Source organism: bacterium (assembly GCA_026708055.1).
GTDB lineage: Bacteria > Actinomycetota > Acidimicrobiia > Acidimicrobiales > CATQHL01 > VXNF01.
Map to the genome: position 1 here is coordinate 57672 of JAPOVS010000023.1, position 57003 is coordinate 114674.

At 68.5% G+C, this 57003-nt stretch carries 58 protein-coding genes (1 of these 58 cut by a window edge); 22 read left to right on the forward strand and 36 right to left on the reverse strand.

Annotated elements, in window-relative coordinates; translation table 11 throughout:
- On the reverse strand, positions 1 to 33 hold the 5' portion of the coding sequence (locus OXG55_04040) for an acyl--CoA ligase family protein (GenBank protein MCY4102425.1). It extends 1560 nt beyond the left edge of the window; the window shows 33 of its 1593 coding nt (coding positions 1-33); the start codon lies at positions 31 to 33; its stop codon lies off the left edge, out of view.
- A gap of 476 nt (positions 34 to 509) precedes the next feature.
- Between OXG55_04040 and OXG55_04045 the strand changes: the two genes are divergently transcribed.
- Positions 510 to 2390, forward strand: coding sequence for a putative DNA binding domain-containing protein (locus OXG55_04045; GenBank protein MCY4102426.1), 1881 nt, complete (start codon positions 510 to 512; stop codon positions 2388 to 2390).
- Positions 2391 to 2519: 129 nt separating this feature from the next.
- Here OXG55_04045 and OXG55_04050 read toward each other — a convergent pair whose 3' ends face one another.
- A complete protein-coding gene (locus tag OXG55_04050; protein MCY4102427.1) occupies positions 2520 to 3005 on the reverse strand; it encodes a ribonuclease HI in 486 nt (161 codons plus the stop codon).
- Between the two features lie 163 nt (positions 3006 to 3168).
- On the opposite strand from OXG55_04050, the gene aceE reads away from it, so the two are divergent.
- Complete coding sequence (gene aceE / locus OXG55_04055) at positions 3169 to 5895, forward strand: pyruvate dehydrogenase (acetyl-transferring), homodimeric type (protein MCY4102428.1); 2727 nt, start codon at positions 3169 to 3171, stop codon at positions 5893 to 5895.
- Between the two features lie 118 nt (positions 5896 to 6013).
- Here aceE and OXG55_04060 read toward each other — a convergent pair whose 3' ends face one another.
- The gene (locus OXG55_04060) at positions 6014 to 7429 is read right to left on the reverse strand and encodes an MFS transporter (protein ID MCY4102429.1); all 1416 of its coding nucleotides are present in this window, start codon (positions 7427 to 7429) and stop codon (positions 6014 to 6016) included.
- 141 nt (positions 7430 to 7570) lie between these two features.
- On the opposite strand from OXG55_04060, the gene OXG55_04065 reads away from it, so the two are divergent.
- A complete protein-coding gene (locus OXG55_04065; protein MCY4102430.1) occupies positions 7571 to 8152 on the forward strand; it encodes a Fe-S cluster assembly protein HesB in 582 nt (193 codons plus the stop codon).
- Between the two features lie 32 nt (positions 8153 to 8184).
- Positions 8185 to 8637 (forward strand): DUF4190 domain-containing protein, encoded by a 453-nt coding sequence (locus OXG55_04070; protein ID MCY4102431.1) that lies wholly within the window; start codon positions 8185 to 8187, stop codon positions 8635 to 8637.
- Between the two features lie 13 nt (positions 8638 to 8650).
- On the opposite strand, the gene OXG55_04075 is transcribed toward OXG55_04070, so the two are convergent.
- Positions 8651 to 9472 (reverse strand): alpha/beta hydrolase, encoded by an 822-nt coding sequence (locus OXG55_04075; protein ID MCY4102432.1) that lies wholly within the window; start codon positions 9470 to 9472, stop codon positions 8651 to 8653.
- Positions 9473 to 9739, reverse strand: coding sequence for a hypothetical protein (locus OXG55_04080; protein ID MCY4102433.1), 267 nt, complete (start codon positions 9737 to 9739; stop codon positions 9473 to 9475).
- Positions 9740 to 9859: 120 nt separating this feature from the next.
- Between OXG55_04080 and OXG55_04085 the strand changes: the two genes are divergently transcribed.
- Both OXG55_04085 and OXG55_04090 read left to right on the forward strand, forming a co-directional pair.
- Positions 9860 to 10090: a hypothetical protein gene (locus tag OXG55_04085; GenBank protein MCY4102434.1), complete on the forward strand. Its 231-nt coding sequence runs from the start codon at positions 9860 to 9862 to the stop codon at positions 10088 to 10090.
- Positions 10091 to 10231: 141 nt separating this feature from the next.
- Positions 10232 to 10486, forward strand: a complete 255-nt coding sequence (locus OXG55_04090; GenBank protein MCY4102435.1) for a hypothetical protein — start codon at positions 10232 to 10234, stop codon at positions 10484 to 10486.
- 23 nt (positions 10487 to 10509) lie between these two features.
- Here the strand turns inward: OXG55_04090 and OXG55_04095 are convergent, their stop codons facing one another.
- The 7 genes from OXG55_04095 to OXG55_04125 all read right to left on the reverse strand — a co-directional run bounded on the left by OXG55_04095 (position 10510) and on the right by OXG55_04125 (position 15411).
- Entirely contained in the window at positions 10510 to 10857 is a 348-nt protein-coding gene (locus tag OXG55_04095) for a transposase (protein ID MCY4102436.1), read from the reverse strand.
- Positions 10858 to 11447: 590 nt separating this feature from the next.
- A complete protein-coding gene (locus tag OXG55_04100) occupies positions 11448 to 12260 on the reverse strand; it encodes a Uma2 family endonuclease (GenBank protein ID MCY4102437.1) in 813 nt (270 codons plus the stop codon).
- Between the two features lie 210 nt (positions 12261 to 12470).
- Positions 12471 to 12917, reverse strand: coding sequence for a hypothetical protein (locus OXG55_04105; GenBank protein MCY4102438.1), 447 nt, complete (start codon positions 12915 to 12917; stop codon positions 12471 to 12473).
- A gap of 64 nt (positions 12918 to 12981) precedes the next feature.
- Positions 12982 to 14082 (reverse strand): acyl-CoA/acyl-ACP dehydrogenase, encoded by a 1101-nt coding sequence (locus OXG55_04110; protein MCY4102439.1) that lies wholly within the window; start codon positions 14080 to 14082, stop codon positions 12982 to 12984.
- Between the two features lie 88 nt (positions 14083 to 14170).
- Entirely contained in the window at positions 14171 to 14734 is a 564-nt protein-coding gene (locus OXG55_04115) for an RDD family protein (protein MCY4102440.1), read from the reverse strand.
- Between the two features lie 51 nt (positions 14735 to 14785).
- A complete protein-coding gene (locus tag OXG55_04120; GenBank protein ID MCY4102441.1) occupies positions 14786 to 15154 on the reverse strand; it encodes a PIN domain-containing protein in 369 nt (122 codons plus the stop codon).
- Positions 15151 to 15411, reverse strand: a complete 261-nt coding sequence (locus tag OXG55_04125; protein ID MCY4102442.1) for an AbrB/MazE/SpoVT family DNA-binding domain-containing protein — start codon at positions 15409 to 15411, stop codon at positions 15151 to 15153. Before OXG55_04125 ends, OXG55_04120 begins: the two co-directional genes overlap by 4 nt.
- A 220-nt stretch (positions 15412 to 15631) precedes the next feature.
- Between OXG55_04125 and OXG55_04130 the strand changes: the two genes are divergently transcribed.
- Positions 15632 to 16375 (forward strand): MBL fold metallo-hydrolase, encoded by a 744-nt coding sequence (locus OXG55_04130; GenBank protein MCY4102443.1) that lies wholly within the window; start codon positions 15632 to 15634, stop codon positions 16373 to 16375.
- An 8-nt stretch (positions 16376 to 16383) separates the two neighbouring features.
- Here the strand turns inward: OXG55_04130 and OXG55_04135 are convergent, their stop codons facing one another.
- The 3 genes from OXG55_04135 to OXG55_04145 form a co-directional block, all read right to left on the reverse strand.
- Positions 16384 to 16893 carry a hypothetical protein gene (locus OXG55_04135; protein ID MCY4102444.1) on the reverse strand — a complete coding sequence of 170 codons (510 nt, stop codon included), beginning with the start codon at positions 16891 to 16893 and terminating at the stop codon, positions 16384 to 16386.
- 9 nt (positions 16894 to 16902) lie between these two features.
- The gene (locus OXG55_04140) at positions 16903 to 17133 is read right to left on the reverse strand and encodes a hypothetical protein (GenBank protein MCY4102445.1); all 231 of its coding nucleotides are present in this window, start codon (positions 17131 to 17133) and stop codon (positions 16903 to 16905) included.
- Between the two features lie 372 nt (positions 17134 to 17505).
- Positions 17506 to 17949 (reverse strand): aspartyl protease family protein, encoded by a 444-nt coding sequence (locus tag OXG55_04145; protein ID MCY4102446.1) that lies wholly within the window; start codon positions 17947 to 17949, stop codon positions 17506 to 17508.
- Positions 17950 to 18383: 434 nt separating this feature from the next.
- Between OXG55_04145 and sufC (OXG55_04150) the strand changes: the two genes are divergently transcribed.
- Genes sufC (OXG55_04150) through OXG55_04160 form a run of 3 tightly spaced genes read left to right on the forward strand, consistent with a single transcriptional unit; the run spans position 18384 to position 20840 of the window.
- A complete protein-coding gene (gene sufC, locus OXG55_04150) occupies positions 18384 to 19139 on the forward strand; it encodes a Fe-S cluster assembly ATPase SufC (GenBank protein ID MCY4102447.1) in 756 nt (251 codons plus the stop codon).
- Between the two features lie 13 nt (positions 19140 to 19152).
- On the forward strand, positions 19153 to 20388 hold the full coding sequence (locus OXG55_04155) for a SufS family cysteine desulfurase (protein ID MCY4102448.1): 1236 nt from the start codon (positions 19153 to 19155) through the stop codon (positions 20386 to 20388).
- Positions 20389 to 20402: 14 nt separating this feature from the next.
- Positions 20403 to 20840, forward strand: coding sequence for an SUF system NifU family Fe-S cluster assembly protein (locus OXG55_04160; GenBank protein MCY4102449.1), 438 nt, complete (start codon positions 20403 to 20405; stop codon positions 20838 to 20840).
- Between the two features lie 108 nt (positions 20841 to 20948).
- Here OXG55_04160 and OXG55_04165 read toward each other — a convergent pair whose 3' ends face one another.
- Positions 20949 to 21128, reverse strand: coding sequence for a hypothetical protein (locus OXG55_04165; protein ID MCY4102450.1), 180 nt, complete (start codon positions 21126 to 21128; stop codon positions 20949 to 20951).
- Between the two features lie 25 nt (positions 21129 to 21153).
- The gene (locus tag OXG55_04170) at positions 21154 to 22815 is read right to left on the reverse strand and encodes an S-layer homology domain-containing protein (protein ID MCY4102451.1); all 1662 of its coding nucleotides are present in this window, start codon (positions 22813 to 22815) and stop codon (positions 21154 to 21156) included.
- A 313-nt stretch (positions 22816 to 23128) separates the two neighbouring features.
- Here OXG55_04170 and OXG55_04175 point away from each other — a divergent pair, with 313 nt between their 5' ends.
- From OXG55_04175 to OXG55_04200, 6 genes are all read left to right on the forward strand, one after another.
- A complete protein-coding gene (locus OXG55_04175; GenBank protein MCY4102452.1) occupies positions 23129 to 23350 on the forward strand; it encodes an antitoxin in 222 nt (73 codons plus the stop codon).
- The gene (locus tag OXG55_04180) at positions 23350 to 23748 is read left to right on the forward strand and encodes a PIN domain-containing protein (protein MCY4102453.1); all 399 of its coding nucleotides are present in this window, start codon (positions 23350 to 23352) and stop codon (positions 23746 to 23748) included. The genes OXG55_04175 and OXG55_04180 overlap by 1 nt, the downstream gene beginning before the upstream one ends.
- Positions 23749 to 23848: 100 nt before the next feature.
- Entirely contained in the window at positions 23849 to 25333 is a 1485-nt protein-coding gene (locus OXG55_04185; protein MCY4102454.1) for an extracellular solute-binding protein, read from the forward strand.
- Positions 25333 to 26238 carry a sugar ABC transporter permease gene (locus OXG55_04190; GenBank protein MCY4102455.1) on the forward strand — a complete coding sequence of 302 codons (906 nt, stop codon included), beginning with the start codon at positions 25333 to 25335 and terminating at the stop codon, positions 26236 to 26238. Before OXG55_04185 ends, OXG55_04190 begins: the two co-directional genes overlap by 1 nt.
- A complete protein-coding gene (locus OXG55_04195; GenBank protein MCY4102456.1) occupies positions 26228 to 27070 on the forward strand; it encodes a carbohydrate ABC transporter permease in 843 nt (280 codons plus the stop codon). The genes OXG55_04190 and OXG55_04195 overlap by 11 nt, the downstream gene beginning before the upstream one ends.
- 190 nt (positions 27071 to 27260) lie before the next feature.
- Positions 27261 to 28220 carry a nucleoside hydrolase gene (locus OXG55_04200; protein MCY4102457.1) on the forward strand — a complete coding sequence of 320 codons (960 nt, stop codon included), beginning with the start codon at positions 27261 to 27263 and terminating at the stop codon, positions 28218 to 28220.
- Positions 28221 to 28529: 309 nt separating this feature from the next.
- Here OXG55_04200 and OXG55_04205 read toward each other — a convergent pair whose 3' ends face one another.
- Complete coding sequence (locus OXG55_04205) at positions 28530 to 28886, reverse strand: retroviral-like aspartic protease family protein (GenBank protein ID MCY4102458.1); 357 nt, start codon at positions 28884 to 28886, stop codon at positions 28530 to 28532.
- 411 nt (positions 28887 to 29297) lie between these two features.
- On the opposite strand from OXG55_04205, the gene OXG55_04210 reads away from it, so the two are divergent.
- Complete coding sequence (locus tag OXG55_04210) at positions 29298 to 30491, forward strand: ATP-binding protein (protein MCY4102459.1); 1194 nt, start codon at positions 29298 to 29300, stop codon at positions 30489 to 30491.
- A 45-nt stretch (positions 30492 to 30536) separates the two neighbouring features.
- On the opposite strand, the gene OXG55_04215 is transcribed toward OXG55_04210, so the two are convergent.
- The 15 genes from OXG55_04215 to OXG55_04285 form a co-directional block, all read right to left on the reverse strand.
- Positions 30537 to 32684, reverse strand: a complete 2148-nt coding sequence (locus OXG55_04215) for a fibronectin type III domain-containing protein (GenBank protein ID MCY4102460.1) — start codon at positions 32682 to 32684, stop codon at positions 30537 to 30539.
- Positions 32685 to 32819: 135 nt separating this feature from the next.
- Positions 32820 to 36143, reverse strand: coding sequence for a pre-peptidase C-terminal domain-containing protein (locus OXG55_04220; GenBank protein ID MCY4102461.1), 3324 nt, complete (start codon positions 36141 to 36143; stop codon positions 32820 to 32822).
- 250 nt (positions 36144 to 36393) lie between these two features.
- Positions 36394 to 37695, reverse strand: coding sequence for a type II toxin-antitoxin system HipA family toxin (locus OXG55_04225; GenBank protein MCY4102462.1), 1302 nt, complete (start codon positions 37693 to 37695; stop codon positions 36394 to 36396).
- Positions 37696 to 37701: 6 nt separating this feature from the next.
- Positions 37702 to 38037, reverse strand: coding sequence for a helix-turn-helix transcriptional regulator (locus tag OXG55_04230; GenBank protein ID MCY4102463.1), 336 nt, complete (start codon positions 38035 to 38037; stop codon positions 37702 to 37704).
- A 230-nt stretch (positions 38038 to 38267) separates the two neighbouring features.
- On the reverse strand, positions 38268 to 38627 hold the full coding sequence (locus OXG55_04235) for a clan AA aspartic protease (GenBank protein MCY4102464.1): 360 nt from the start codon (positions 38625 to 38627) through the stop codon (positions 38268 to 38270).
- Between the two features lie 323 nt (positions 38628 to 38950).
- On the reverse strand, positions 38951 to 39244 hold the full coding sequence (locus OXG55_04240) for a 4a-hydroxytetrahydrobiopterin dehydratase (protein MCY4102465.1): 294 nt from the start codon (positions 39242 to 39244) through the stop codon (positions 38951 to 38953).
- 146 nt (positions 39245 to 39390) lie between these two features.
- Positions 39391 to 40164, reverse strand: coding sequence for a Fe-S cluster assembly ATPase SufC (sufC, locus tag OXG55_04245; GenBank protein MCY4102466.1), 774 nt, complete (start codon positions 40162 to 40164; stop codon positions 39391 to 39393).
- Positions 40165 to 40245: 81 nt separating this feature from the next.
- A complete protein-coding gene (locus OXG55_04250) occupies positions 40246 to 40584 on the reverse strand; it encodes a non-heme iron oxygenase ferredoxin subunit (GenBank protein ID MCY4102467.1) in 339 nt (112 codons plus the stop codon).
- Positions 40585 to 40600: 16 nt separating this feature from the next.
- A complete protein-coding gene (locus OXG55_04255; protein ID MCY4102468.1) occupies positions 40601 to 41887 on the reverse strand; it encodes a SufD family Fe-S cluster assembly protein in 1287 nt (428 codons plus the stop codon).
- An 11-nt stretch (positions 41888 to 41898) separates the two neighbouring features.
- The gene (locus tag OXG55_04260; GenBank protein ID MCY4102469.1) at positions 41899 to 42270 is read right to left on the reverse strand and encodes a hypothetical protein; all 372 of its coding nucleotides are present in this window, start codon (positions 42268 to 42270) and stop codon (positions 41899 to 41901) included.
- 77 nt (positions 42271 to 42347) lie between these two features.
- Entirely contained in the window at positions 42348 to 44975 is a 2628-nt protein-coding gene (gene sufB / locus OXG55_04265; GenBank protein ID MCY4102470.1) for a Fe-S cluster assembly protein SufB, read from the reverse strand.
- Positions 44976 to 45076: 101 nt separating this feature from the next.
- Positions 45077 to 45595: a gamma carbonic anhydrase family protein gene (locus OXG55_04270; protein ID MCY4102471.1), complete on the reverse strand. Its 519-nt coding sequence runs from the start codon at positions 45593 to 45595 to the stop codon at positions 45077 to 45079.
- 127 nt (positions 45596 to 45722) lie between these two features.
- Positions 45723 to 46214, reverse strand: a complete 492-nt coding sequence (locus OXG55_04275; protein MCY4102472.1) for a flavin reductase family protein — start codon at positions 46212 to 46214, stop codon at positions 45723 to 45725.
- Positions 46215 to 46238: 24 nt separating this feature from the next.
- Positions 46239 to 47204 carry a hypothetical protein gene (locus OXG55_04280; protein MCY4102473.1) on the reverse strand — a complete coding sequence of 322 codons (966 nt, stop codon included), beginning with the start codon at positions 47202 to 47204 and terminating at the stop codon, positions 46239 to 46241.
- Between the two features lie 237 nt (positions 47205 to 47441).
- Positions 47442 to 48290, reverse strand: coding sequence for a biotin--[acetyl-CoA-carboxylase] ligase (locus OXG55_04285; GenBank protein MCY4102474.1), 849 nt, complete (start codon positions 48288 to 48290; stop codon positions 47442 to 47444).
- 161 nt (positions 48291 to 48451) lie between these two features.
- On the opposite strand from OXG55_04285, the gene OXG55_04290 reads away from it, so the two are divergent.
- Entirely contained in the window at positions 48452 to 50227 is a 1776-nt protein-coding gene (locus OXG55_04290; protein ID MCY4102475.1) for an acetyl-CoA carboxylase biotin carboxylase subunit, read from the forward strand.
- Between the two features lie 132 nt (positions 50228 to 50359).
- Here OXG55_04290 and OXG55_04295 read toward each other — a convergent pair whose 3' ends face one another.
- From OXG55_04295 to OXG55_04305, 3 genes are read right to left on the reverse strand one after another with little or no spacing between them, the layout of a single operon-like run.
- Positions 50360 to 50674, reverse strand: coding sequence for a HigA family addiction module antitoxin (locus OXG55_04295; protein MCY4102476.1), 315 nt, complete (start codon positions 50672 to 50674; stop codon positions 50360 to 50362).
- On the reverse strand, positions 50674 to 51231 hold the full coding sequence (locus OXG55_04300) for a DUF5615 family PIN-like protein (protein MCY4102477.1): 558 nt from the start codon (positions 51229 to 51231) through the stop codon (positions 50674 to 50676). The genes OXG55_04295 and OXG55_04300 overlap by 1 nt, the downstream gene beginning before the upstream one ends.
- Positions 51232 to 51246: 15 nt before the next feature.
- On the reverse strand, positions 51247 to 51936 hold the full coding sequence (locus tag OXG55_04305; protein MCY4102478.1) for a DUF433 domain-containing protein: 690 nt from the start codon (positions 51934 to 51936) through the stop codon (positions 51247 to 51249).
- Positions 51937 to 52227: 291 nt separating this feature from the next.
- On the opposite strand from OXG55_04305, the gene OXG55_04310 reads away from it, so the two are divergent.
- The 4 genes from OXG55_04310 to OXG55_04325 all read left to right on the forward strand — a co-directional run bounded on the left by OXG55_04310 (position 52228) and on the right by OXG55_04325 (position 56914).
- Complete coding sequence (locus OXG55_04310; protein MCY4102479.1) at positions 52228 to 54306, forward strand: helicase-related protein; 2079 nt, start codon at positions 52228 to 52230, stop codon at positions 54304 to 54306.
- On the forward strand, positions 54303 to 55655 hold the full coding sequence (locus tag OXG55_04315) for a restriction endonuclease subunit S (protein ID MCY4102480.1): 1353 nt from the start codon (positions 54303 to 54305) through the stop codon (positions 55653 to 55655). The genes OXG55_04310 and OXG55_04315 overlap by 4 nt, the downstream gene beginning before the upstream one ends.
- A gap of 71 nt (positions 55656 to 55726) precedes the next feature.
- Entirely contained in the window at positions 55727 to 55969 is a 243-nt protein-coding gene (locus OXG55_04320; protein ID MCY4102481.1) for a hypothetical protein, read from the forward strand.
- Between the two features lie 18 nt (positions 55970 to 55987).
- Positions 55988 to 56914, forward strand: coding sequence for a hypothetical protein (locus OXG55_04325; GenBank protein MCY4102482.1), 927 nt, complete (start codon positions 55988 to 55990; stop codon positions 56912 to 56914).
- The last annotated feature ends 89 nt before the right edge of the window (positions 56915 to 57003 follow it).

Genomic DNA, 57003 nt, shown 5'->3' on the forward strand with positions numbered 1-57003 from the left:
GTGGCGAGTGGGCGGCGAGGGGGGCTCTGGCATTGCCTCAGTGTCGCAGACGGAGGCCGGGGCCCGTGGCCGACAGTCCCGTGGCCCCAAAGGTCCCGTGGTCGAAAAGGTCGAGGCGGGCTCGGACCTCGCTCCAAAGGTCCGAACCCGCCTATTCCACCTGCCGCAACCCTGCTGCTCCAACCGCTCGGGCCGCGGCGTCCGGAAGATCCCGGCGATCTTTGCTCCACAGACGCCTCAGCCGCCGGTTCGGTTGACAACCTCGGAATATTTTTTCCACAACCCAGCGGGCACCCGTTGCAGCCTCGCGGCACGCCGACCGAGCCTGGGGGGAAGGCGGGCGATCAGCCGAGGCGAACTGCACCAGTCATCTGACTCATATGACAGGCTCCGCGCGCTGCGATCCGCCACATTGCTACGACAAATATCTCATAATAGCCATCTCACGTCGATATCGAACCGCGAGATTCTCGCATCTGCACTATCATCTGGCTATCATGCCAGCTATCATGAGCGCGCTCGGAGAACGGCTCCAATCCGTACTGCCAACGCTACGAGCGGCAGGAACCGACCTGCAGCGCGTCGAGGTCAAAGACGCAAGCGGCGGTTTCCCGAGGAGCGTGCTCAAGAGCGTCTCGGCCTTCGCCAACTGGGGAGGCGGCCTGATCATCCTGGGGCTCGCCGAGCCGGGCTTCGAACCGTCCGGAATCGATGCACCAAGAATCGCGTCCTCGCTGGCCTCGGCGTGTGCCGACAGCCTCCAGCCGCCCATCCGCCCGGAGATCGAAATCTGCACAGTCGACGGCTGTCCGGTCGTCGCGGCGGCAGTGGACGAGATCAACCCGGGCCAGAAACCGTGCGTCGTGAAGCAACCCGATCACCTCGAGGGGGCCTACATCCGGACCCACGACGGCAACCGTCGACTCACCGGCTACGAGCACTACGCCTTGTTCGCCGCGAAGGGGCAGCCTACCGACGACGAGCAGGCGGTCGATGGAGCAAGGCCAGAGGACCTCAACGCGGAACTCCGCGACCTCCTGCTCCGCCGGATCAGAGCAACCCGCGGTCCGACGCTGCGCGACGCGGGCGACAACACGATTCTCCGGCTGCTGGGAGTTCTGACCGGCGAAGGGGGTGAGGAGGTCCCCACGCTCGCCGGCCTGCTGGCACTGGGGACCTACCCCCAGCAGTTCGCACCACGACTTAACGTCACGTTCGTGGCGTTCGCCACCGAGACCGGCGAACCGCTGGCGGACGGGACCCGCTACCGAGACAGCCAACAGATCGACGGGCCGATACCGGAGATTCTCGAACTGGCAGGCGACGCGCTGCGCCGAAACATGCGCCGGCGAGCCGTTGTCGTCGGCCTCGGACGGGAGGACCATTGGGACTACCCGCTGGAGGCAGTGCGCGAGGTGGTCGTCAACGCCCTTATGCACCGCGACTACCACTCTTCTGTCCGCGGTCAGCCTGTCGTAATGGCCCTCTATCCAGACCGGCTGGAGATAACGAGCCCCGGCGGTCTCTACGGAGCGTTCAGCCCCGAGAGACTCATGACCGAGCCCGTGACCGCCGCCCGCAACGCTCGCCTGGCCAAGTTGCTCCAGGACGTCTCGAACACACAGTCCAACCGAACCGTCTGCGAAAATGTGGGCACGGGCCTCGTCTCCGTCGCCAAGTATCTGCGCGACGCTGGCTTGGAACCACCGGAGATCATCCACAGCCTCACGGAATTCAGGGTCGTCCTTCGCAACCACACGGTGCTTGATGGCGAGGCTCTGGAATGGCTCTCGGCAATCGAGGACGCTGAACTCTCCGACCGCCAACGGCTCGGACTTGCAGCCTCGCGACGCACCGGCAGGATCGACAACCGCGGCTACCGCGCCCTGACGGGCTGTGATCCCGCCACTGCGACCACCGAGTTGACCGATCTAGGTCGTCGGGGGATGTTGCGGCGGATCGACGGAAAGAGCTGGGCGGAGTGGGTTCTCGCCGACCGTCTCCAGCCCCCGGCCGGCGTCCGCGACGCTGGCCGCCGAGAACTGGCAACGACACGACCGACCGAGGGTCGAGCGACGCCGCTGCCGCTGCTCCCGGACACACCCACGCTGAAGGGTGTCGGCGACACCGGTGCAACACCAGCCGAAGCCGGGCTGACCAAGCGGCAGCAAGAAATCGTCGAGACCCTCTCGGAGGGGCCGATGACGAGCAAGGAACTCGCCGATCGGTTCGGCGTGACCCGAGGAGCGGTACTGATCCAGCTCCGCAGCCTCGAGAAGCTCGGTCGCGTAAGCCCTACCGAGGAGGGCAGGCGCAGTCGCAAGCAGCGCTGGGAGTTGGGGTCGCGCCAAAGGTTTGGGGGAAGACGAATTGTGCCTAGCGAAAGTTGAGCCTCCTCGCCTACGACCACCAACCTTGGAACTACTCATCCAGGGCCGCCGCCAAACTGCCCAACTCGCCCGCCGCGCCCCCGAGCCAACCCGGCGTAGCCGTCAAGATCACGTCAGCAAGGGAAGGGGTCAGCCGCCCGGCAAGCGGTAGCGCTCGCCCGTGGCACCGCTCTGTGTGTCGGCCGCCTGCGTGGCCAGGAGGTCGGCCGCGTCGTTCCAGGGGTCGCCGGCGTGTCCCTTCACCCAGCGGAACGCGACACCCCGCGCCAGGACCTGTTCGATCAGCGGCACCCACAGGTCCTGGTTCTTAACCGGCTTCCTGTTGGCGTTGCGCCAGCCCCGCCGCTGCCAGCCCTCCCACCAGCGCTGCTCGAAGCAGTTCACGATGTACGCGGAGTCGGTGACCACCCGCACGGGATCGGAACCCGCCAGCGCCCCGAGCGCCTCCAGGACGGCCTGCAACTCCATGCGGTTGTTGGTCGTCTCGGGCGCGGCGCCGGCCGCCCAGGGGCCGTCGGGCACCACCCAACCCCAGCCGCCGGGGCCCGGGTTCCCCCGGCAGGCCCCATCGGTGTACACGATCGTGCGTTGCGGGGAACGACCCGGTGCGTCCATCACAGCGCTCATCCTCGCACGCGCCACATCCCCATCAGCGCTTCGGCGACCCCGACAGCTGCAAAATTGGCGCCAGCGGACTTGGCCGAAACTTGCTGCACCGCGGACCGAGCGCCGGCGGACTTGGCCCAATAACTCTTGCACCGTGCGAGAATGAACCCCGATGCGCGGACATTTCTCGCACCAGCTTCCCGACACCGATCCCACCGAGACCGGCGAGTGGATCGACTCCTTCGACGCCCTGGTCCACGAGCGGGGCCCCGAGCGCGCCCGGCTGGTCGTGGCACGGATGCTGGAGCGGGCGCAGCAGCTCGACGTCGGCATCCCCGCCACCGTCACCACCCCGTACGTCAACACCATCCCCGCGGACAGCCAGCCGTTCTTCCCCGGCGACGAGCACCTCGAGAAGCTGATCCGGCGCTACATCCGCTGGAACGCCGCCGTCATGGTGATCCGGGCCAACAAGGCGGCCGACGGCATCGGCGGGCACCTGTCCACCTTCGCCTCCTCGGCGTCGCTGTACGACGTGGGCTTCAACTGGTTCTTCCGGGGCAAGGACGACGGCCTGCCGGGCGACCACGTGTACTTCCAGGGCCACGCCGCCCCCGGCATCTACGCCCGCGCCTTCCTCGAGGGGCGCCTCGACACCGAGCACCTCGACAACTTCCGGATGGAGATCGGCGGCCGGGGCGTCTCCAGCTACCCGCACCCCCGGCTCATGCCCGACTTCTGGGAGTACCCCACCGTGTCCATGGGCCTCGGCCCCATCAACTCCATCTACCACGCCCGCTTCAACCGCTACCTGCAGCACCGGCGCATCGACGACACCTCCGGGTCGCGCGTCTGGTGCTTCGTGGGCGACGGCGAGATGGACGAGCCGGAGACGCTGGGCGCCGTCTCCCTGGCGGGGCGCTCCGAACTGGACAACCTCATCTGGGTGGTGAACTGCAACCTGCAGCGCCTCGACGGGCCGGTGCGGGGCAACAGCCAGATCATCACCGAACTCGAGGGGCTGTTCCGCGGCGCCGGCTGGAACGTCATCAAGGTCATCTGGGGGTCGCGCTGGGACGAACTCCTGAAGCGGGACCACACCGGTCTGCTGCTCAACAAGATGAACTCCACCGTCGACGGCGAGTACCAGCGCTACGCCACCGAGTCGGGGGACTACATCCGCGAGCACTTCTTCGGCCCCGATCCGCGCCTGCGCGCCATGGTGGCCGACTACGGCGACGAGGACCTCGCCAACCTGCCCCGCGGCGGCCACGACCACCAGAAGCTGTACGCCGCCTACAAGGCCGCCACCGAGAACGCCGGCTCGCCGACGGTGATCCTGGCCAAGACCATCAAGGGCTGGAGCCTGGGCAAGGGGTTCGAGGGCCGCAACGCCACCCACCAGATCAAGAAGATGACCACCCGCCAGCTGCTCGAACTCCGGGACCGGCTGGGCCTGTGGGAGGAGATCCCCGAGAGTGCGCTCGCCGACGACGCCTCGCCGCCGTACTACCGGCCGCCGCCCGACGCCGAGGAGATGGTGTACATGCGCCGGCGCCGCCAGGCGCTGGACGGCCTGCTGCCGTCGCGCCTCGTGCGGGACCGGCGGCCGCTGCGCCAGCCCGACCGCAAGGTCTTCGCCACCTTCGACGAGGGCTCCGGCGACCGGGAGGTCTCCACCACGGTGGCGTTCACCAGCATGCTGCGCTCGCTGCTGCGGGACAAGGACTTCGGCGCCCGCGTGGCCCCGATCGTGGCCGATGAGGCGCGCACCTTCGGCATGGACTCGCTGTTCCGGGAGTTCGAGATCTACGCCCCACGCGGGCAGCTCTACGAGCCGGTGGACCATGATCTGCTGCTGTCGTACAGCGAGGACACCGGCGGGCAGATCCTGGAGGAGGGCATCACCGAGGCCGGCTCGCTGGCGGAGTGGATCGCCGCAGGCACCAGCTACGCCAACCTCGGCGTGCCGATGGTGCCGATGTACACCTTCTACTCGATGTTCGGCTTCCAGCGGGTGGGCGACCTCATCTGGTCGGCCGCCGACAGCCGGGCCCGGGGCTTCCTGCTGGGCGCCACCGCCGGTCGCACCACCCTCATGGGGGAGGGACTGCAGCACCAGGACGGCCACAGCCACCTGCTGGCCGCCTCGGTGCCGGCCTGCCAGGCCTACGACCCGGCCTTCGCCTACGAGATGGCCACGATCATCGCCTGCGGGCTCGAGCGCATGTATCCCCCGGCGGGGGCTGCGCACGGCGACGACGTCTTCTACTACCTCACGATCTACAACGAGAACTACCTGCAGCCCGCCCGCGCCGACCATGTGAGCGACGCCGACATCATGAGCGGCCTGTACCGCTGGGATCCCGGGCCGGCGGGCATGCGTCACCGGGCCACGATCCTGTTCTCGGGCCCGGCGCAGGCTGCGGCCCGCGGGGCCCAGGCGACGCTCGCCGAGCACTACGACACCGGCGCCGAGCTCTGGAGCGCAACCTCCTACAAGAGGCTGCGGGAGGAGGCCCTGGACGCCGAGCGCTGGAACCGCCTGCACCCCACCGAGGCGCCGCGCCTGCCGGCGGTGACCGCCGAGCTGGCCCGCTCGCAGGGCCCGATCACAGCGGTGAGCGACTACCTCACCCTGGTGCCCGATCAGATCGCCCGCTGGGCACCCCGGCACTTCTCGGTGCTCGGCACCGACGGCTACGGCCGCAGCGACACGCGCAGCGCGCTGCGGCGCTTCTTCGAGGTGGACGCCGCCCACATCACCGTGGCCGTCCTGTCCGGGCTGGTCGCCAACGGTGAGATCGACCCCTCCGCGGTGGGCGACGCCATCGAGCGCTTCGGCGTGGATCCCGAGGCGGTCAACCCCGTCAACTACGAGTGCGGCCCGCTCACCTAGCGGCCACCGATCGGCGCTCCGTTCAGGCTCTTGCGTCATCCCGGCGGAGGCCGGGATCCACACAGCGCCGGCAACGACGCCCGTGCCCTGCGGAACTCGGAGAGAACTCCCGGCCGCGCTAGTCGCGTGCAGGCGATCCGCCGCCGACACCACCTGCCGCCAGGCCGGCCCGCCCGGCGGCACTGCCGGAGGGGTAGAAGAGCGCTATCGTCAGTCCCGCCAAGGCGTAGGAGCAGATGAGCCAGATCCAGGGACGCGGGTAGCGGGCGAGATCCTCGGCACCGCCGGCGCCCAGCAGCGCCACGACCGCGGCCACACCGACGGCGTAGCAGAGCTGCTGCACGGTGCGGGCCGTGGCATTTCCCATGGCGAACTGGTCGCTGCCAAGGTCCGCCAGGGGCGCGGCCGTGATGCAGGTGATCGCCATCCCGACTCCGGCTCCCAGCATCAGCATGGCCGGCAGGAAGTCCGACACGTAGTCCGGTGTGGCCTCGACGCGCCAGAACTGCCACGAGAAGGCGGCGATGCACAACCCGCTACCCGCCGCGGTGAGCCAGCGGTGGCCGAGGCGGTCGGCGGCGCGGCCGACCCACCACGAGGCCAGGACCGACATCAGTGGACTGGGACTGAGGCCCAGACCCGTCTTCCAGACCGGCCACTCCCAGAGACGCTGCAGCAGCAGAGAGTTGAGGAAGAACCCGCCCAGGAAGGCGAATCCGAAGAAGATCGTGGCGAAGGTGGCCACCCGGAACGACCGGATGCCGAAAAGCGACAGGTCCAGTACCGGCGACGGGTGGCGGCGTGACCGCCACACCAGGACCGGCAGCAGGACCAGCCCGACGCACGCCAGTGTGAGCGTGCGGGCGCTGGCGAAACCCCAGTGCTCGGCCTGCACCACCGCCAGCAGCACGAGTGCCACGCCCAGCACGCTCACCGGGACGCCGATGAAGTCCAGCCGTCCGGTGTCGGTTGCCACCCGCGTCTCGGTCAGGTAGCGACGCCCCAGGACCGCAACGGCGGCACCCAGCGGGACGCTCGCCCAGAAGATTCCCCGCCAGCCGAACAGCTCGATCAGCAGCGCGCCCGCGGACGGGCCGACCGCCCCGCCGAAGCCCGCAACCGCGGACCAGATGCCCACGGCCATGGATCGTCGCTCGATGGGGAACTCCGGCAGCACCAGCGCCAGGGACGACGGGAAGATCGCCGAGCCGCCGATCGCCTGCACGACTCTGAAGGCGATGAGCGAGGCTGCGTCCGGCGCGAGGCTGCACAGCAACGACCCCAGCGTGAAGACCCCCACCGAGACGAGGAACACCCGCTTGCGCCCCAGCCTGTCGGCGGTCCGCCCCGCCAGCAGCAGCAGCGAGGCGACGGTCACGTTGTAGGCCGTCAGGATCCACGAGAGCACGGCATCGGTGGTCCCCAGATCAGCACCGATGGTGGGGAACGCCACATTCACGATGGAGGCGTCGATCACCACCAGGAAGATGCTGACGCACACCACCGCCAGAACAACCCACGCCCGCCGCGGCACCTCCGAGGCTCCCGATCGACGACGCCGGCGACTCCGCCCCGCGGCGCGGCGCGGCGGCCGCGTCGCACCTCGGGATTCTGTCACCATCGCCTCCCAGCAGGCGTGAAAGCGCAGGCACTGTGCGGCCGATACGCTCGGGGTATGACCGCTGGAACGCTAGCCGTCACCGGCGACAACGCCGCTGACGCGCTCGTCAACAACGAACCGCTGGCACTGCTGCTGGCCATGCTGCTGGATCAGCAGATCCCGATGGAGTGGGCTTTCAAGTCGCCGTACCGGCTGGCCGAGCGGCTGGGCGGCGAGTTGGACGCCACCGCCATCGCGGCCATGGACCCGGCCGACCTGGAAGCTGTCTTCGGCACCAAGCCGGCGCTGCACCGCTTCCCCGCTGCGATGGCCCGCCGGGCCCACGAACTCTGTCGTCACGTGGCCGATCAGTACGACGGCGACGCCGCAGCGGTCTGGGCCGCCGCCGCCAGCGGCCGGGAACTGTACGACAGGGTGCGCGCCCTGCCGGGCTACGGCGACGAGAAGTCCATGATCTTCCTGGCCATCCTGGCCAAGCGTTTCGCCGTCCGCCCCACGGGGTGGGACGGCTACGCCGGCCCCTTCGCCGACGACACCCCCCGCTCGGTCGCCGACATCGACGGCCCCGAAGCACTCGCCCGGGTACGCGCCTGGAAGAAGGAACAAAAAGCCGCCGGCCGATCCAAGCAGGACTGACCCGGCTGCGACAACGGCAGACCGGAGGAGCGATGGATCGCTACGACCGTGAGGAGCGGCGTTACGACCGCGGCGAACCGGATCGCCCCGGATCCGAGCCCTCGGGCTCTCCGGAGGATTTCCCGTGGGAGGACTCCGGCCGTGGCGATCAGCCTCCGCAGGTCTGGGAGGCGCCGCCCACCGATCAACTCGCTGGGGCCGGAGGCGCCGCCGTCCCGGGGCGCCGCGGGGGCGACCAGCGCAACCCCATGGCGATCGCCGGGTTTGTCTGCTCGATCGTGATGTGGATCCCGATCCCCTACCTGAACGTCGTGTTCTGGGCCGCGGCAGTGACCTTGTCCTCGATCGGCCTCAGCCGGGCGAGGCGGCTGGGACTGCCGTACAAGGGACTCGCCATCGCGGGGCTGTGCATCAGCCTGATCGGCATCGTGTTCATCGTGATCGTCATCCTCTTCTTCATCGGGGCGATCGCCTTCGCGGACTGACGGCACGGCCCGCTCAAGGAGCGGTCGGAGTCTCCGCAAGCGACGCCTCGTCGACCGTCGCCGGCTCCAGCACCATGTCGTGGCCGTGGCGGTCGAGCCAGCCCAGCACCAGGGAGATACAGCGCGGGTCATAGCGCAGCCGGTGACCGCCCGCGGCGATGATGCGCAGATCGGCGGCCCCGTGGGCGTCGGCTATGGCGCGGGCGTCCAGGGGCGGCACCAACTCGTCGTCGGAGCCGTGCACCACCATCAGGGGCCGCGGCGCCAGGCGGTCGGCCGCAGCGGCGGTGCTGAAAGAGGCGAACTGGTCGCGCCAGGCCTTGCGGTCGGGAGGGAACAAGTCGTCGCGCACCACGCCGGTCTCGCGGGCGTGGCGCAGCAAGCGCTCGCTGTTGGCTGCCCAGTCGGCGAAATCGACCGGCGCCCCCACCGAAACCGCCCCCGTCACGGCGGGCGCACCGGCGGCGGCCCTGATCGCCACTGCGCCGCCGGTGCCGAAACCGGCGACCCAGATCCCCCGGGTGCGGGTCCGCACCGACACGAACTCGACGGCGGCGCGCACGTCGGTCACCCAGCCCAGCAGCGAGAAGTCGCCCTCGGAGAGCCCGCAGCCCCGGTAGTTGAGCACCAGGGCCGACCAACCCATCTCGACGGCGATGCGATCCGCCAGGACGTGGTAGGAGCGCCCCGCCGTGGCGCCGCCGCCGGGCGCCGCCGGCAGGCCGTGGCAGATGACGACAGCCGGCCGCGGGTCCCGCAGGACCTCACCGTCGGAGCGAAGCGGCCGGGCCAGGTAGCCCGAGAGCGTCAGCGGCCCGGAGGGGATCTCCTCCACTCAGCCGCCCCGCAGGCGGTAACCGCGGTTGCGCGCCTCGGCCAGGGTGTCGGGCGCGAAGCACAGATAGCGACCCGACGCCACGAGTTCGTCGATGACGGCGCGCGGCGTCTGCCCGACCGCCAGCGGGGAGTCGTCGGCGGGCACCATGTCGAGGTCATAGACGGCGCCCGTGCGCTTGTCGCCGATCCAGCGGTGGTCGGCGACTCCCTCCGGGCGGTACACGCCGAGGATGGTAGAGGGGATCAACGGCTTCCGGCGACCCATGATCGCCTCCGATCACCGAACACCACCAAGCACACTGCCCCAAGCCCACATCCCAACGAGCCGACCGCTCAGGACGCCGGCAGCGAAAGGCGCCGCGCCAGCGCCGAAGGCAAGATCTGCGTGCGCGCCGACTCGGGGTTCTTCAGCTACGACCTCCTCGACCGCCTCGACGCCCACGAGGTGCGCTGGTCGGTCACGATCCCCCAATACGCCCACGTCAAAGCCGCCATCGCCGCCGCAGCCGAGGAAGACTGGGCGCCCATCGAGTGCCCCTCCCCATATTCCTGCGAGTCACCCTGGCCCCGCGGTATCGTCGGTGCAATGCCGCCGAGGTTCGCAGCCAGCAGTTGACGGCACCGGCCACGGTCGGCACGTCGGGCACACGAGGCATCCGACGCCGCGCCGTCCGCCCGTGGCGGCCTATGGTCAACGAAGCCGCAATGATCAACATGGGCCGAGAACAACGACAAGGCGTGCTGGACAGGAGGACTCGTGATCCAGGATTGGGATGAAGTCGACCGCAACTACAGTAAATATATTGAAAGCTATAAGGAGGATATGGAACTGGAGCACAGTGGTCGAATCGCCCTTATGGCCGACGGTAAGGTCGTCTCAATACATGATGATGTCGACGGTGCCTACGAGGCAGGGTACCGGCGTTACGGTCTGGGCCACTTCTCCTATGTTGAAATCGGGGCGAGACCTCCCATCGACATGGGGCTCTACGCCTCCGCTCTCATGGCCTGAACGTGCCGACAATCCACGTCCCGTTAGTGGACAGAAAGATCCTGCTGGACGTTGCCGTGTCCGTGCCACTTCGTGACGATCCTGCGGAGGCGCCGAGATTCCGAGCTCTCGTGGACACCGGCGCGCAAGCGACCTTCGTGTCGCAGAACGTCGTGGACACACTGAGCGTAGAACCCACCGCGATGACACTGAGGCTCCGCACCGCGACCGGCGGCCTCATCGATCAGCCGGCCGATCGCCGCCTCGTCGTTGGGAACGACCCGCGCCAGCACCTCGGCGCCCTCGCGGGTCACAGCGCAGGCGTAGTGGTCGCCCTTGGCGATATCGACGCCGACGAACACCGCCGCGTCGATGGGTGCGGACTCTTGCATGTCGAGGCTCCTGGGGCTCGGGAACAGTCTGGCGCGGATGCTCCCGGCGCCTGCGCCTCAACCACTTTACGACCAGCCCTCGAGGGCATGTCCCTGTCAGAGGTCCCAGGCACCCGGCCGCGGCGGGCGGCAACACCCCCCGGGCCATCTGTGTGACAGGGGGCCACAGCCCTACCCGCCGCGGCGAGCAACCAGCCCCGACACTGCCACGCCGGGACCACTCAACAAGGTAAAGGGGGGGGGGAATCCGCCCCGCGCCGCCTCACCGCCGAACCCCCCGCGAACGCGCCGAACCGCCCCCAACGACCCGCGAACCCGCCGCAAGTCGCCGCGCCGCCGCCCTTGCGGGCATCACACGGACTCTCGTCGGAACCATTGCCTCAGCGATCTCCCGCTCAGCGATCTGCCTGTTAGAGCCGCCCGGGCGGAAATTACAAAACAAGCCCGCCAACCGATCAACCACCACGGCCCGCCGCCGGGCGGTCCGGCCCAACGCCCCCCGACAAAGCACCGCCACCACCAAGGGCGCCGGCAGCCAGACAGCCAGGCGCACCCACTGCCGACGGCCGCCCCACGGCCCGGGGGCGATTTCAGGGGGTCGGTTCGTGGCCGGGTTGTCGGCGCAGGGCCGCCAGTTCGGCTTCGGCGGCGCGTCGGGCCTCGGCTTCTTCAACGGCGCGGGCCTCGGCGGCGCGTCGGGCCTCGGCTTCGGCATCGGCGCGGGCCTCGGCGGCGCGTCGGGCCTCGGCTTCTTCAACGGCGCGGGCCTCGGCGGCGCGTCGGGCCTCGACTTGGTCGTCTAGGTCGAGGAGCCAGGCGCCGCGGGCGGGGTCGTAGAGGCGGAGTTTGGGTGGCTGCCAGTGCAGGTCGAGGCCCAGGGCGACGCTGTGGCCGGTGAGCGTGCCGTCGAGGTTGCGGGTGACGCCGATGGGCGCCCAGCGGCCCGTCCGGCGGTGCTCGCCCTGCAGCGGCGGCGTGAGATAGTCGCCGCCGGTGGGGTCGAGCCGCCAGTACTCCTCCACGCCGAGTTCGGCGAAGTGCGCGGGCTTCTCGCGCAGGTCCCGCTTGAAAGTGGTGTGTGAGGCGATCTCCAGAGCGAACGCCGGCACCGCGCCCGCCTCCCAGACCCGGTAGGTGCTCCGGCCCTCCACAGCAGCGACGTTGACGCCGAACGCCACCGCCAAGTCCGGCGCCACGACGACCCTGGGGTCGCCCTGCTTGTAGTAGATGTTGATGTCGCAGCACACCCAGGCGTCGGTGCCGTCGGGGTGCTCGGCCAGCCAGTGGCGCAGCGCCCCGTAAAGTTCGTAGCGCCGACGGATCTGCAGGTCGCCTTCGGGCACTCTGGGCCCCTCCGGGTAGATGACTTCCGATCCCAGAGGGTCAACCGCAACCGTGCTCACCGGCGCACACCCCCGAACACGCCACCGACGCTACCGGCATCCCCGCACCGATGCAACCCCAACAACCACGAAACACAACGGAGATCATCCTAATCCCCGGTCTCGGGTGACGCCGGTGGGCGCCCAGCGGCCCGTCCGGCGGTGCTCGCCCTGCAGCGACCGAAACCGTCGACGAGTGTCGACTCCCTGGGCAATGCCTGCGCCGGCGCTCTACAGCTCGCCCACTTGCTCGCCGAGGGCGCCGATGGATGCCAGGTACCGAGCGTTCAACTCCAGCACGACGACCGCATCGAGAGCGTCGAGCGCGATCCCCTCCGCCGCGGCGCGCCGCAGCAACTCGTCGAGCGCCTCGTCGGGTTCGCTCTCGCGCGGGGTTCGGGCGAAGCCGCCGGCCATGGCGTCCGCCTCCCCGAAGGCTGCCACGCCCTTGCGGCGCAGGTGATCCAGGTTCCAGGCCAGCAGCAGCGCCACCGCATCGGCCCGGACCCGCTGGGAGATCTCGGCGGGCAGGCCGCCGTGCACGAACTCCGTCGCCGCGCTCAGATCGTAGGTGGCCACGGCCTCGGTATTGGCCAGCCGGGCGCTGACCCTCGCCACCGTGTAGTAGGCGACCGCCACGACGATCACCGCGGCGACGGCGACGAACACCCAGATCACGTCGAGCGGTGCCTGCGGGGGTGCGATCTTGCCGGACGCGACCGCTCGGTGTGCACGCCGGCGCTCAGAGCCCCACGAGGTCCGCCAGCCGCGCCCGGTGGTGGGCGGGATCGCCGAACATCAGCTGGCTGGCCTTGGCACGCTTGAAGTAGAGATGCGCCGGGTGCTCCCAGGTGAAGCCGATGCCGCCGTGGATCTGGATGTTCTCCGCAGCGGCCCGGTAGTAGGCGTCGGAGCAGTGCGCCTTGGCCATGGCGGCGGCGACCGGCAGGTCCGCGTCGCCGACCGCGGCGCACCAGCCGCCGTAGTAAGCGGCCGAGCGGGCCGTCTCGCACTCCAGGAGCAGGTCGGCACAGCGGTGCTTGATCGCCTGGAAGCTGCCGATCGGCCGGCCGAACTGCATCCGCTCCTTGGCGTAGCCGACCGCCATGTCCAGGCAGCGCTGCGTGCCCCCGACCTGCTCGGCGGCCAGGGCCACCGCGGCCAACTGCAGCACCTCTCCCAGAACTCTCGTGCCGTCGCCGGGTCTACCGACGGCAACGGCCGGGGTGCCCGCGAACGTGAGCCGCGCCTGCTTGCGCGTCAGGTCGAGCGTCGGGAGCAGTTCCCGCTCCAGACCGTCGGCGTCACCGGCGCAGCGGAACAGACTCAGCCCCTTGGGACTGCGCGCAGCCACCAGCACGGCGTCGGCGACGTGGCCGTCGAGCACGTAGCTCTTCTCGCCCCGGAGCCGCCAGCCCGCTCCGTCGGCGATCGCCACGGCGCCGTGCGCCTCGTTCTCCTCCTCGAAGGCGAGCGTGGCGATGCAGTCGCCCGATGCGACGGCGGGCAGCAGCTCCTCGCACGCCGCCTCGTCGCCGCTGCGGTCCAGGGCGCCCGCCGCCAGCACCACCGAGGAGAAGTAGGGGGCGCACAGCAGCGTCCGGCCCATCTCCTCCAGCACCAGCACCAGCTCGCGGAAAGTGAATCCGCCGCCGCCGTGGCGCTCGTCGACGGCGATGCCCTGCAGCCCCAGTTGCTCGGCCATCTGGCGCCACACCGCCTCGTCGTAGCCCTCGTCGGTGCGCATGAGCTCCCGCACGGCCGACTCGGGGGACTTCTCCTCCAGGAACTGCCGGACGAAGCGCCGCAGTTCCTCCTGCTCCTCGCTGAACCCCAACCGCACAGCCGGCCTCCTCATCACAAGGTCTGCCGCAGAACATAGCCGCGCGCACCCTGTAGAACCCCTCTCGGGAAACGTCTGCCGGCAGCCCTCAGGCCACCACGACGATGGTTCCGGCGACCTTGTCGTGCCACCCCCGGCGCGAGGCGTCCCGAGTCAATGAGGAGAAGCAGAGGGCCACGAGGACGTACCCGGCGCCGGGGATCGCCAGCAGCACTCCCGGGAGAGCCCACCGCGCGAATGACGCGCCCAGGGTGGGCAGTTCACCGTTGTCGGCTCGAACCACCCTGATCCCCGTCGCCTTCTTGCCGATGGTCTGGCCCCGGATCGCGATAAGCAGCGGGTCGTAGAGAAGGCTCGCCAGAACGATGAGCAGAGCAGACAGGAAAACACCCTCGACGAGCCCGATCCCGACGCCCAACCCCTCGGCGACGAGCGTCACCAGGACCAGGACCACCCCGCCGACGATGACCGCGACGAGGATCAACAAGTCGATGACCTTCGCACTCAAGCGGGCAGAGGGTTCGGCCAGTTCCAACTGCTCGCCCGTGTCGAGCGTGACCCATCCCGGAGACGCTCCACGCCGGCCGAATGCGCGCCTGGCACCGGCCCAGGGCCCGTCGTGGCGAGGCGGCTGCTCGTCGCCGTAAGCCATATCGGTCGTGCTTCCGTCAGATTCCCGCGGCAACCGAATCCAGGGCGCGGCCTAGCGGATCTGCCTCACCCGGCCGCCGGAGCCCCACGCCCTGTCGGCAGTCAGGAGGGCGGTGTCCAGGCGCTCGGCCAGCGCTAGGCAGAGTCGGTCCGCCAGCGACAGACCCTCGCCGCGGCGCCAACGACGGGCCGCCCATTCGGCGTCGTCGGCCACGACGGGCTCGACCCGCAGTCCGTAGCCATACAGCAGCGTTCGCACGAGATACCAGTCACGGCCGAGGGACAGCGTCTTCTGGGCCACCTCGGACCAGTTGGCGGCACTGCAATGGACAGCACCGTTCAGCGCCTCCAAGACCACGTCGGCACCGTCCTCATCCAGAAGGAAGGCCAGAACAGCGGAGGCGTCAAGCACTGCGGTCACAGTTCGCCCGCCATGTCGGCGTCCTCGATCTCGGCCGCTCGCCTTCGATCCGCAAGCAACTCGCTGACGAGGTCGAGACCTCGAAGCTCACTTCGGACTCGAGCGAGGAGTTGATCGCGCGTCATCAGGACGACGCCGTTGGGCGTTTCCAGAATCATCAGCGTGGTCCCCTCGGAGAATCCCGCTCGCTCTCGAACCGCTGCCGGCACGACGATCCGCCCGCGTTCTCCCATTATCACGGTGCTTGTGTCACTCATGCTCCGAGACTACCACTGATGGATGTGCCGTGGGAATAGACCTTGCCCCTGAGTGCGCGGGCGCCACTGCCCACCGGGTGCGGCGGAGTCAGCGCGGGGCACCACGGGGTGCGGCGGAGTCAGCGCGGGGCACCACGGGGTGCGGGCTCGGTTCGCAGCGGTTATACATCGTGGACAGCGAGGTGGCGACGGGCAAGACCGGCCGCCGAGAGGCACGGATATGAGCGACACAGCCGCACACGCCGACAGGGCCGGCATCAAGCACTACTGCTGGCCGCAGCACGGGATCGAGCGGCAGGCCGCCGACGCCCGGCCCACGCTGCACTACCGCGACACGCAGATGGAGATCCACCGGGTTGTCGTCGGCCCGTTCGACAACAACGTCTTCATCGTGCGCTGCCGCGCCAGCGGGGACGCCGTGCTCATCGACGCCGCCAACGAGCACGAGCTGCTGCTGGACCTGTGCCGGGAACTCGGGGTGCGCACGGTGCTGGAGACCCACGGCCACCAAGACCACACTGGGGCCGTGCCGCAGGTCCGCGACGCCGGCTACGACGTGCTCGTCACCGCCGGCGACGCCCACATGCTGCCCTCCTACGATCAGATCCTGGAGGGCGACTCGGCGGTGGAGGTCGGGCGGCTGCGGCTGCTCACCACCATCACGCCGGGCCACACCGCCGGGTCGATCTGCTTCAAGGTGGACGGCTCGCCGGTGCTGTTCACCGGCGACACCCTGTTCCCCGGCGGCCCCGGCCTCACCCGCGACGGCTTCGAGTTCCGCGAGGGCCGCCCACCGCCGGCGGAGTTCCCCTGCGGCGACTTCGCCACCATCATCGGTTCGATCGACGAGCTGATCTTCGCCCGCCACGCCCCCGAGACCATCGTCATGCCCGGCCACGGCGACGACACCACCATCGGCCGAGAGAGCCCCCACCTCCAGGAGTGGATCGACCGCGGCTGGTAGGCCGCGGCTCAAGCCTCGGCGGTCAGCACCCGACCGCCGCTGCGGCGCAGTTCCAACTCGGCGTTGACCGTGGCTACAACCTCGGCCTCGGGGCAGATCGGTTGGTCGCCGTAGTGCTCGGCGAACCACCGCTGCACGTCATTGCTTCGCCAGAGCCGGTAGCGGTTGCGGGGGTCCGTGACCGGGGCAGGGAACCCACCGGGGCCGCGTTTGCCGGCAATCAGCAGCCGAACACTCTCCCGCGTCCGGCCGGTCCGCGTGGCGATATCGGAGATCGACAGGAGATCGGTGCCGGCGACCCGGACGACCGTCACCCCCGGCAGTCCCTCGAGCGCGTCGATGGCGGAGCGGACTGCCTCCCCGGCGCTCGGGGCCTCGCGGTCGAAGTCCACGAACTGCACCCCATTGGAGCACCCCACGAGGGCATCGTCACATCCTGCCTCGAACACCGCGTCGAACATCTCGTCGGACTGAAGATCGGCGCCCTCGACGATGAGCACGAACTGGTACGCCCTCATCTCGCTCCTCTATGGATCACCGTGCGGGCAGCGGATGAGCGCACGCCGGACGTGCCGAGCGTGGTTGCCCGGATTGCGCGGTGTCGAGAAGATCGAGAGCCGGCAGCCCGCACGGCCGGCCGAGCAGTGCATCGAACCCCAGCGGTGACCCGACGGTGACGGCGCGACAGTCCACCCGGCATTCTCGGCCTCACGGAGTGCCTCCTCGACTTCCTTCTTGGGGTGGCGCCTTCTCGCCATTCCTCACCTGTGGTGTTGTTACGATACAACGGTTGGGACTCTCGAATCCCTGACGGGCACGGCCGAACCCTCAAATTGTCAATTCTATACGCATATTAGTACCTGGAATTGCTTGAAATCATATAATGCCGGTGTGACAAGCCTCAGCCAACGTGGCGTTGTAGGAAGGCAGCGTCCCGCCGAGTGGGCGGAACCGCAGCCGAGACCCGGAAAGGCCGGAGGCGACGCCCTACTTGCGCGGACTCGGCCGGTCTCGGCTCAGCAGGCGGGTGGATCGCAGAGCCGGATTATCGCCGATTCCCTCATCGGCGCCCACGCCGTTCACCGCCCTCGGACCGTGGGTCCGGCAGCCCAAGGCGGCCGTCGGCGGGGTCAGGCGGCTGTCACCCACCGGAATTGGCCTGGCGAGCGGACGAGACCGCCGGCCGTCGCCCGGCCGAGCCCAGCCGATTCGTCCGCTGCGAGCATGAACGCCTCCACAGGCATCAGCCGCCCGTTGACCGGGTCGACGCCCAGACCGAATATCTCCAGGGTGACGGCACCGAGGAGCGGCATCGAGTCTTCGACCCAGAACACGACCGGCGAAATGTCCTCCCTGCCGTCGAGTCGTAGCCAGGTGTGCCCGAAGCCTCGCTCCACCGTTCTGCCGTCGGCCAGGACGAATGACCGTCGGTCGCGCGGTGCCACACCCAGGTCTTCGAGGATCGATGCGGGCAGCACTGTGTAGGCCGCGCCCGAGTCGACCATCGCCTCTACCTCCTCGTAGCGGCGACCCTCTGGATCGGCGACTCCCAGCGTGACAGTGAATGACCCCATCAGTCCTCCAGGTTCCTGTGCACAGCGGACGATAGCATAGGCATCCTCGCAACTGATTATAACCTTATGGTACTACATATCTTGTAAAGACATGTTCCGGCGGGATCGGAGCGTGCCGGGACAGCTCAGGCCGGCGGGGCAGTGTCGTGGCCGTGGCGGTGCGTCCGGCCGGCCCATCGCCAGGGAGATGCAGCATGCCCGGCCACGGGGACGACACCACCATCGGCCGCGAGAGCCCCCACCTGCAGGAGTGGATAGACCGCGGCTGGTAGCCGCACGGCCACAGTTGAGGGAGGGGGCCGGGGGGCCGATTCGCGACGCCTTGCGCCCGCGCGAAGGAGCGAACGGCACCCCGGTCCCCGACCGGACCAACACGACACGGATTCCCGCCTACACCGGAATGACCTTCGGGACACGCCCGTAGACTCGGCTGCGTGAGTTCATCCCCTGCTGCGGCGCTGTTCGCCATCGAGAACCTGCACGCCGGCAGCGAGGATGCCGAGATCCTCCGCGGCGTGGACCTGCAGATCGGCCCCAGGGAGATCCACGCCCTGATGGGCCCCAACGGCTCGGGCAAGTCGACTCTCGCCGCCACGCTGATGGGCAGCCCCGAGTACGCCGTCAGCAGCGGCCGGGTGCTGTTCCGCGGCGACGACGTCACGGATTGGAGCCCCGACGACCGGGCCAAGGCCGGACTGTTCCTGGCCTTCCAGTACCCGCAGTCCATCGTGGGAGTGTCGGTGCTGAACTTCCTGCGCCAGGCGGCGGGCGCCCGCAGCGGCACCGAGATCAGCATCCTGCGGCTGCGCATGCAGATCATGGACTGGATGGACCGTCTCGGCATCGACCCGTCCTTCGCCGACCGCTTCCTGAACGAGGGCTTCTCCGGCGGCGAGAAGAAGCGCAACGAGATCCTGCAGATGGCCATCCTGCGCCCCGAGGTGGCCGTCCTGGACGAGACCGACTCGGGACTGGACATCGACGCGCTCAAGATCGTGGCCTCCGGCGTGCACACGGTGCGCGAGGAGAACCCGCAGATGGGCACCCTCGCCATCACTCATTACCAGCGTTTGCTGGAGTACCTGGTGCCCGACCACGTCCACATCCTCATCGACGGGCGCATCGTGGAGTCCGGCGACATGGCCCTCGCCGAGCGGCTCGAGTCGCAGGGCTACAACGCCTGGCGCTGAGAGTCGCGCCCCGATGAGCGACCTGGCCGGCGCCACCAAGGCGGACTTCCCGCTGCTCACCAGGGACGTCCACGGCAAGCCGATCGTCTACCTGGACTCTGCGGCCACCTCCCAGAAGCCCCAGGCGGTGCTGGACGCCATGGACGCCTACTACCGCACCGTCAACGCCAACGTGCACCGCGGCGCGTACCACATCGCCGACATCGCCACGCAGGCCATGGAGGAGGCGCGGTCGAAGCTGCAGCACTTCGTCGGCGCCGCCTCCCCGCGGGAGATCATCTTCTGCCGCAACGCCACCGAGGCCGTCAACCTGGTGGCGCACAGCTGGGGCCGCAGCAACCTCGGCGAGGGCGACGCCGTCCTGCTCACCCACATGGAACACCACGCCAACATCGTCCCCTGGCACATGCTGGCCGCCGAGCGCGGCATCGAACTGCGCTGGCTGCCCCTCGACGATGGCGGCCGGCTGGACCTGCGGCACCTGGACCGGCTGCTGGACGGCGTGCGGCTGGTGGCCTTCAGCGCCATGTCCAACGTGCTGGGCACGATCCCGCCGATCCGCCGCATCGCCGACGCGGCCCACGAGCGGGGCGCGGTCGTACTGCTGGACGGCGCCCAGTACGTGCCGCACGTGCCCACCGACGTTGCCGAACTGGGCTGTGACTTCCTGGCCTTCTCGGGCCACAAGATGTGCGGGCCCACCGGCATCGGCGTCCTGTGGGGCCGGGAGGAGCTGCTGGAGGCGATGCCACCGTTCATGGGCGGCGGGGAGATGATCCTCAACGTGACCACCGAGGGGTTCCTGCCCAACGAGCTGCCCTGGAAGTTCGAGGCCGGCACCCCTGCCATCGCCGAGGTGGTGGGGCTGGGCGCGGCCGTGGACTACCTGTGCGGCATCGGCATGGAGGCGGTGCGCCGCCACGACACGTCGCTCACCGCCTACGCACTGCGCACGCTCACCGAGCGCCACGGTGACGTTCTCACCATCCACGGCCCGCCCGAGCCGGCGGCCCGCGGCGGGGTGCTGTCCTTCGAGTACGGCGACGTGCACGCCCACGACATCTCCCAGGTGCTCGACGAGCAGGCGGTCTGCGTGCGCGCCGGCCATCACTGCGCCAAGCCGCTGATGCGCTGCCTGGGGGTTGTGGCCACCGCCCGGGCGTCGGTCTACATCTACAACGACACCTCCGACATCGACCAACTCTCCGAGGCCCTGGATCGCGTGGGCGATCTGTTCGGGCCCCAATAGCCTCAGAAACCACTATGCCGGGCCTCGAGGACCTCTATCGGGAGATCGTCCTGGATCACTACCGCAACCCCCGCAACCGGGGTGAGTTGCCCTGCCCACCCGCCATGCGGGCCGAGGGCTTCAACCCGCTGTGCGGCGACGAGGTGGTCGTCTACACCGACGTGGCCGACGGCGTGGTGCGTGACGTGCGCTTCGGCGGCCAGGGCTGCTCCATCAGCCAGTCCACCGCCTCGATGATGTCGGTGGCGGTGAAGGGACGCAGCATCGTCGAGGTGGAGAAGCTCGAGCGCTCGTTCAAGGCCATGATGTCGATCGTCACCGACGGGGGCGAGGTGGCCCCGCCCGCCGACCTCGGCGATCTCGAGGCGCTGCGCGGCGTCGTGAAGTTCCCGGTGCGCATCAAGTGCGCCACACTCTGCTGGAACACCCTCACCGAGAGCCTGCGCGACTAGGAGACTGCCGAGTTGTGGCCATTCGGTCGGTCACACAAGCCTCTGACCTGCGGTTCTAGAACCGATTCGAGTCACGTCCGTGTCGCTCAGCACACTCCGCAGAGATGTTCAGCGGTCGCGCCGAACCGCCTGATCAAGGTTGGCGGGATAGGACTCGATCCGCTCAACGAGGGCGGGGCGACGCAGCAGCACGGCCTCGTGGGCGGCCGTCACGACCGCCGGCGTCAATACGAGCGTCCCGTCGGGCTCCTCGCTGACTCCCCTCGACCGCCTGGCAGGCCCGACCACCGCTGGAGGTTGCGGTGCTGGGGGCTCATCTGTCCTTGGTCGCCACTAGGACGACCACCGAACTCGAGAGCCAGCGCCCGACCGTGGCGTCCGCCGGGAAGAACCGCTTCGTCGGCAGTTGTCGATCTCCCCATGAGGTGCTGCCGAGGCGCTGCTGCAACCCGAACTCCACCCGACCGCTGCTGAGCCTGCGGGCGACGATACGCACTTCGAACCGATCGAGAGATGCGTCGGGCGCGGACGTGGTGACCGTCAGAGGGGAACTCGCCAGCCAGCGCCCGACCGTGGCGTCCGCCGGGAAGAGCCGTGCCCTGGGGAGCTGCCGGCCGCGCCATGCGTCCTGGCCGTCTCGCTGCTGGAGCCCGAACTCGATCCTGCCGTCGCCCAGTTCGCGGGCAACGATGCGCAGTTCGGCTGCGGCGCTCGCGGGCGGTACCGAGATGTCGAATGCCCAGGGGTAGAAGTAGTCGCTCGTCTCATCATCGCCGAGATCGCCGGTCCAGATCCAAACCCTCCAGTCGCCGCCGACAGCGTCCGCAAGGGTCAACGTAACGTTGCCGTCGGACCCGGTGACCGGATCAGCGCCGTCGATCACGCACACCGTCGAAGCGTCTACGACCGGCGAGGCGAACCTGCTGCAAGGGCGATCGTCTGCCAACCCCTCCACATTGTGCTCCATCCTGCGGATATCAGCGGCCGAGATCTTGAAGGCGTCGATTGCCGCGTTGGCGACCGGGACGAAATTTTCGTCACGGACCGACACCGTGATCACCGCACCGTCGACCTGAGCAGTCACGCCCGCAGGACGGACATTGCTGTGGGCCAGAGCACGAGTGATGATCGTCGCCATGTCGCCACGAGACACCGGATCATCCGGCCCGAACCAGGCGTCCCGACCCGCCGGCGTCCCGGCCATGATCCCCAGTTCGTAGGCTGCGCTGATGGCGTTGTTGACCGACCGCGACACCGATTCAGAAGCGTCGCTGAAGTCGTCATTGGGAAGACTGCCCGGTGCCGGGCCCAACACGAACAGGCCCGCGTTCGCGCCTGTCGAAAGCTTGGCCACGTCGACGCCGGGCGTCCTGGCGAGCAAGCCGACGACAGCGACCGCCATCTCGGCGCGGGTGATGGCGTCGCCCGGCCTGAAAGCCGAGTCGCTGCCGGCGAGGATCCCGTGACGACTGAGTGTCAAGATGTGGGCTTGGGATTCACCGCTCAGGTCGGAGATGTCACCGAACCCGACCGTGGTGTCGCCGCCAGTCAGATCTGTTCCCATGAGCGTCGCGGCCCGGTGAAGGTAGAGCGCCATCAGCCGACGGGACACAGCCGCGCGGGGGCTGAAAGTCTCTGGCGACGTGCCGCGAGAGATCCCGAAATAGGCGAAACAGTTGATGACACCCGGGTGCGGGTAGTCCCAAGGACCCGGGTCGTCTCGTCCCGGAAGAGGCTCGATAAAAACGCCTACTTCGCTGTCCCAATAGCCGATGTCTTCGAAACCGACGTCATTCAGCGCCTCACCCACGCACGCCGAGGACGTAGCCTCGTAATCCGGCTTGGAATCCTCGTCCAGCGCAGCCGCGGGGGCAGACCCTACGGCGATCAGCGAGGCGACGACGGCACCCGCTGCCAGCACCGCCCAACACGAGTTCCGTCTCATGACCACCTGAATCACCTTCTCCTTCTGCACCCGAGGCCTTGTCCGCAGACACGCCGGCACCCGTCGCGGACAGCGCGTACGGCGGGACTCGCCTCTCCCTGACCTGCCGGGGCGACAACGTACCCCCCCCCCCGATGTCAAGCAACGATCGCCGGAGTTGCGCGAGACCCGCGAAGCGAACTCAACGTGCGAGACTCCGCCCGCCGCATCGGTGTGGACCGGGCGACCCTCACCTCGTACCTAGCCTCGATGGAACCGTGTTCCTCGTGCACCGCCCGCGTGCGTGGTCGCGCAACCCGACCACGATCGATGCATGACTACATCTGGATGATATGATGCAATGATGCGGACTACCATCGATCTGCCCGACGACCTGCACTCACTCGCCCGCGAGTTGGCCTACCAGCAGAAAAAGACCGTCAGCCAGGTGATAACGGAACTGATCCGAAGCGCAACCCAAACCGAGTCCGGGCCTCGTATCGAGACCTCCCCCTCCGGTCGGCTTGTCGTGCACCTCGGGCGTCCCGTCACCGAGGAGGAAGTGAAGTCGCTGGAGGATGAGTAGTGAGCTGTGCGCTGCTCGACGCCAACGTGCTGATAGCACTGAGTTTCAGCGACCATCCCAGCCACGCCGTCTCGAATGCCTGGTTCGATGCGTACGAGGGCGGAATCGCCACCTGTCCGGTGACCCAAGGCTCGCTACTGCGATTCCTGCTGCGCAACTCGGTGCCGGCACCCGACGCGTTGACGGTGCTGAATCAGTACCGCCGCCTGGAGAATCACGAGTTCTGGCCCGATGACATCGGCTACGACTCCGCCATGCTGCGGGGTGTCATCGGGCACCGACAGGTCACTGACGCTTACCTGATCGCCCTCGCCGAGAGCCGCGACGGATCAGTGGCGACGCTCGACCGGGGATTGGCGATACTCCGGCCCAAGGCGACCCTGCTGATCTCCGCCTGAGCCGCAGGATCGCCGAGGAATCCGGGGAGGGCCAAGCGAGCGGAGCCGCCCTCGCGGTGCTAGACAGAACTCATCGTGCTCAACCACTGAGGGGGAAGAAATGAAAGCATCGATGTTCCGCCGGCGCGCCCTTGTGGCGACCGTCTGCGCGGTCGTGCTGCTGACGGTCGGCCTGACCGCTTGCGGCGACGACGACGACACCACGGCGGCCCCGAGCCCGCCGCCGGCCGAACCGGCACCTGCGCCACCCGAACCCGCACCGGCACCGCCCGAGCCCGCACCGACATCGCCAGAGCCGGCGCCAGCGCCACCCGAACCCGCACCGGCACCGCCAGAACCGGCCCCGGCACCACCCGAACCACCACCACCGCCGCCCGAGGACGCGGGCCCGGTGACGATCTCGTTCCTGGGGTTCTACGGCCCCGAGGGGGTGGCACCGCTGCTCGACGCTTTCCACGCGGAGAACCCCGGCATCACCGTGGAGTACCAGTCCGTGCCGTTCGGGGAGCTGAACCAGGTCATCCAGAGCCGCCTGTCGGGCGGCGGCGAGAGCCCGGACGTCTACATCGCCGACCAGCCCCGGGTTGCGGCATTGGACAACCAGGGGTTCCTGCACGACGTCACCGACGCCGTCGGCGACGCCGCCGGCGACTGGGTGGACACCGCCCTGACGGCGTCCACCGTGGACGGACGGCTGATGGCGCTGCCGCTCAACACCTCGACGCAGATCCTCTACTACAACAAGACGCTGCTGGACCAGGCGGGGATTGCCTACCCGTCCACGTCGCCCGACGACCGCATGACCTGGGACGAGCTCATCGACTTGGCGCGCCAGGCCCAGGAGGGCGGCGCAACCTACGGCTTCCAGTTCGACCAGGTGAGCCGCTACTACCAGCTGCAGCCGCTGATGGAGTCGCTCGGCGGAGGCCCCGGACTGACCGGTCCCGCCAACCTGCAGGCCGATCTCGTGAACGACGGCTGGATCGCGGCGATGGAGTTCTACGCCGGCCTGTTCGCCGACGACGGCGTGGCGCCGCGCGGCATGCCGCCGGAGGAGACTCCCAACGCCTTCGCGGCCGGCGAGGTCGCCTTCTACCTCGGCGGGACCCACTGGGGCGGCATCTACGAGCTCTTCTGGCCACTCGACTTCGATCTGGGCTTCGCGCCCCACCCGTACTTCGAAGGTCACGATCCGGTCACGCCGACGGGTGCCCTGTCGCTCGGCGTGAACCCCAACAGCCCGAACACCGAGGCGGCCACCACCTTCGCCAAGTGGGTCACCACCTCGCCGGTGGGCACGAACGTGTTCCTGACCGTCGACGTCGCCCCGCCGGCTCTGACCGGGGCGCTCCCGGCCTTCATCGTCTCCCCGCCGTGGGACCGCGGCGAGGGCGGCACCACGGCCGGCGAGCTGGTGGAGTACGAGCTCGCCAACACCTCCGTGGTGCGGCCGCGCAGCATCGGCTACATCCAGTTCGAGGAGATCCTGGGCCGGGCCTTCGAGGACATCCGCAACGGGCTCGACGTGCGTGAGACCCTCGAGCGCGCCCAGTCCGATCTGGAGGCCCAACTCCCGAGCGGCTGATGCCCCAGCCTCCTGCGCGGGCGGTGCCGCCACCCAGGCGGCGCCGCCCGCGCTCGGGCGGCGCGGTCGCCATGGTCTTCCTGGCGCCCGCCCTCGTCACGCTGATCCTGACCCGTCTGGCCCCGGCGGTCGACACGCTCATCGCCAGCCTGCGCGACGGCGGAGCCTGGAGCCTCGCCAACTACGCCGAACTCGGGGCCACGACGTTCCGCGAGGCCGTCGTGACGACGGTGGTCTTCAACGCAATCATCAATCCGGCGCAGGTGGTGGTCTCCTATGCCCTGGCGGTGGTGCTCTCGCAACGCCTGCCCGCCGTGGGGTTTTGGCGCACGCTGATCTTCCTGCCGATGGCGGTGCCGCCAGCGGTGTCGACGGTCGTGTGGGGCATATGGTTCCGCCCCGGCGACGGGATCGTGAACAGCCTGCTGGGGACCGTGGGCCTACCCGACCAGCCCTTCCTGACGTCGCCCACCCAGGCCCTGTACGTGATCATGGTCATCGCCAGCTGGATCGGGGTCGGCTACTGGATGATGTTCCTCATCGCCGGCATCAAGAACGTGCCCGCCGAGATGACCGAGGCCGCCGCCATCGACGGCGCCGGCTGGTGGCGGCGGCTCATCACGATCGTCACACCGATGGTCCGCCGGCAGTTGAGCTTCGTGCTCGTCGCCGCCACCGTGGCCAACTTCCTGCTGTTTGTGCCCGTGCAGGTCCTCACCCGCGGCGGCCCCGCCGGCAGCACGAACCTGGTGATGTACGAGGCCTACACCCAGGCCTTCGTCTTCAACGATCCCGGTCCGGCATTCGCCCAGATCACCGTTCTCGTGGCGCTGGTGGCCGTCATCGTGGCCGTGCAGTTCCGGCTGATGCGCGGCCCCACCGAGCAGGTCCGCCATGCGTCTTGACATGCCGCGCTGGGGCCGGATACCCCTGGCGGTGCTCGTGCCCGTGGGCGCGATCCTGTGGCTTGCCCCGCTGGCCTGGACCGTCGCCTCCGGGCTCCGCCCCGGCAACGCCGTGTTCCGGTCCTTCCGGGGCCTGAACTGGCGCACGTTCATCCCCGACGCGGTCACGACCGAGAACGTGGCGGCGGTCGCCGACGGCACGCTGGGGCGCGCCATTCTCAACTCGCTGATCGTGGCGGGCGCCACGGTCGCGGTGGGCGTGCTGATATCAGCCATGGCGGCGTACGGGCTGACGGCGTTCCGCTTCCGGGGCCGCGGGTTCGTCTTCGCCCTCGTCGTGCTGGCCTTCATGGTGCCGTTCGAGGCGCTCGCCATCCCCCTGGCCGACACGGCCCGGAGCGTGGGGCTGGACAACAGCTACATCGGCCTCATCCTGCCGGGCGTGGGCAACGGGCTGGCGATATTCCTGTTGCGCCAGTTCTACCTCGACATCCCCGCAGAGCTCGCCGAGGCCGCCTCCATCGACGGCGCCGGGGCCTGGCGGATCTTCCGGCACGTGTACCTGCCCCTGACCGGGCCGGCCATGGTCGGCGCCGGCATCATCATCTTCGTCTTCCAGTGGCAGGCCTACCTGCTGCCGCTGCTGCTCACCACCGACCCGTCGATGGACGTGGGGGCCGTCGCACTCGCCCGGCTGTTCGGGCAGTACGGCGTGGACTGGGGGATGCTCTTCGCGGGCGCCGCGTTCTTGTGCCTCGTCCCGGCGATCGTGCTGCTGGTCTTCCAGCGCACGTTCACCGAGTCGGTCGTGGGATCGGCGGTGAAGGGATGACCGGCGCACCGCGGGCGCGACCGGCGGCCGTCGTGGCGACCGTCGAGCAACGCTGCGGACAACCGCACCGGTCGGACCGGCGGGTGCCCGAAGCCGCTGTCAGCCGATCCGATCCGAGCGTCCGGCGGATTCCCGACCACGCTCCTCGGCCGATCCCGAGACGACATACTCAACCGAAGGGCACCACACCATGACCCGACTGCTCCTCGACACCGACATCGGCACCGACGTGGACGACGCGCTGGCCTTGGCGCTGCTCATCGCCGAACCGGAGGTGGACCTGGTCGGGGTGACGACCGTCCACGGCCACGCCCCCCTGCGGGCCGCCATCGCCCGATCGCTGCTGGAGGTCTCCGACAAGCGGCACGTGCCCGTCGTGGCGGGGCGCTCGACGCCGCTGCGGCGCAGCAGCGTCGAGGGTTTCCACTGGAACGAGATGTGGGGCCACGAGGGGGCCGGCGTGCTGCGCGACGCCGAGCGGCAGGTGCCCGACGACGAACCGACCCGTGAGGACGCGGCCCGGTTCATCATCGACGCCGCCGGGCGCGCCCGGGACCCCCTGGCCGTGGTGACCGTCGGGCCGGTCACCAACCTGGCCTTGGCGCTGCAGATGGAACCGGGGCTGGCCGGGGCGCTCGGCCCGGTGACGATCATGGGCGGGATCGTGGAGCGCCACATGGTCGCCTGGCCGGCGAGCTTCGAGACGAACCTCAACTCCGACCCGCTCGCCGCCGCCATCGTGTTGGGGTCGAGGCTGGACATCACGCTGGTGCCCCTCGAGGTGACCCTGCAGGTGTACCTCGACCGCGCCGACCGCGACCGACTCGAAGCCGACGGCGGCCCGGTCTCCCAGAGGCTGGTGCGTCTCATCGAGGAGATGCGCGAGCCATTCCTCGGCTTTGCGGCGAAGTACGGCCTCGACGGTTCCCACTTCGACGAGCGCACCTACCTGCACGATCCGCTCGCCGCGCACGTCGCCCTCGGCGGCGGCCACGCGATGCTGCGGGAGGCGAGCATCTCCGTCGAGTACGAGGGGCAGATCCTGCGCACCATCGACCATCCCGAGCGCCAACCCAACATGCACGTCTGCTTCGCCGCCGACGGCCCCGCCTTCGTCGCCGACTACATGAACGCAGTCGTGGCCGCCTGAGGGCGACCACTGCCCCGACGCGGTCGGAAAACTGCTGATCAGTGAGCCGGTAAACTGTCGATTAGTGAGCCGGCAAACTGTCGATCAGTGGCTTGGCAAACTGTCGATCAGTGCGACGACAGGATTTCGCGTAGCGCTGGGAACGGCGGGCGTGTGCAGCCGCCGGGCAGCGGGCTCAGGTGGCGAGTTTGGCGTGGCGCCACGCGGCATGCCGCCGGAGGAGACCCCCGCCTTCGGGGACATTTCCAGGACCAGCGCCGAGTCCTCACAGCCCGGATCGTCGCATCCCGAACGCGGCGGTGAGCACCGTCAGTACATGATGAGGTGGGTGGGGACCAGCCGCTGTGCGACGGGGTCGGCCGCCAACCTCAACCCTTCGAGGGTGTAGGCGCCCAGCAGGGCCGGAGCGTCGTCCTCTCCGAAGACGACGAGAGTGACCTCACTGTTGCCGTTGATCGTCACCCAGGCCCTCCCAATCTCCATCTCCGCCCGGCGACCGTCGGCGAGCAGGAAGACCCCCCGGTCGATGGGCTCGATGCCCAACTCGCGCAACAGACGGGCGGGCAGCGTCGTGTAGGCGGCGCCGGTGTCGACGGTCGCTTCGATCTCCCGCGACGAGCCGCCGTTCATGCTGGCGACGTGGAGCGGCCAGCTGAACGTTCCCATGCGATCGACTTTAGCGAATCGCCGATGGGTTGAGCCGGCGTCGGCCGTGTCGGATCGCGCCGCAACGCCTCCCACGCCCAGTCCTCGGCCTGGCCGCCGGAACGACTGCCCGGGCGGCCAGCGGTCCGAGGCCCCGCACCCCTGGATCCCGGCGTCCGCCAGAGCGCCAGCGAGGAGGAGCTCACCGTCGGGGGCCGCCTCCACCTCCGCCCCATCAGCACCCTTTGGCGCTGTGACGGTCGGATCGCATAGCGGCAATGGGCAGGCGGCCCCGCCGTCAGCGGCCCGACCGGGACCGCGCCGCACACGGCTTTATCATCTTTAGTGTGTTTTATGTTCTAGGCATAAACTGAGATAACGACGATAAATCCCTGTTCACAGCCCTCGCACGGCGCTACAGTCTGTCGTACTGTGGATCCCCGAACCAATCCCTACACCCCCAACGCTGGGGCCAAGCCGCCCGTCCTCGTCGGCCGGGACGGCGAAATCGCCGCGTTCGACGTGCTCCTGAGCCGACTGGCCGCAGGTCACACCGAACAGTCGCTGATCGTCGTGGGGTTGCGAGGTGTCGGCAAGACTGTCCTGCTGGGCGAGTTCCGCCGACTCGCTCTCGACCTGGGATGGCGCTCGGTCGAGATCGAGGTGGTCAAGTGGGACGATTCGGAGTTCCGCGCCGGACTGGCGCGGGAAATCCGCCGGGTGCTGCACCGACTCGCCATCGCCGGACGATGGACCGAAGCGTTGAAGCGGGCTGCGGGGACGTTGCGGTCGTTCACGCTGCGAATCGACCCGGAAGGGCTCCTGACCGTGGGGCTCGACGTAGACCCCTCGGCGGGCTTCGCCGACAGCGGGGACCTCAACGCCGACCTGACCGACCTGCTCGTGAGCCTCGGCGAGGGCGCGCAGGACCGGAGAACCGGCGTGGTCCTGCTGCTCGACGAACTCCACTATCTGAGCAGCAGGCAGATGGAAGCCCTCATCGCCGCGATTCATCGAACCGTTCAGCACGCCCTGCCGATCACGGTCGCCGCCGCGGGCCTGCCGCAGATCCACGAACTCGTCGGCAACGTCAAGACCTACGCCGAGCGGCTGTTCACATTCCCCGAACTCGGCCGCCTCGACTCCGGCGATGCGGAGCGCGTACTGCGAGAGCCGGCAGCGCTGCTCGGCGTCGAATTCAGCGACGCCGCCGTGAATCGAGGCTTGGACTTCTCCGAGGGCTACCCCTATTTCCTGCAGGAATTCGGGCAGGCCGTGTGGGCCACCGCGGCCCGCAGCCCCATAGTCGAACGCGACGCCGAGATCGCCACGGCGGTCGTCGAAGAGAAACTCGACTCCGGGTTCTTCAAAGTCCGCCTCGACCGCGCTACCGAACTGCAGAAAACCTACCTGCGAGCAATGGCCGAACTGGGCCCCGGACCACAACTCGCCCGCGACGTGGCCGAGCTGCTCGGCCGGTCGTCAACCCAGTGCGGCCCCACCCGACGACAACTCATCGACAAGGGGCTCCTCTACGCCGCCGGCCACGGCTACGCCGCCTTCACCGTCCCCAAGTTCGACGAATACCTCAAACGAACCATCCCCACCCTCCCAACCCCGCCGTGAGCGACAAGGCGCTCGAGCCGGGGCGAGGGCGTCCCCACAATCGGATCAACTTCTGCCTTGCGATCTCGTGGACTCACTCATGAGCGTTCCGAAGTTCACTATGGCGGACTCGATGTTGATGTCGCTGAGCTCTGGACTCATTCTCTGGTACTCCCGAATCGCCTCCTCGCCGAGCATCACGGTGTCTGCCCGCGTCAGGCCCGCGCCGTAGCCGACGCAATCGAACATCAGCCTCACAATCGACAGCTCAGTCGTCTCGGCAGTACCGTCGGCCAAACCGCTGATCGCCGCTACCATCAGCTTCTCCAGGCTTGACTTCTTCAAGGCCAATCTGACGACCTCCCGTGCCGCCCGTGTCAACGCATGACGCGCCGCCGCCAAGCTCGCGGCGTTGGCCTCTGAACTCAGGATGGCTGTGACTACGCCGACAGCCGCCACAGTCCATTCCCCGACTTCGATTGCCGCCCGACCGTTCTTGAGCGTGCCGAGAATCGAGACCGGCTGGCACACATCGTCCAGCCATCCTGTGCTAATGGCCTTCCAAGGGGACCAGTCGCTGCGGAGTGCGGAACCGTCGTCACCATACGTCACCGCTCGGACCCTGGCCTGAAGAGAATGCTCGGCTTGGATCGAACGGATACGGAAAGTCGGATCCTTGCCGTCCAGTTCGATCCATTCGGAGCGATGCTCGCAGTACGGAGTTGGACTCTTTGTGTGTGGGTTGGTCGAGCCGTCAACATAACAGAGCACCTCCGGCATCGAACTGTCCGAGTTCGGCCTAGAGTCGCCACCGACTCGACTGGCTGACACTTCGTCGCCAAGCAATGCGATGTCGATCTTCTGGTAGAGTCGTGTCGCGTCTGAAGTCGAAACAGTCGACTCCAATTCATCGAATAGACGTCGCAAATCATCGATGTCGGTTTCGACGTATCGCCAATCCAAATGGTAACTCTCGGCACCTGCGACTGGAGACCAACGAATCTGAATGCCAGGATCATCGTATAGCGGTGCATTCTCCGCAACAGCCAGTTCTACATTGGGGGAAGTTAGAGGACATCCCTTGGTCGTAACTTCTGCCTGCGAATACGGCCCAATCCCGACCTGGTTCTCCGCAGCGACTCTGGCCACATAAGCAGCACATGACAAGCCTCGGAACTCGAAAGGGGGTCCTGACACTCGTCGGCTCGAAGACCAAGGACTGGATCGCTGGTCAGGCCCGAAGAGAATCGCGGGACGCGACAGTCGCATCCGGTAGCCCGTGATCGGCGTTCCACCATCGTCGCCCGGAGGATCCCAAGTGATCAACAGGTCGTCCTCGATCCTGTCGTCATCCTGGCTGGAATCGACAGCCGTTGCCATCAGGTTGCGGGGGGCGGCGGGCAGCGACAGTCGCCGGGCCGGCGAGGCTGTTGCCCGTCCGGCGTCCACATCGGCCATTGACGGCGGCAAGTAACCATGGTTACGACTTGTGGTTGCAGGGGCGCTTGCGGCGAATCTGACGGTATTCGATTGAACGCCAGCCACGACCACCGTCAGGTAGCGACCCGGCGGGACGTTGAACCAGCACAGATTGTCGAACCGATCTCCCGAGACGGTGATCGTCCGCGACACGGTTCGGTTCCCCGGGGAACCCCGCGACGAACTCCAGTAGCACTCCAGCAGATACCGGCCCGACCCGAACCCGTCGAGAGTTCCGTCCACCCACCGGCACGGCAGACGCGGATACGCACACCCGCTCCGTTCCGCCCCGAGGAAGATCTGAACCGCGGGGGACGCCGAAGCCTTGTCCGCTGCCGGCTTCCCGCCCCGGGTCCGAACCGTCACCCGGGCCTCCGGGCCGCGCCCAGCCTGGTTGACCGCCGAGACCCGCACCGTGTACTCGGCACCGGGCTTGAGACCGCCGAAGTTCGTCGAACGCGACGTCGACGGCAAATCGACAGAATAGATCCGAGAAATGATCGGCCCAGCGGTCCAGAGCTCCACCCGATAACCGCTCACCGCGGAACCACCGTCGTCGACAGGCGCCGACCACGAGACGGTCAGCCGCCGTTCACCAACCTCCACCCTCAAATCCGTCGGCTCCAAAGGAACACCCACCTGCCCCACAACCGGCGAAACAACAACAATCGGCAGCAACGACCCCGAAACGAGCGCGATAGCAAGCAGGGCGATGGTCTGAGTTCTCGACTTCACAGTGAAGTGACCGACAGTTGGTGGAGCCAAAAGCCGACGCGCCGGGTTAGGGCCGCGCCATCGCCGACGCAGTCGAGCATCAGCCTCGCAATCGCCATGTCCATCAACTCGATGATCGTGCTGACGGCACGTCTCCTAGTCGCGTCTACAATTGCTACCGCTGAACGTGTCCTCCCAGAATGCCTGCCATCCACTTCTGCTGCTGCATAGTGGAAGCCGGACTTGGACACCGTTCTCGAAGTCGCAAATCGGAAGAATGTCTGTGCCCTCAAGCGATGCTGGTGGATCAGGGGGGTCTAAGAAAATGCCCGCGTTAACCACTACAGCAAGAGGCTCGGGCAGGATTCGGTTGAGAGCCCACTGGATGGTGAGATTCTCAACTTCCCCAATGGTAACCCGAGCAAGTCCGCGCAACCCTCCGACTACGATTTCCTTCGCGGCCGGAATGAGAGTTACTCCCTTCAGAATCCATAGCGCGATCTGTGCATCGCTAATGATCTCCCTTGCTGTGGCTCGTGCCCATTCGCTACACAGATTTGCGGCAGCAATTCGTCCCCATTCAGCCCACACCACGTTTGCCTCGGCGAATTCAACAATATGATCCAGTCGCGACAGTATTGACTCAGAGTAGTCCAATAGATCAGCCGCAATATCTAACGGTGGATTGCGCACAGATCTCTCGCTGTTACGAATTCCCATCATTGACGCGAGTTCTCGAATCAGGCCACGCTTGGCCGTTTCAATTTCGGCCATATAACTGGTTGCCCTAACCACAGGACGTGACGCTTGGCCGGTAAGACCAGCCACGGTGTCGGTGTCACCGACACGTTCGCCCGATATTCGCTCCTCCAGGCTATCTACAGTCTGAGATGCGCTCACAGCCTCACGGAGAGTCTCAGCAGCATACTGCTCAATTTCCGACAAGAATCCGTCAATTTCAGTGTCGAAACGAGCGGCTCGGATTTCGATCGTGAAATCACCGGTTACTCGGGCACGGTACGTAGTCGCCTCGACGCGATACGTGCCGGCGGCGAGCGTCCTCGTGATGCGCGAATTCAATCCAGAGCCGCCGTCATCGTCCTCGTCAATCCGCCGGCCACGGCTGTCCAACAGGTACAGGTACGTGTCGACGTCCGACTCCAAGTCGACCGTCACCTCGCGCTCGCCGCTGAGACTGAAATCGAAGACACGAGCGAAACGACCCGAGCGCTGAGACGACTCGCAGCCCGCGGCCCACGCTCCGCCGCGGGACACCGACCCGCCGACCGTGCCCAGCGACTCCACAGCGCAACCAGACAACGGCTCAGACGCCCGCTGCGCGGACGGCGGCGGTGGAGAGGGCTGAACCGGTGCCGACGGCCAGGTGATCGTGTTGGACCGAACCCCATTCGCCACGACGTAGACGCGCGCGCCCACATAGCTGAAGTAGCAGTTGCGCGTGGACGTCTCCGACGACGCTGTGAACGTGGCGTACGCCGCCCCCATGTTCTCCCGCCAGCACTCGACCCGGCTGCCCGGCCGCAGATTCGAGATCCGGAACCAACGACACGATGGGGACGAACAACGCCCCGACGGCCTCGCGTCGTCGCCCATAGCCAGAACCGGCGTCGTCTGCGACGAAGGCGCGCCAGCCCCGACGCGGACGCCGAGCGTGAAGCTGCCGGAGGCGCCAGAACTGTAGGTGGTCGCCTCGACGCGATACGTGCCGGCGGCGAGCGTCCTCGTGATGCGCGAATTCAAGCCCGAGCCGCCGTCGTCGTCCTCGTCGACTATGCGGCCCTGGCCGTCCAACAGGTACAGGTACGCGTCCACACTCGACTCCAGGTCGACCGTCACCTCGCGCTCGGCGCCGAGAGTGAAACCGAAGACCCGAGCGAACCTGCCCGAGCGCTGCGAGGACTCGCAGCCCGCGGCCCACACGCCGCCGCGGGACACCGACCCGCCGACCGCGCCCAACGACACCACACCGCACCCAGACGAAGAGCCGGACCCCTGCGAAGACGGCGGCGGAGGCGGAGGCGGGCTCGCGGATCGGGCGACGCGGACGCCGAGCGTGAAGCTGCCGGAGGCGCCGGCCCGATAGGTCGTCGCCTCAACAAGGTAGCTGCCGACCGACAGATCTCGCACGATCCGGGAATCCGTACCCGAGCCGCCGTCGTCGTCCTCGACGATCACGTCGCCCTGAGCGTCCAACAAGTACAAGTACGTGTCGGTCTGAGATGACAGTTCGATCGTCACCTCGCCCGCGTCCCTGACGTCGAGCCGATAGCGCCGCGCATAATGGTCGCCGTTCCCGCGCACCCCCGACACGCAGCCGGCATCCCACTCAACGCTCGGGATCCCCGAGACAGCACCGGCTACGCCACGGAGCACACCCGCCGGTTCACACGCGCCGGCAGACGCTCGTGAAGGCGGAGGAGGCGGAGCAGGCGGAGGAGGCGGCGGCGGGCTCGCGGATCGGGCGACGCGGACGCCGAGCGTGAAGCTGCCGGAGGCGCCGGCCCGATAGGTCGTCGCCTCAACAAGGTAGCTGCCGACCGACAGATCTCGCACGATCCGGGAATCCGTACCCGAGCCGCCGTCGTCGTCCTCGACGATCACGTCGCCCTGAGCGTCCAACAAGTACAAGTACGTGTCGGTCTGAGATGACAGTTCGATCGTCACCTCGCCCGCGTCCCTGACGTCGAGCCGATAGCGCCGCGCATAATGGTCGCCGTTCCCGCGCACCCCCGACACGCAGCCGGCATCCCACTCAACGCTCGGGATCCCCGAGACAGCACCGGCTACGCCACGGAGCACACCCGCCGGTTCACACGCGCCGGCAGACGCTCGTGAAGGCGGAGGAGGCGGCGGCGGTTCGGGAGAAGGAGGCGGCGGCTGGGGTGCGGGCGATGCGGGTGGCGCCGGCGGGCTCGTGGAGCAGCGCGCCACGCAGCGCATCCGGATGGCGTCCACGCCGATCCGGCTGGCGGCGAGACCGTGGCGAGAGTGATGCTGAGACGCCTCATTGTCCCGGACGGTGATCGTGACACGCGCGCCGTCGGCTTCGACGTTGCCCAGAGAGGTCCAACCCGAGACGTTGCGCTGCGCCACCCGGCGCGTGTACTCCCGGCCGCCGACGTCGATCCGGTAGGTCACCGTGGCTGTGGCGTGATTGCTCGGTACGTACGCCTGGATCTCCTGGCGGCCGACGCGGCGGCCCATCGACCAGCGCGCCCAGTTGTCCGGGCTCGACTCCCCTGCGATCGCGTACGTGTACCGGTAATAGTTCGAACCGTAACCGTGACCGGGATCACCCCAATACCAGTACTGAGACGGTCCAAACAGCCGGGGGTTGTCGTTCACGTACCAGGACGTCTGCTCCTGCGCCGCCGCCGGGGAGGAGGCCGCGGCGGGCACCAGCGACCCGGCCAGCACGGCGATCACGATCATGGCGACGAGGTGAATTCGGGACTCCATGGCGAGGTACGCTCCATCGGATCGGCTTGGGCGAGGGCCGCCAGCGGCTGCAGACGGGACGGCCGGCGCGACACCCTCGGCTCCGACCGGCGGGCAAAGTACCCCCCCCCCCCCCCCGCATGTCAAGCACCGCGCGCCAGAGCCCTGCAAGCGCCCCTCCGACCGGCTCGCGAGCGCGATTCGCAGGCGTGCGCTTCAACGCAATGCCGGTCGCCTCCGCGGGGCCCGGGCGGTGCCCGGGGGCGGCCAGCTAGCGGTTCGCCGTCTCGAGGGCCTGGTCGATAACGCGGCGGCAACGCCCGACGTGGTGACCGACGCGGTCGAGGAGACGTTCCGCGAACTCCCGGGCCATCCCAATCGGGGGATCCTGTGCCACCGAGGCGAACGCGCCGGGCAGACCGGATGCGAGGTCGTCGATTCGCAGCAGCATGGCGGCAGGATCGACCTTCAAGCCACTTGCGGCCTCCAACCAGTCCTCCGGTCCGACCTCGTCGATCCGGTGGATCTCCCCCACCGCCATGGCCGACATCACCGGACGACCCCCCGCACCGAAATAGGGGAAGGCCGACATGATGTCGTACAGGGGGGTGAGCCGTACGAGACCCTGATCCAGGAACAGCGAGTAGTTCTTGGCGTGCGCGTCCGGCGCGCCGATCATCCAGTTGTAGGCCACGGCGTCGCAGAACGCCCCGACGTCGACGGCGACCTCCGGCTGCGGCACATGCCGCCGGAGCAGCGCCGCGATCTCCGCCGGCGACGGGCCGCCCTCGTGCTGGTACTTCTCGTCGGGCGACCGGCCGAGCGCCTGGCAGAGATCCTCGGTGTGCAACCGCCACGGCTCGCCACCCTCCCACACCCGGTCGAAGCGCTCGACCACGACCGCCGACTGGTCCTCGAAGACGGCCAGGTCGGTGACGGCGGCCGGCATCCCCAGGTGTCGAGCGGCGGTGAGACAGAGATGCTCGTTGACGTCGGTCCACGGCAGGTGCGCCATGCCCGGCTTCAGAACGTGGGTGGTGGGCGTCGTGCCGATCGGCACCCCCCAGCCGTCGGCGTCGCGATACAGGGCCGTCTTCGGCTGACCGCCCGCCAGGCTGAATTGGGGACCCAGGCGGGGGTCCACCCACGCTCCCGCGTCCGATCGGAGGTCCCGGAGCCGCTGAGCGATCTGAGCCTCAGTGAGCGGCTCCACCTCCCCGCCGCGCTCGATCAGGCGCTCTACCTCGTAGGGATCGCAGAACTGCACGGCGCCCGCACAATCGCGACCCACCGGCGTTGAGAGCAGGTCGAACGGTCGGAGGCTCGGTGCCCCGTATTCGTCGCGCCAGCGGCGCAGAACCTCGACCGACTCCGGCAGCAGACCCGCCATCCAACCTTCGATGCGTCGATGCGGGTGGTCCGCCAGCGCCAGCGGCATCGAGACCGACAGCGGGGTGGCGTCGGCGCGGGTCCGGTACTCCTCGTCGTAGCCGAAGCTCAGGGCACCCTCGGAGGATCTTGTGACGTGGCCGATCTGCTCGCCGCCGAGAAGGACCGAGAGAACGCCGTACATCGTCGATCAGCGCCGCGACAGGGCGGGGTCCGCGTCGCCACGGGCCGGAGTCCGCGGCAGGCGACCGGGGGCGGGTTTCGGCGCCGCGGGGTCCAGCGCGGCGAACGCCCGCCGGAAGCGTTCGGAGCCCTGCCGGTGCGACGGCCGCACATCCACGCCGTGGCCCAGCACATCGAGGACCCGCAGCACTTTGCCCAACTCGACGGTCGGCTTGCCGTTCTCCATCTGCGACAGCCACACCCGGCTCACGCCGGCCCGCTCGGCCACCTCGGCCTGCGTGAGATCCGCCCGCGACCTCAGATCCCGCACAACGAGCCCGAAGTCCCGACAGTTGTAGAGCATCACTCCCGCTCCCTCTCCGGCTGCTGTTGGCGTTCGTTCACAAACTCGCAGTACAAACGAACGATGTCACTAGAAAACAGTATACGAACCTTTACAGAACTCGGCCGAGATGGCTCCGGCGGGTGATTCGCGCACCAAGCCCGGCCCGTCGAGCGCCGCGCTGGTTGACCTCGCGCTGGTTGACCTGGGGCAGCGTTAGTGGCCAGCCGCCCCGTGACCCCGCGTGACTGCTACAGGCGAAGGACTGCCCTTCGCATCAGTTGCCCGCCCTCGGGATCCACCACGATGCCGGCCGATTCCAGCGCGATCACCCCCAGCAGCGGCTCGGCATCATCGTCGCCGAAGATGACCCGGACCGACGCCAGATCGTCCATGAACTCGAGTTCGGCGAGAGCCGTGTCGAACTCAAGTTCGGTGCCATCGGCCAACCGGTACCTCCTCCTGGCCCGCGGTTCGATCCCGATGGCCTCCAGACAGCGGCGCGGCACCAGGCTGTCGGTCGCCCCGGTGTCCACCAGAAACCGTCCCTCCCAGCAGCGATCGTCCTCCCGTGGATTCCGTACCGTCACCATCACATGCGTCTGCCCCATGTCCCGTCCTCCTCAGCGGCAACGACCCGGCCAACAATCCGCCAATGCCCAACATAGGGCACATCCGATGAACCGTCAACCCCGATGATTATTGAAATATATTGATATTGTACACAGAGCGCGGCACCACTGGCGCTTTGACCGGCGGGCACCCGAGCGCGCAGTCGGCGCGACTCTCGGGGTTCGGCGAGTAGTCCGCAGCGGGCCACGCGCTCACCGGAACCGAACCCGGGTAGAACCGATGCACCGGCCGAGGGCCGGCGGAGCGCCCAAGGCCGTACGTGCGGCCGCTGCCGACCGACCCGGTTGGGAGTCGTGCCGGGTCAGCCGGCGAGTTTGTTGACCCTGGCGGCGAAGTCGAAGTCCTTCTCGGTGATGCCGCCGGCAGCGTGGTTGCTGATGGCGATGGACACCTTGTTCCAGACGTTCGACCACTCGGGATGGTGGAACAGCCGCTCAGCCACGCAGGCCACGGACGCCATGAAGCCGAAGGCGGCGGTGAAGTCGGCGAACGCGAAGTCGCGGTGCAGGGCGTCGCCGCGGCGCTCCCAGCCGGGGATCTCGCCGAGGCGGGAGTCAACGGTGGCGTCGTCGATCAGTTCGTTGGGATTGCTCATGGCGCCACAGTAACCCTGCGGCAGCGGCACCGCAGCAGCGCGGTCGTCGCCCGCGGCGATGGATTCCGGCCCCGGATCAAGTCCGGGGCAGGCTCTGCGCCGGAATGACGGGCGTCGGGCGGCGGGCCGGATGAGGGCGAAGGAGACTAGAAGCCGCGGCCCAGGCTGACGGCCACCTCGGTGGGGGCGGGGCGGTCCCAGCGTTCGTAGCCGGTGCGCTCCAACTCGTCGGCCAACTCAGGGCCGCCGGAGGCCACGATCCGGCCGCGGATCATGATGTGCACCCGGTCGGCGCGCAGCACACCCAGCAGCCGCGTGTAGTGGGTGATCGCCAGGACGCCGAGACCCTCGGTGGTCGCCTCCTCGATGCGCCGGGCCACGGCGCGCAGGGCGTCCACGTCGAGGCCGGAGTCGATCTCGTCGAGCACCGCGATGCGCGGGCGCAACACCGCAAGCTGCAACGCCTCTCCGCGCTTCTGCTCACCCCCGGAGAGGTCGACGTTGACCGCCCGCTCCAGCAGTGCCGACGGCACCCCCAGACCTTCGGCCTCGGCACTCAACAGGGCGGCCAAGCCGTCGGCGTCGGGATCGCGCCCCGCGGCGCGCAGTGACGCGCCCAGCACGTCGAGCAGGTTCACCCCCGGCACCTCGGTGGGGTACTGCATGGCCAAGAAGAGTCCCGCCCGTGCCCGCTCGAAGGGGCTGAGCGCCAGCAGGTCTCGCCCGTCCAGCAGCGCCCGGCCGGCGGTCACGGTGTAGCCCCGACGCCCCGCCAGGACGTGCGCCAGCGTGGACTTGCCGCACCCGTTGGGACCCATGACGGCGTGTACCTCGCCGGCGACCACCTGCAGGTCGACGCCGTGCAGGATCGCCTCGCCGGCGGCGTTGGCCCGCAGTCCCTCGACGACCAGTTCGCTCACACCACTACCTCGGGATGATCGGGCCGCCGAGCCCGCCGACTCCCCACAACGACCCGTCAACCACCGGCCCGCGCACGCCGGCTACCTCGGGCGCAGGGTCACGAAGACGCCCGCGTCGCTCGCCGCCACGTCGTGGGCCGCCACCGCGACGACCGCCGGCAACGTGAGAGCCTCGCCGGTGCGCAGGTCGAAGAGGCTGCCGTGGGCGGGACACTCCAGGGCGCACTCGTCGGCGTCCACGTCGCCCTCGGCGAGCGAGTAGTCGGCGTGGCTGCAGGTGTCGTCGATGGCGAAGAACTCTTCGCCTATGCGGACCAGTGCCACCCGCCGGCCCTCCACCGCGAAGCAGCGGGCCTCGCCGTCCCCCAGGTCGTCCCGCCCGCACAGCCGCACGGGTCCGACCGCGCTCTCGGTACTCATCGCGGCTCCTCTCGCCTCACCGGTCGGGGCCGATCTTGGCGCGCACCATCTCGTCGAAGCCCGCCGCCACCGACTGCACCGGCAACCTGCTGCGCACCTCCCCGAAGAACCCCTCCACGATCAGCCGCTCCGCCACGTCGGGGGGCACGCCCCGGCTCTCGAGGTAGAAGCGGTGATCCTCGTCGACCGGTCCCACCGAGCTGGCGTGGGCGCAGCGCACGTCGTTGTTCTCGATCTCGAGGTTGGGTACCGAATCGGCCCACACCTCCTCGGAGAGCTTTAGGATGCGGTTCGTCTGCTGCGCGTCGGTGCCGCGGGCTCTGGGGCCCACACGGATGAGCCCGGAGTAGATGGAACGCGCCCGGTCCTCCACGGCGCCCACGAAGAGCAGGTTGCTGTTGGTGTCGGGGGCCAGGTGGTTCTGGAAGGTGCGGAAGTCCAGGACCTGGTCGCGGTCCCCGAAGTACATGGCCGACATGTCGCCGGTGGCGCCCCGACCCGCCAACGTGCAGTCCACCCGGCAGCGGGCGTAGCCGCCGCCGACCGCCGCCAACCCGATGGCGAGGTGGCCCTGGGAGGCCACCGCCGCCGCCGTCTGGTCGATGCCGGTGGCCCCCGGTCCGAGCTCCTGCAGGTTGAGGTACTGCAGGCGGGCGGCGGATCCCACGTCCAGTTCGGTCACCGGGACCGCCAGCACCTCCCCGTCTCCGGAGACGAGGGCATTGACCACCTGCGCCTCGGCGCCGTCGCCCGCGACGACCGCCAAGCGGGGGAAGACGGCCAGCGACGGCGTGCGCACCACGTTCACCACCGCCACGGGATCGGCGAGACGCGCCCCGCGGGGAATCTCCAGCAGCACCGGCTCGGTGCAGAAGGCGTCGTTCATCAGGCCGAACACGTCGGCCGGCGCTCCGAGGACGCCGCCCAGAGCGCCCACCGGTTCGGGCTCATCGCCGAGGGGGCGCACCGCCAGGCCGGCGGACGCGGCCTCCGGCGTGATCTCGGTGCCGGCGAGGCGCCCGTCGCAGGTCACCACGAGAGCGCTCAACGGCCCCAGGCGGCCCCGCAGCGAGCCGAGCCGACCATCGCTCGCGGCGCCGTTCGCTCCGCTGGGTGACGCCGGCCGATAGGTCTCGAGGTGCAGCTCGGCGACGGGGCTGTAGCGCCACTCCTCCTCGCCGGGCGACGGCAATTCGGTATCCCGGAACTCCTCGGCGGCCGCTCGGCGGCGCTGCCGCAGCCAGTCGGGGCCGCCCAGAGAGGAGGCGTGCGCGACCGAGAAGACGTCGTGGAGGTCGGGCATCGGTCAGTCGGTCAGCCGCGGTCGCCGCGGTCCTTGCCGCGGCGGCGGAGCCTCCGGCCCAAGCGGCCGGTGGAGCGCCGCTTCGGTTTGTCCAGGTCGGCCATGATCTCGCGGCCGGCCGCATTCACCACATCCTCGGCCGCGTCCAGCAGCGCGGCGATGGAGTCGTCGGACCCCAGCGACGCCGGCTCGTCGGGCGTCTTCGGGGTGACGAGGGTGCCGTAAGCCCAGTTCACGTCGGCTCGGCGCCGGACGTACGCCTCGCAGTTCTCCGGGCAGCGCCACGGCGCCTCGGGGGCCAGATCCAGGTCGCACTTGCGCACGGTGTCGCCGTTGGGGTACGTGCGACTCTCGAAGTGCTTACAGTCCTGACGCATCGGCATGGCGCGCCCATTCTACGGTCGGTGCCTTCTGCGCCGGTCGCAGTCAGGCCCAGTGCCCCGAAGCCGGGGCGGCGTCTTCAGCCGACGGAGCCCTCCATCTGCAGTTCGATGAGACGGCTCCACTCCACGGCGTACTCCATGGGCAGCGTGCGGGTGACCGGCTCGACGAAGCCGTTCACGATCATGCCCATGGCCTGCTCCTCGCTGAGGCCGCGGCTCATGAGGTAGAAGAGCTGCTCGTCGGCCACCTTGGACACTGTGGCCTCGTGGCCGATGACGGCGTCCTGGCTGCCGACCTCCATGTAGGGGTAGGTGTCCGAGATGCTGTCCTCGTCGAGGATGAGCGCGTCGCACTGCACATGGCTCTTGCAGCCGCCGGCGTCGGGCTCCACCCGCACCAGGCCGCGGTAGCTGGTCCGCCCGCCGTCCTTGGAGATGGACTTGGAGACGATCTTGGAGGTCGTCTCGGGAGCGGCGTGGGTCATCTTGGCGCCGGTGTCTTGGTGCTGGCCGGGGCCGGCGTAGGCCACCGACAGCACCTCGCCGGAGGCCTTCGGCCCGACCATCACCACGGCGGGGTACTTCATGGTGAGCTGCGAGTTGTGGACGATGAAGCCCTCCGAGACGAAATTGCCGGTGCCCTCCACCTCGATGTCCCAGGTCGGCACGACCTCGGCGTCCACCCCGACCGCCACGTCGCGGATCTCCACGCCGGCCGGCAACTCGATGTTCGACCGTCCGACCCGCCGGAAGTGCCGGAGAACGGGCTCCGGCTGCCGGGCGACCGCCTCGCGAAGCTGCGTCGAAACGGCAGCCAGGAGTCTCGGGTCGGCCGGGAAGTCCAGCCTGTGCGAGCCACGGGCCGTCGAGTCGCAACCGAGGATTCGCACCGGCCGCTCTCCCTCGAACTCCGTCTGGACCTGAGACGAGATGCCGAGGCTTGTGAGCACCTCACCGACGTCCTCGAGCAGGGACTGGTTGGCGGACTTGATCGAGAATCCTCGCCTACCCGCCGGCGCACAGCCGTCGGAGTCGAGGTACCCGGCGACATAGGACAGGCGCTGAGACTCGGGCAGGTCCAGAACCCACTCGGGTACTCGCTTGCGGAGAGCGCCCGACACGAAGCCGTTGACTTCCAGGAGATCGGCAAGGTCGACGCTGTTCCAGGACAGGGTCACACCGTCGCCTCGCTCAGTCGGGACCGCTCCGGGCATCAGGCGGCCCATCACGCCGGTCAGGCGGACCCGAGCCCTGTCCTCGCGAGGTACCGAGAACACGACCTTCGCCCAGCGGCGCCCACCCGACAGAGCGGCCGCGGAGTCGATCGAGCCATCGCCGGTGAACAGCCCGAACAGCCACATCAGGTCATCGGTCGTGGTCTCGCCCACTTCGAGACGGCTGGCCCGCTCGCGCTCGGCGACGAAACCCTCGCTGTACTGGTTGCTGCTTCCGAACACTGTGCGGGTGTCGGGTTGCGTAAGCTTGTGAGGCTCGCCGTAGTCGAGGCTGGAGACGGGCACGATCGCCTTGCTGAGTCGGTCGGCACGGACATACGCCAGGCTGTAGCGGCCCAGTTTCTTCGGGCGCGAGGCGTCGTAGACGTAGGAGTAGAAGGGGTGATTGCCGGTGACCCGCAGCCGCCGCGAGCCGACCCGTACGTCCCGGACGCGCTGCTCGCCGGAGTAGCGCTTGGCAGTGACCCGCCGCCAGCACAGCGAGCCGGCCGCCTCGTCGTAGGACAGCACCTCGTCGCCAGGCATCACCAACTCGATCGGCTTGGTACCGCCGGGGGTCGTGACCCGGGAGCCCTCGGCGAGGCAGCCGATGTTGCCGTCGATCCACTCCATGTGGCCCTCGGCCTCGACCCTGGCCCGCTTGGTGACCAGGTTGTAGACGTTGTTGGACCAGTTCTGGATCGTGGTGTAGGTAACCCGGGCGCCCTCGCCCACCACGATCTCCACCACGGCCGAGTGCAGCGAGTCGCTGGTGTACACCGGCGCCGAGCAGCCCTCCACGTAGTGCACCTGCGCGCCCTCGTCGGCAATGATGAGGGTGCGCTCGAACTGCCCCATGTTCTCGGCGTTGATGCGGAAGTAGGCCTGCAGCGGCAACTCCACGCTCACGCCCGGGGGCACGTAGATGAACGAGCCGCCCGACCACACGGCCGAGTTGAGCGCCGAGAACTTGTTGTCGTTGGGGGGGATCACCCGCCCGAAGTGCTTGCGCACCAACTCGGGGTGCTCGCGCACCGCCGAGTCCATGTCGCTGAAGATGACACCCTGCGCCTCGAGGTCCTCACGGTTGCGGTGGTACACCACCTCGGACTCGTACTGGGCGGTGACACCGGCGAGGTACTTGCGCTCGGCCTCGGGGATGCCGAGCTTCTCATAGGTGTTCTTGATGGAGTCGGGAACATCGTCCCACTCGCTGACCTGCTCCTCGGTGGGCTTGATGTAGTAGAAGATGTTGTCGAAGTCGATGCCGCCGAGCTCACCGCCCCAGGTCGGCAGCGGCCGGCGCTCGAAGCGGTCGAAGGACTTCAGCCGGAAGTTGAGCATCCACTCCGGCTCCTTCTTCATGAAGGACATCTCGCGCACGATGTCGGCATCGAGGCCCCGGCGCGGCTTGAAGACGTAGTCCTCCTCGTCGCTCCATCCCAGGGCGTAGTTGCCGAGATCGACGCCGAGGGTGCTGGCTTCGGTCATCGGGGCTCCCAGCTATTGGCGGATTTCGTGGTCTCAGTCTATCGGCGCCGGGCGGCCGTGGCAGAGGGCTGGCCGGCGGGCGCGGCGCGGTGGGTGAGCAGTCAATCCAGCCGCCGCAACTCGGCCTTGTAGCGAGGCCCGCGCCGCGCGTAGCTGTCCGCCGCGTCGACCAGCATGTCGGGATCGGCGGCGTCGGGGCGGATTCGCGCCGGGACGCCGACGGCAACCGCTGCGGGCGGAATCTCGGTGCCGTCGAGCACCACCGCACCGGCACCCACGAGCGCCCCCTCGCCGACGACGACGCTGTGCCGGATCACCGAACCGACCCCTGCGAGAGACCCGTCGCGCATCGTGCAGGCCTCCAGGTGGGCCAGATGCCCGACGGTGCAGTCGTCGCCGATCACCGTCGGCGACACGGGTGCGGTGTGGACGACGGCACAGTCCTGGATCGAGCTGCGCTCGCCGACGACGATGGCGCCGTCGTCGCCGCGCAGCACCGCCTGCGGCCACACCGTCGAGCCAGCGCCGATCGTGACGTCGCCGATGATGGTGGCCTCGGGGTGGACGTAGGCGTCGGGATGGATGCGCGGCACCAGATCGCCGAGGGCGTAGACGGCCATGAGGGTTCCTCCTGCTGTGGTCTGGGGCTGGAGTCGCTGCTAGAAGAAGTATCGGGCGTGGCGGCGTCGTTGCACCTGTGACGGCGAGACACTGCCGGTCCGGCGCCGGCGCGAGAGAGTTGGTGCCTCAACCCGACGGCCGGCGCACCCCGCCGTAGCCGCCCTTGAAGAAGATCAGCGGGACGCCGTCGGGCCGCTCCACAGCCAAGTCGGCGACCCGCCCGAGGACGATCCAGTGATCGCCTGCGTCGTGCACCGTCTCGATGGTGCAGTCGATCCAGGCCAGGCAGCCCTCGATGACCGGGGAGCCGGTGACACGGGTGCTCCAGGAGATGTCGGCGAACTTGTCCGGATCCCGCCCCGCGAACCGCGAGCTCACAGCGGTCTGGTCCTCGGCCAGGACGTTGACGCAGAAGTTGCCGCTCGCCTCGATGACCGGCCAGCTGCCCGACGATTTGCCGGGGCAGAACATGACCAGCGGCGGATCCAGGGAGACCGAGCCGAACGAGCCGATGGCGAGCCCCGCGGGGCTGCCGTTCTCGGCGCCGGTCACCACCGTCACGCCGGTCGGGTAGTGGCCGAGGACGCGGCGGAACTCGGCGGAATCGAACGGTGCCAACGGATCGAGTCGGGATCGGGCCCGCTAGGCCGCTTCGGCTCCGGTGGCCTCGGCGCCGGAGTCGTCGGCCGGACCCACCGATCGGGCGATCATCAGGCCGCCGACCAGCGCCAGGATGGGGCCCGACCCGGTCAGCCCGGGGCCCATCAGGCTGCCCGCGAGATCACCGGCTGCCAGCACGACGACGGCGATCCCGCCCACGCGGACGTGCGTCGCCATCTTCACCTGCATCCCCGCCGAGTTGGAGGGCGACAGCAGGCCGAGCAGGAGGAGCAGCACAAGCACGCCGAGAATCAGCACCGGATAGCCGGTTGCGATGTCGCTGTCGAGGCCCCCGACGACGAGATCCTCGCCGAACGCTCCCCCGGCACTGGAGGCGAACATTCCCGCGGCACTCGTGGCCCAGTCCATCCAGAACGACGCGATGATCGCAAGGATGGCGCCGAGCGCCGCCGTCACGTTGTGCGTGACCTGCCGGCCCGGGCGCCGGGCGGGATCCATCGTTGCGAAGGCGATCCCCGTGAACGCCACGAATGATCCGATCATCGCCACCCACGATCCTCCGCCCATGAGGGTGCCATCCGCATCGTCGAACAGCACGATCACCGTGATGAGCGATGCAAGGAAGGCCCCGAGGGCGACACCCTTCGCCGTGTCGATCCGCGGCCGCCCCGAGAGCAGGGCAAGCCCGGCGAGAAAGACGACGAGGCCCACACCGCCCCCGCCCGCCCCGATCCCGGCGAAGTTCGGGAACGCATCGGGCGCGATGTTGATCCAGCTCAGCAGGCCCGCCAGCACCATGGCTGCTGCCCCGAGCAGGACCAGCAGCCGGTCGACGGGCGGCACAGCGAGCGTGATGAGCCTCTTCGCCTCGGTCGGCGGGTCGGAGGGGGAGTCCTCCTCGGCGGGGGCTTCCTCCGGTGCTGGCCGCTCGGGCGGATCCGGGTCCTGCCCGCCGCCGGCCACGTTGTCGTCCACGGCATCGTTCACGGCAATCCTCCGGCATTCGACAGGACAGGACCAAGACCGATCGTAGCCGGGTGGCCAGCACCGGAAGAGGTCTCGCTGCCGCGGGTCGGACCTCCTGCCTCCACCGCTCTCCGGGCCGCGATGCGACGGGCGTCCGGCCGCTCCGGGTTGACGGGTGACCGGTCGGAGGTGGCACCGGGACCAGCCCCAGGGCACCGATGGCCGCTCCGGGCGGGCGGGCGGGCCGGTCGGAGCCGTTCAGGTGCGCTCGAGCCGGAGATGGCGGCAGTCGCCGGCAGTGATCTCGACGGGGCCGCTGGCCGTCGCCACGACGAGGTGACCGCCGGCGGTGAGATCCGCGGCCCGGCCGGCCACGGTGCCCCCGGGTGTCAGCACGCGCACGTGACGCCCGAGCGTGGCGCTTTTGCGGCGGAGTTCGTCCAGCAGGTCCCGCTCCCCGGCGGGCTCGCGCAGGCGCCGGTACCAGGCGTCGAGACGCACCAGCACCGAGATGAGCATCTCGTCGCGGCTCGGCGGGAGCACCGCCAGCGCATCCAGAGCGGTCGGGGGAAGCGGAGCGAAGTCGCGCTCGGTCTCCCCGATCTGCGCGGCGACCGTGGCGCTCAAGGCGGGATGCGACAGCAGGTTCACGCCGAAGCCCGCCACGACGGCAGCCGTGCCGCCGCCGGCAACGTCCGACTCCGCCAACACACCGGCCAGCTTGGCCTCGCCCGGCGCTCCCGCCTCGCCGGGCACGCGCGCGATCACGTCGTTGGGCCACTTCAGTTGTACATCCGCACCCACATCGGCACAGGCATCGCGCACCGCGAGACCCACCGCCGGCGACAGCAACGTCAGCGCCGCCCTCCCCGCTTGCGGCCGTAGCAGTACCGAGGCAAGCAACGCCGCGCCGGGCGGTGCCACCCACGACCGGCCGTGCCGTCCCCGCCCGGCGGTCTGGTGGTCCGCGACGAGCACCAGCCCTTCGGATGCACCGTCACGGGCTGCGGCCAGCAGGTCGGCGTTGGTCGAGCCGGTGGTGCCCACGAAGCGGACGGAGCCGAAGACCGTTCCCGCCATCCGCTCGCGCACCTCGTCGGCCCTCATCGGTCGACACCTCCGGGGCGCCCGGCGCCCGACGAGATCGCCGCGCCGCACTGTCCCTCGAGACACGATCGGAGACCCCGCCAACCCGCAACGCACCGGCCTTCGACGGGCGCCCGGGGCACATTCTGCGGATTCGGGGCCACGATCTGGCACGATAAGGTGTGTTTTCTTCGGTGCTGATCGCCAACCGGGGCGAGATCGCCGTCCGGGTGATCCGGACGTGCCGGGAGATGGGCATCCGGTCGATCGCTGTCTACTCCGAGCCCGACCGCGACGCCCTGCACGTGCGTCTGGCGGACGAGGCGTACGCCCTCGGGGGACAGTCGAGCGAGGAGAGTTACCTCAACGTGCCCGCCATCCTGGCCGCCGTCGAGGCCGGCGGCGCCGAGGCGGTCCACCCCGGCTACGGGTTCTTCAGCGAGAACGCGGACTTCGCCCGGCGCATCGTGGAGATGGGAGTGACCTTCATCGGCCCGCCGCCGGAGGCCATCGAGGTGATGGGCGACAAGATCTCCGCCCGCCGGGCCGCCGAGAGCGTCGGCGTGGGAAGCGTGCCGGGGACGCCGCTGGTGGACACCGCCGACGACGTGGCGGCGTTCGCGGGCGAGCACGGCTACCCGATCGCGGTCAAGGCCGCCTACGGCGGAGGCGGGCGCGGTCTCAAGGTGGTGCAGGCCGCCGGGGAGATCGACTCGGCGCTGGAGTCGGCCCGCCGCGAGGCCCTGGCCTACTTCGGGCGCGACGAGCTGTACCTGGAGCGCTACCTCCCCCGGCCGCGCCACGTCGAGGTGCAGGTGCTGGCCGACGCCCACGGAAACTGCATCCACCTGGGAACGCGCGACTGCTCGGCGCAGCGTCGCCACCAGAAACTGATCGAGGAGGCGCCCGCCCCGGACATCCCCGCCGAGGTGACCGCCGCCATGGGCGAGGCTGCCGTCACCGTGGCGAAGGGCTGCGGCTACGTGAACGCCGGAACGGTGGAGTTCCTGTACCAGGACGAGCAGTTCTGGTACCTGGAGATGAACACGCGCCTGCAGGTGGAGCACCCCGCCACCGAGTTGGTCTGCGGCCTCGACCTGGTGGAGCAGCAGCTCCGGGTGGCGGCCGGCGAGCCGCTGGGATTCGAACAGAGCGACGTGGAGCTGCGGGGCCACGCCATCGAGGTGCGCATCAACGCCGAGGATCCCGCCGGTGGGCACTTCCTGCCCTCGCCGGGGCGCGTCGCCAAGCTGGTGGTGCCCGACGGTTTCGGCACCCGCTTCGACACGGGCTACGAGGCCGGCGACGAGATCAGCCCGCTCTACGACAACCTGATCGGCAAGCTCATCTGCTGGGGCGCCGACCGTCCCGCGGCCATCCGCCGCACGCTGCGGGCGCTCGGGGAGATGGAGGTGGAGGGCGTCGCCACGACCATCCCCGCCGATGAGGCCATCCTCTCACATCCCGATTTCGCGGCCGTGACCCACTCCACCCGATGGGTGACCGACGAGTTGGACCTCTCGGGCCTCATGCCGATGCAGGTGGCCGAGGAACTGGCGCTCACCGGCGACAGCGAGAAGGTGCACCACACCATCGACGTGGAGGTCAACGCCAAGCGCTACACGGTGAAGCTCTGGATGCCGCCGGGAGCCGCGGCCGCAGCACCGGCGGCGGAGGGGCGACCCACCCGCCGGCCGCGGCGGACCTCGGGGAGCGGCGGCTCCGGGGCCGGCAGAGGCAGCGGCGAGGTGCGCACCCCGATGCAAGGCACGGTCATCAAGGTGCTCGTGGCCGTGGGCGAAACCGTGGCCGCCGGCGACCCGGTCGTGGTGCTGGAGGCCATGAAGATGGAGAACAACCTCCTCGCCGGCTGCGACGGCACCGTCAGCGAGGTGCGGGTGGCGGCCGGCGATCTGGTCGGCGGCGGTGACCTAGTGGTGCTGATAGAGCCGGCGTAGGAGACTGCTGAGCATTGCCGCCGATGCCCCGACCCGTCATTCCGGCGAAGGGGGGTAGAGGAGCTCGGAGTGATCCTGGCCTCCCCGGTCCCGCAGCCTCCCCCCGTGCGGCAGTGGCCGCCGCACCGCTGGTCAGGCCGCCGTCAGATCGCCGGGACCGGGCAGTTCGGCGAATCTCTCGACTTCGATGTCTCCGGCACGGTCCCGGGCAAGCCAGAGATCGTGAGCCATCTGCATGCGCAGCCACGTCTCCGGAGTCGAGCCGAAGGCGCGGGAGAGGCGGATCGCCATCTCGATCGACACGCCGGCCTTCTCGTTCACAAGATCTGACAGCGCCTGGCGGGTGACACCGAGGCCCTGTGCGGCCCGCGTCACCGTCAGACCCAGCGGCTCCAGACACTCCCACCTCACGATCCCCCCCGGGTGGGGAGGGTGGTGCATGGCCATCATCTCATCTCCTCAGTGGTAATCGGTGTAGTCGACATCGACCGCGTGACCACCGCCTCCTGTGGATACAGAGGGCCAAGCGGGGTAGTCCGCTTGCGTGGCTTCCTCGCAGGTCTGATTTGCCTCATCCGGCCACGCGCGAAGCGAGCCGCCTCGCCGAGGTCGAGCGACTTCGTCGTGGTGCGCATCGCCTGCAGGCAGATCGGACCGTCGGCGCGCTCCAGACGCTCCTCCCAGTCGTGGATCTGCTTGAACACGAGAAAGACCATGTCCACACGACGGAGTTGGCACCCGCGGGGATCGATCCAGATCACACGATGTCCAGCCTCGGCGCACAGCATGACCATGCCGAGATCCGAGGTCACCACGATCCGGTTCGTGTGTTGTGCGTACTCCAGGACTTCCTCATCTGAGGATCCACGAGGCGGAGCCGAGTCGTGGTTCGCCTTCATCCCCACATAGGAGACCCGGTACTCAAGGATCCGAAGGGCTTCGGCGACTCTCCACGGAAGATTCTCGTCGAATAGAAGCCGGAGCCGGGCGCGACGATTCGACACCGGATGCGCTCGAGTTCAAGCAGCCGGTCTGAGACTGTGCTCGAAGCCGAGCGCCGCCCGCACCTGCGCGACGCTGAGCCGGTAGTCGTCGGACACCTCAGCGATCTCCTCGTCCGAGGGCGCTCTGTCATCTTCCGCAGAAAGTAGACGAGCAATCAATCCTGTCGGCACTCGCGTGCCGTTGACACAGGGTTCCCCGGCCTGCACTGCCGGGTTGATCCACACCTCAGCACGCGGGCGCCAGATCGCCGCCATGCCCTCGTCGTTGAACTCGATCGGCTCTAGGAGCGGCACGACCACGGCCTGGAACGCGAGCTGTCCGCCCTGCCTGACATTCTCCCAGCCTTCGCCCGGTTCGACCTCGGCGAAAAAGCCGGCACCCATCGTTGCAAGGCTCTTGTGAGCGAATGGTCGGTCTGTCCCGAGGCGCCGAGCCAGATACGTTGCACCGTTACGAATGTGATCCCGCCCGACCCCTCGATCAAGCAACACGGCGATGACCCGCAGACTCATCAGGTCCCAGAAGCTGAATAGACCAGCTAACTCCCCCGTCAGCAGCGGGTTCGCCCTACGATCAGACCGCGTCCAGCCCTCGACCCTCTGGCGCGTCCTTCTTAGCAGGCGCGCAACTTCGGCGACGTCGTAGATTCCCCTTCCGAGGTACGAGTCGCCGGTTGAGGCTTCTGGAGTGGCGACGGCAGGCACAGCACCAGCGTAGTTACACCCACCGACAGCGGGCACGTTCTCGCCGCCTCTCGCCCTAAGAGGGTGCGCGGATAGGCTCTGATCAGGTGATTTGCCCTTCACCTGGCGAACTTGTTTGTGCTGGTGGCGAGCGACGAAGCTTGTCGGATCGGTGTCTCTCGGGCGGTGCCGATCACCTATCCGCTAACGCTCTAAGGTGAACTTCCGCTGGAAATTCACGAAGAGCCGTCATCATGAGCGCAAACCCCTCGGAGAACTCGAGTGCGACGGCGCAGGCGCGCGGGGCGGGCCATGGCTGATTACGCCAATGGTGGGCTCACGCCGGAGCAGGAGGCTCGGCGGGAGATCGATGCGCAGTTGGCGGCGTGCGGTTGGGTGGTGCAGGACCACAAGTCTGCGGCGGTGGCGGCGGCTCGGGGGGTGGCGGTGCGAGAGGTGCCGGTCGGTGCGGGGTGGGCCGATTATGTGCTGTTCGTGGATTGCCAGGCGGTGGGGGTGATCGAGGCGAAGCCGGTGGGGACGACGCTGACGGGCGTGGAGACGCAGACGCTGGGTTACCGGCGGTCCTATCCCGGTGAGCTGCCGGCATTCCAGGTGGGCGGGGTGCTGCCGTTCGGTTATGAGTCCACCGGCGTGGAGACCCGGTTCACCTGCGGGTTGGATCCTGTGCCCACGTCACGGCGGGTGTTCGCGTTTCACCGGCCCGAGGCGATGGCTCGCTGGATTGACGACCACATCGAGACAAAGGCCGGCACGCTGCGCGCCGGGTTCGTGACGGAGTTCCGCGACCGTCTGACCCGCTCCCAGCGCCTCGAGCTGGTGGATGAGGACGTGGACTACGACGCCGCCGAGTTGGACCGCCGGGTGGTGGCGCCCGATCAGATCCGCACCGTCGCAGCGACGCTGCGGGACTCGCTGCCGGCGATGTTCCCCGACCGCGAGCGGCGCGCCGACGGGAAGCTGCGTCACGTCCCCAAGACGCTGATCTTCGCCAAGGACGACAGCCACGCGGATGACATCGTCCAGATCGTGCGGGAGGAGTTCGGCCTCGGCAACGAGGGCGCGGTGAAGATCACCTACCGGTCCGGCGACGCCGGCCGCCGCCCCGAGGAGTTGCTGCAGCAGTTCCGCAACGCCTACAACCCCCGCATCGCGGTGACCGTGGACCTCATCGCCACCGGCACCGACGTGAAGCCCATCGAGTGCGTGGTGTTCATGCGCCGGGTGCGCAGCCGGAACTACTTCGAGCAGATGAAGGGGCGCGGCGTGCGGGTCATCGACCCCGACGACCTGCGCGCCGTCACGCCCGACGCCACCGTCAAGGACCGCTTCGTGGTCGTGGACGCGGTCGGGGTGACCGACGACGACCTGCCCGACACCGTGCCCCTGGAGCGGCAACGCCACGAGAGCTTCGACCAACTCCTGGCCCGCATCGGCTTGGGCTCCACCGACGAGGCCACGGTGTCCTCGGCGGCGTCGCGCCTGGCCCGACTCGACCAGCGCATGACCGCCGGGGACCGCGCCGCGGTGCAGAAGATCGCCGGCATGGGCCTCGGCGCGCTCGCCCGCCGACTCGTCGAAGCGCTCGACCCGGATAGTCACCTGCAAGCGGCCGCCGAGGCCGCCGGGATCGACGACCCCACACCCGAGCAGGTCGCCTCCGCCCGCGAGCAGTTGGTCCGGGCTGCCGTCCAGCCCCTCGCCGGCAACTCCGAACTGCGCGAGAAGCTGATCGAGGTCCGCCGCAGCTACGAGCAGATGATCGACTCCGCCTCCGCCGACACCGTCGTCTCCGAAGGGTTCTCCGTCGACGCCGCCGACCGGGCCCGCCGCCAAGTCGAGTCGTTCCGCAAGTTCATCGAAGAGCACCGAGACCAGATCACCGCCCTGCAAGTGCTGTACGACCAGCCACCTGGCGGATTCTTCACCTACGCGGACATCAAGGGACTCGCCAACGCCATCGCCCGCCCACCCCACCGCTGGACCACCGAGGACCTCTGGGCCGCCTACGAGACCCTCGACGCCAGCAAGGTCCGCGGCTCGGGCCACCGCGTGAACACTGACCTCGTCAGCCTCGTCCGCTACGCAATCGGCCTCACCGACGAACTGGTCGCCTACCCCGACCTCGTCAACGAGCGCTTCGAGGCATGGCTCCAGCAGCAGCGCAACGCCGGCCGCGCATTCACGGTCGAGCAGGTCGCTTACCTCCGCCTGATCCGCGATCACCTGGCAACGAGCGTGATGATCGCCCCATATGACTTCAGGAACCCTCCGTTCAGCACCCACGGCGGCTACGGCCGAGCCCTCCAGCTGTTCGGCGATGAGCTCACACCACTGATGGACGAACTGATGGAGGTACTGGTGGCGTGAGCGACGAGCTGCCACCGGGCTGGGCGGTGGCGAGCATGTCTGAGGTTGCTGAAGTACAGCTTGGCCGCCAACGATCCCCACAGCACCACACGGGTGATCAGATGCGCCCCTACCTCCGATCAGCCAACGTCACCTGGAACGGGATCGACCTTGGCGACGTCAAGGAAATGAACTTCGACGATGCTGACTTCGAGAAGTACCGGCTCCGGGCTGGCGACCTCCTGCTCAACGAGGCATCCGGCAGTCCGAACGAGGTTGGCAAGCCCGCGATTTGGCACGGTGAGATCGACGGCTGCTGCTTCCAGAACACGCTGCTACGCCTTCAGACGCCCGAACTCGATCGAGGATACGTGTACTGGTACTGCCATCTATCGGCCCGAAGTGGTCGCTTCGGCGATGCTGGCCGGGGCGTGAACATCAGGCATCTCGGCAAGCAAGGCTTGGCCCGATTCCCGATCCCGATCGCGCCGGTGGCGGAGCAGAAGCGGATCGTCGCCGCCATCGAAGAACACTTCTCCCGACTCGACGCCGCCGAGGCCGCGCTGCGACTGGCCCTGAACCGACTCGACAACCTCAGGTCATCCATCCTCGCCGACGCCTTCCACGCCCGCAGCGAACTTCCTGAGGGCTGGCAGAAAATGACAATCTCTCAAGTCGCTGACGTACAGCTTGGTCGGCAGCGGTCGCCACAGCATCATTCCGGTGAGCAAATGCGGCCGTACCTGAGAGCCGCCAACGTCTCCTGGGAGGGCATTGTTCTCGACGATGTGAAGACAATGAACTTTGATGACGCTGACTTCGAGAAGTACCGGCTGACGCGAGGGGATCTGTTGCTCAACGAGGCTTCCGGCAGTCCCAACGAAGTCGGGAAACCAGCAATATGGGATGGACAGATCGAGGATTGCTGTTTCCAGAACACTCTGCTCCGCCTGCGGCCACGAGCCGTCGCGCTCCGCTATCTCTACTGGTACTGCTATCTCTCTGCCCTCAGCGGTGAGTTCGGCGAGGCCGGACGCGGGGTCAACATCCGCCACCTTGGCAAGCAAGGACTTGCCCACTTCCCCATTCCGGTCGCGCCGCCGGGAATCCAAGACGAAGTCGTCGCACGAAACGACCAACAGATGTCGGCGGTCGAGGAATCGCGGCGAACTCTCACAACCACCTTGCACCGCGTTGCCGCACTCCGGCGATCAGTCTTAGCAACGGCCTTCTCCGGGCGGCTCGTGCTGCAGGATCCTGACGATGAGCCTGCTTCGGTGCTTCTCGAGCGCATCGCCGCCACCCGGCCGGCGGGGCGCGTGTCGCAGAGCCGGTCGGCTCGCCCGCGGTCAGCCCGCGGCACCGCGTAACAATTGACGTATATTATATCAAGATATATGGAAACTAGTTGTTATTTCTAGGATCGCCCTACACTCGCCGCATGGCAGAACCAGATCGACGGCTCAGCGACGCCTACGACGTGGTCAGGGCCGCAGCGATCAATGCGGGGGATGCCGCGAAGTTCGCCGACAACTCGGCGCAGCGGGCCCATGCGGCTATTGAGGCGGCGGGACTCGCGCGCCGGTTCGCCAACGACGCCGCGAAGGAAGCCGTGGAAGCAAGGCTCCTCGCCCGGCGCGCCTCCATCTCGCTCGGCAAGTTGTTGGATATTCTCGACCCCTGACGAGGGAGCCGCCGAGCGATGCCAGCCAGAGAGCGTGAGCCAGACAACGTCCACAGGGCGCGGACGTACCGCGAGGAGGCCGCCCTACGGCGGCCCGGACCGAACCGCGACGCCCTGAACCGCCTCGCCGACGCGCTGGAAGCCACAGACGACATAGATCGCGTGCCGAACCGCGTCCTGAGCGCCGGCCTGCAAGCCTTAGGCAGCGACGACTACCTCGACCCCGACTATCCGCTGTATCAGACAGAGGCCCCCAAGCTTGACAACATCCGCAGGGCGCGGTCGTACCGCAAGGAGGCCGCCCTACGGCGGCCCGGACCGAACCGCGACGCCCTGAACCGCCTCGCCGACGCGCTGGAAGCCACAGACGACATAGATCGCGTGCCGAACCGCGTCCTGAGCGCCGGCCTGCAAGCCTTAGGCAGCGACGACTACCTCGACCCCGACTATCCGCTGTATCAGACAGAGGCCCCCAAGCTTGACAACATCCGCAGGGCGCGGTCGTACCGCAAGGAGGCCGCCCTACGGCGGCCCGGACCGAACCGCGACGCCCTGAACCGCCTCGCCGACGCGCTGGAAGCCACAGACGACATAGATCGCGTGCCGAACCGCGTCCTGAGCGCCGGCCTGCAAGCCTTAGGCAGCGACGACTACCTCTTGACCGGCGACACCCCACCGCCGGGCGAACTCGAACCGACCGAGCACGACCCCAGCCATCGAGACGGCTCGTCCGATCAGACGGACGCCCGAGAGGCGGACCGCAAAGAGCTGCCGCCGATCCTCCGCCGGTCCGCTGCTGATCGTGCGCCCGGACCGAACCGCGACGCCCTGAACCGCCTCGCCGACGAACTCGAGACCACCGGCGACGTCACCCTCGTCCGAAGCGCCACCCTGAGAGACGGCCTGCGCGCCCTGGGGTCGTTCGGAGACGCCGCCGAAGCCTGACGCAGGACTGCGCGGCCCGCCCACGCGGCGCGGCCCGACCCCGACAGCGCGCCGAGGCTCCTCGATTGCTCGGCGCGCCCACTCCGGGG

Excerpts from the sequence above, each read along its gene's own strand:
- OXG55_04080 (MCY4102433.1), bottom strand. The coding sequence starts at position 9,739 with ATGGGTCGCCGGAAGCCGTTGATCCCCTCTACCATCCTCGGCGTGTAC.
- OXG55_04185 (MCY4102454.1), top strand. The coding sequence starts at position 23,849 with ATGAAAGCATCGATGTTCCGCCGGCGCGCCCTTGTGGCGACCGTCTGC.
- OXG55_04250 (MCY4102467.1), bottom strand. The coding sequence starts at position 40,584 with ATGAGTACCGAGAGCGCGGTCGGACCCGTGCGGCTGTGCGGGCGGGAC.
- OXG55_04095 (MCY4102436.1), bottom strand. The coding sequence starts at position 10,857 with ATGCAAGAGTCCGCACCCATCGACGCGGCGGTGTTCGTCGGCGTCGAT.
- OXG55_04145 (MCY4102446.1), bottom strand. The coding sequence starts at position 17,949 with ATGGGGTCATTCACTGTCACGCTGGGAGTCGCCGATCCAGAGGGTCGC.
- OXG55_04190 (MCY4102455.1), top strand. The coding sequence starts at position 25,333 with ATGCCCCAGCCTCCTGCGCGGGCGGTGCCGCCACCCAGGCGGCGCCGC.
- OXG55_04235 (MCY4102464.1), bottom strand. The coding sequence starts at position 38,627 with ATGGGGCAGACGCATGTGATGGTGACGGTACGGAATCCACGGGAGGAC.
- OXG55_04310 (MCY4102479.1), top strand. The coding sequence starts at position 52,228 with ATGGCTGATTACGCCAATGGTGGGCTCACGCCGGAGCAGGAGGCTCGG.
- OXG55_04325 (MCY4102482.1), top strand. The coding sequence starts at position 55,988 with ATGCCAGCCAGAGAGCGTGAGCCAGACAACGTCCACAGGGCGCGGACG.
- OXG55_04195 (MCY4102456.1), top strand. The coding sequence starts at position 26,228 with ATGCGTCTTGACATGCCGCGCTGGGGCCGGATACCCCTGGCGGTGCTC.
- OXG55_04045 (MCY4102426.1), top strand. The coding sequence starts at position 510 with ATGAGCGCGCTCGGAGAACGGCTCCAATCCGTACTGCCAACGCTACGA.
- OXG55_04205 (MCY4102458.1), bottom strand. The coding sequence starts at position 28,886 with ATGGGAACGTTCAGCTGGCCGCTCCACGTCGCCAGCATGAACGGCGGC.
- OXG55_04115 (MCY4102440.1), bottom strand. The coding sequence starts at position 14,734 with ATGGCTTACGGCGACGAGCAGCCGCCTCGCCACGACGGGCCCTGGGCC.
- OXG55_04065 (MCY4102430.1), top strand. The coding sequence starts at position 7,571 with ATGACCGCTGGAACGCTAGCCGTCACCGGCGACAACGCCGCTGACGCG.
- OXG55_04135 (MCY4102444.1), bottom strand. The coding sequence starts at position 16,893 with ATGAGGGCGTACCAGTTCGTGCTCATCGTCGAGGGCGCCGATCTTCAG.
- OXG55_04230 (MCY4102463.1), bottom strand. The coding sequence starts at position 38,037 with ATGCTCTACAACTGTCGGGACTTCGGGCTCGTTGTGCGGGATCTGAGG.
- OXG55_04175 (MCY4102452.1), top strand. The coding sequence starts at position 23,129 with ATGCGGACTACCATCGATCTGCCCGACGACCTGCACTCACTCGCCCGC.
- sufB (MCY4102470.1), bottom strand. The coding sequence starts at position 44,975 with ATGACCGAAGCCAGCACCCTCGGCGTCGATCTCGGCAACTACGCCCTG.
- OXG55_04050 (MCY4102427.1), bottom strand. The coding sequence starts at position 3,005 with ATGGACGCACCGGGTCGTTCCCCGCAACGCACGATCGTGTACACCGAT.
- OXG55_04270 (MCY4102471.1), bottom strand. The coding sequence starts at position 45,595 with ATGGCCGTCTACGCCCTCGGCGATCTGGTGCCGCGCATCCATCCCGAC.
- aceE (MCY4102428.1), top strand. The coding sequence starts at position 3,169 with ATGCGCGGACATTTCTCGCACCAGCTTCCCGACACCGATCCCACCGAG.
- OXG55_04130 (MCY4102443.1), top strand. The coding sequence starts at position 15,632 with ATGAGCGACACAGCCGCACACGCCGACAGGGCCGGCATCAAGCACTAC.
- OXG55_04200 (MCY4102457.1), top strand. The coding sequence starts at position 27,261 with ATGACCCGACTGCTCCTCGACACCGACATCGGCACCGACGTGGACGAC.
- OXG55_04320 (MCY4102481.1), top strand. The coding sequence starts at position 55,727 with ATGGCAGAACCAGATCGACGGCTCAGCGACGCCTACGACGTGGTCAGG.
- OXG55_04255 (MCY4102468.1), bottom strand. The coding sequence starts at position 41,887 with ATGCCCGACCTCCACGACGTCTTCTCGGTCGCGCACGCCTCCTCTCTG.
- OXG55_04285 (MCY4102474.1), bottom strand. The coding sequence starts at position 48,290 with ATGAGGGCCGACGAGGTGCGCGAGCGGATGGCGGGAACGGTCTTCGGC.
- OXG55_04140 (MCY4102445.1), bottom strand. The coding sequence starts at position 17,133 with ATGGCGAGAAGGCGCCACCCCAAGAAGGAAGTCGAGGAGGCACTCCGT.
- OXG55_04160 (MCY4102449.1), top strand. The coding sequence starts at position 20,403 with ATGCCGGGCCTCGAGGACCTCTATCGGGAGATCGTCCTGGATCACTAC.
- OXG55_04240 (MCY4102465.1), bottom strand. The coding sequence starts at position 39,244 with ATGAGCAATCCCAACGAACTGATCGACGACGCCACCGTTGACTCCCGC.
- OXG55_04260 (MCY4102469.1), bottom strand. The coding sequence starts at position 42,270 with ATGCCGATGCGTCAGGACTGTAAGCACTTCGAGAGTCGCACGTACCCC.
- OXG55_04225 (MCY4102462.1), bottom strand. The coding sequence starts at position 37,695 with ATGTACGGCGTTCTCTCGGTCCTTCTCGGCGGCGAGCAGATCGGCCAC.
- OXG55_04070 (MCY4102431.1), top strand. The coding sequence starts at position 8,185 with ATGGATCGCTACGACCGTGAGGAGCGGCGTTACGACCGCGGCGAACCG.
- OXG55_04295 (MCY4102476.1), bottom strand. The coding sequence starts at position 50,674 with ATGGCCATGCACCACCCTCCCCACCCGGGGGGGATCGTGAGGTGGGAG.
- OXG55_04155 (MCY4102448.1), top strand. The coding sequence starts at position 19,153 with ATGAGCGACCTGGCCGGCGCCACCAAGGCGGACTTCCCGCTGCTCACC.
- OXG55_04220 (MCY4102461.1), bottom strand. The coding sequence starts at position 36,143 with ATGGAGTCCCGAATTCACCTCGTCGCCATGATCGTGATCGCCGTGCTG.
- OXG55_04125 (MCY4102442.1), bottom strand. The coding sequence starts at position 15,411 with ATGAGTGACACAAGCACCGTGATAATGGGAGAACGCGGGCGGATCGTC.